This window comes from Microbispora sp. ATCC PTA-5024 (assembly GCF_000511135.2).
In the GTDB taxonomy this organism is placed as follows: domain Bacteria; phylum Actinomycetota; class Actinomycetes; order Streptosporangiales; family Streptosporangiaceae; genus Microbispora; species Microbispora corallina.
Window position 1 is genome coordinate 1 of sequence record NZ_KI866523.1, and the last position, 55,988, is coordinate 55,988.

Annotated in this window: 54 protein-coding genes; 25 read left to right on the forward strand and 29 right to left on the reverse strand. The window is 72.4% G+C overall.

Annotated elements, in window-relative coordinates:
- The first annotated feature begins 397 nt into the window (after positions 1-397).
- Both MPTA5024_RS12435 and mgrA read left to right on the forward strand, forming a co-directional pair.
- A complete protein-coding gene (locus MPTA5024_RS12435) occupies positions 398-2,446 on the forward strand; it encodes a S9 family peptidase (protein WP_036324050.1) in 2,049 nt (682 codons plus the stop codon).
- A complete protein-coding gene (gene mgrA / locus MPTA5024_RS12440; protein WP_036324053.1) occupies positions 2,443-3,468 on the forward strand; it encodes an L-glyceraldehyde 3-phosphate reductase in 1,026 nt (341 codons plus the stop codon). The genes MPTA5024_RS12435 and mgrA overlap by 4 nt, the downstream gene beginning before the upstream one ends.
- A 36-nt stretch (positions 3,469-3,504) precedes the next feature.
- Here mgrA and MPTA5024_RS12445 read toward each other — a convergent pair whose 3' ends face one another.
- From MPTA5024_RS12445 to MPTA5024_RS12470, 6 genes are all read right to left on the reverse strand, one after another.
- The gene (locus MPTA5024_RS12445; protein ID WP_157099442.1) at positions 3,505-4,935 is read right to left on the reverse strand and encodes a sensor histidine kinase; all 1,431 of its coding nucleotides are present in this window, start codon (positions 4,933-4,935) and stop codon (positions 3,505-3,507) included.
- A 266-nt stretch (positions 4,936-5,201) separates the two neighbouring features.
- Positions 5,202-5,912, reverse strand: a complete 711-nt coding sequence (locus tag MPTA5024_RS12450; protein WP_036324055.1) for a response regulator transcription factor — start codon at positions 5,910-5,912, stop codon at positions 5,202-5,204.
- A gap of 10 nt (positions 5,913-5,922) precedes the next feature.
- Entirely contained in the window at positions 5,923-7,335 is a 1,413-nt protein-coding gene (locus tag MPTA5024_RS40815) for a streptophobe family protein (RefSeq protein WP_036324056.1), read from the reverse strand.
- Positions 7,335-8,108, reverse strand: coding sequence for an ABC transporter permease (locus MPTA5024_RS12460; RefSeq protein ID WP_051458103.1), 774 nt, complete (start codon positions 8,106-8,108; stop codon positions 7,335-7,337). Before MPTA5024_RS12460 ends, MPTA5024_RS40815 begins: the two co-directional genes overlap by 1 nt.
- Complete coding sequence (locus MPTA5024_RS12465; protein WP_036324057.1) at positions 8,105-9,013, reverse strand: ABC transporter ATP-binding protein; 909 nt, start codon at positions 9,011-9,013, stop codon at positions 8,105-8,107. Before MPTA5024_RS12465 ends, MPTA5024_RS12460 begins: the two co-directional genes overlap by 4 nt.
- Positions 9,014-9,151: 138 nt before the next feature.
- Positions 9,152-11,557, reverse strand: a complete 2,406-nt coding sequence (locus MPTA5024_RS12470) for a lysylphosphatidylglycerol synthase transmembrane domain-containing protein (RefSeq protein WP_232326444.1) — start codon at positions 11,555-11,557, stop codon at positions 9,152-9,154.
- A gap of 48 nt (positions 11,558-11,605) precedes the next feature.
- Here MPTA5024_RS12470 and MPTA5024_RS12475 point away from each other — a divergent pair, with 48 nt between their 5' ends.
- Both MPTA5024_RS12475 and MPTA5024_RS12480 read left to right on the forward strand, forming a co-directional pair.
- Positions 11,606-12,043, forward strand: coding sequence for an RpiB/LacA/LacB family sugar-phosphate isomerase (locus tag MPTA5024_RS12475; protein WP_036324060.1), 438 nt, complete (start codon positions 11,606-11,608; stop codon positions 12,041-12,043).
- A gap of 35 nt (positions 12,044-12,078) precedes the next feature.
- Positions 12,079-14,103 carry a molybdopterin-containing oxidoreductase family protein gene (locus MPTA5024_RS12480; RefSeq protein WP_036324062.1) on the forward strand — a complete coding sequence of 675 codons (2,025 nt, stop codon included), beginning with the start codon at positions 12,079-12,081 and terminating at the stop codon, positions 14,101-14,103.
- Positions 14,104-14,121: 18 nt separating this feature from the next.
- Here the strand turns inward: MPTA5024_RS12480 and MPTA5024_RS12485 are convergent, their stop codons facing one another.
- Complete coding sequence (locus MPTA5024_RS12485) at positions 14,122-14,571, reverse strand: GNAT family N-acetyltransferase (protein WP_036324063.1); 450 nt, start codon at positions 14,569-14,571, stop codon at positions 14,122-14,124.
- Between the two features lie 85 nt (positions 14,572-14,656).
- Between MPTA5024_RS12485 and MPTA5024_RS12490 the strand changes: the two genes are divergently transcribed.
- Positions 14,657-15,106, forward strand: a complete 450-nt coding sequence (locus MPTA5024_RS12490) for a hypothetical protein (RefSeq protein ID WP_036324064.1) — start codon at positions 14,657-14,659, stop codon at positions 15,104-15,106.
- Between the two features lie 30 nt (positions 15,107-15,136).
- Here the strand turns inward: MPTA5024_RS12490 and MPTA5024_RS44510 are convergent, their stop codons facing one another.
- A complete protein-coding gene (locus MPTA5024_RS44510; RefSeq protein ID WP_442922046.1) occupies positions 15,137-15,298 on the reverse strand; it encodes a VOC family protein in 162 nt (53 codons plus the stop codon).
- A 119-nt stretch (positions 15,299-15,417) separates the two neighbouring features.
- Here MPTA5024_RS44510 and MPTA5024_RS12495 point away from each other — a divergent pair, with 119 nt between their 5' ends.
- Both MPTA5024_RS12495 and MPTA5024_RS12500 read left to right on the forward strand, forming a co-directional pair.
- Positions 15,418-17,241: an acyl-CoA dehydrogenase gene (locus MPTA5024_RS12495; RefSeq protein WP_036324065.1), complete on the forward strand. Its 1,824-nt coding sequence runs from the start codon at positions 15,418-15,420 to the stop codon at positions 17,239-17,241.
- 106 nt (positions 17,242-17,347) lie between these two features.
- Entirely contained in the window at positions 17,348-17,749 is a 402-nt protein-coding gene (locus tag MPTA5024_RS12500) for a VOC family protein (RefSeq protein ID WP_036324067.1), read from the forward strand.
- Between the two features lie 80 nt (positions 17,750-17,829).
- Here MPTA5024_RS12500 and MPTA5024_RS12505 read toward each other — a convergent pair whose 3' ends face one another.
- From MPTA5024_RS12505 to pdhA, 7 genes are all read right to left on the reverse strand, one after another.
- A complete protein-coding gene (locus MPTA5024_RS12505; RefSeq protein ID WP_051458104.1) occupies positions 17,830-19,119 on the reverse strand; it encodes an alginate lyase family protein in 1,290 nt (429 codons plus the stop codon).
- A 13-nt stretch (positions 19,120-19,132) separates the two neighbouring features.
- Complete coding sequence (locus tag MPTA5024_RS12510; protein WP_036324073.1) at positions 19,133-20,647, reverse strand: sodium:solute symporter family protein; 1,515 nt, start codon at positions 20,645-20,647, stop codon at positions 19,133-19,135.
- A gap of 366 nt (positions 20,648-21,013) precedes the next feature.
- Positions 21,014-21,307, reverse strand: a complete 294-nt coding sequence (locus tag MPTA5024_RS12515) for a Dabb family protein (RefSeq protein ID WP_036324074.1) — start codon at positions 21,305-21,307, stop codon at positions 21,014-21,016.
- 59 nt (positions 21,308-21,366) lie between these two features.
- Complete coding sequence (locus MPTA5024_RS12520) at positions 21,367-22,128, reverse strand: hypothetical protein (protein ID WP_036324079.1); 762 nt, start codon at positions 22,126-22,128, stop codon at positions 21,367-21,369.
- An 83-nt stretch (positions 22,129-22,211) separates the two neighbouring features.
- Positions 22,212-23,624 carry a dihydrolipoamide acetyltransferase family protein gene (locus MPTA5024_RS12525; RefSeq protein ID WP_036324084.1) on the reverse strand — a complete coding sequence of 471 codons (1,413 nt, stop codon included), beginning with the start codon at positions 23,622-23,624 and terminating at the stop codon, positions 22,212-22,214.
- Positions 23,625-23,639: 15 nt separating this feature from the next.
- Complete coding sequence (locus tag MPTA5024_RS12530) at positions 23,640-24,614, reverse strand: alpha-ketoacid dehydrogenase subunit beta (RefSeq protein WP_036324085.1); 975 nt, start codon at positions 24,612-24,614, stop codon at positions 23,640-23,642.
- Positions 24,611-25,702, reverse strand: a complete 1,092-nt coding sequence (pdhA, locus tag MPTA5024_RS12535) for a pyruvate dehydrogenase (acetyl-transferring) E1 component subunit alpha (RefSeq protein WP_036324086.1) — start codon at positions 25,700-25,702, stop codon at positions 24,611-24,613. The genes MPTA5024_RS12530 and pdhA overlap by 4 nt, the downstream gene beginning before the upstream one ends.
- Before the next feature lie 338 nt (positions 25,703-26,040).
- Between pdhA and purS the strand changes: the two genes are divergently transcribed.
- From purS to purL, 4 genes are all read left to right on the forward strand, one after another.
- On the forward strand, positions 26,041-26,286 hold the full coding sequence (gene purS / locus MPTA5024_RS12540; protein ID WP_036324087.1) for a phosphoribosylformylglycinamidine synthase subunit PurS: 246 nt from the start codon (positions 26,041-26,043) through the stop codon (positions 26,284-26,286).
- Positions 26,287-26,458: 172 nt separating this feature from the next.
- Positions 26,459-26,908: an ATP-binding protein gene (locus MPTA5024_RS12545; RefSeq protein ID WP_036324088.1), complete on the forward strand. Its 450-nt coding sequence runs from the start codon at positions 26,459-26,461 to the stop codon at positions 26,906-26,908.
- Positions 26,909-27,102: 194 nt separating this feature from the next.
- Complete coding sequence (purQ, locus tag MPTA5024_RS12550) at positions 27,103-27,783, forward strand: phosphoribosylformylglycinamidine synthase subunit PurQ (protein WP_036324091.1); 681 nt, start codon at positions 27,103-27,105, stop codon at positions 27,781-27,783.
- Positions 27,780-30,035, forward strand: coding sequence for a phosphoribosylformylglycinamidine synthase subunit PurL (gene purL / locus MPTA5024_RS12555; RefSeq protein ID WP_036324093.1), 2,256 nt, complete (start codon positions 27,780-27,782; stop codon positions 30,033-30,035). The genes purQ and purL overlap by 4 nt, the downstream gene beginning before the upstream one ends.
- Before the next feature lie 158 nt (positions 30,036-30,193).
- On the opposite strand, the gene MPTA5024_RS12560 is transcribed toward purL, so the two are convergent.
- Positions 30,194-31,051: a hypothetical protein gene (locus MPTA5024_RS12560; RefSeq protein ID WP_198167132.1), complete on the reverse strand. Its 858-nt coding sequence runs from the start codon at positions 31,049-31,051 to the stop codon at positions 30,194-30,196.
- 207 nt (positions 31,052-31,258) lie between these two features.
- On the opposite strand from MPTA5024_RS12560, the gene MPTA5024_RS12565 reads away from it, so the two are divergent.
- The 3 genes from MPTA5024_RS12565 (at position 31,259) to MPTA5024_RS12575 (ending at position 35,829) form a co-directional block, all read left to right on the forward strand.
- Positions 31,259-33,403: an adenylate/guanylate cyclase domain-containing protein gene (locus MPTA5024_RS12565; RefSeq protein ID WP_232326445.1), complete on the forward strand. Its 2,145-nt coding sequence runs from the start codon at positions 31,259-31,261 to the stop codon at positions 33,401-33,403.
- A gap of 97 nt (positions 33,404-33,500) precedes the next feature.
- Positions 33,501-34,169, forward strand: a complete 669-nt coding sequence (locus MPTA5024_RS12570; RefSeq protein WP_036324095.1) for a Crp/Fnr family transcriptional regulator — start codon at positions 33,501-33,503, stop codon at positions 34,167-34,169.
- Between the two features lie 208 nt (positions 34,170-34,377).
- On the forward strand, positions 34,378-35,829 hold the full coding sequence (locus MPTA5024_RS12575) for an MFS transporter (protein ID WP_036324097.1): 1,452 nt from the start codon (positions 34,378-34,380) through the stop codon (positions 35,827-35,829).
- On the opposite strand, the gene MPTA5024_RS44240 is transcribed toward MPTA5024_RS12575, so the two are convergent.
- Complete coding sequence (locus MPTA5024_RS44240) at positions 35,736-36,431, reverse strand: TetR family transcriptional regulator (RefSeq protein WP_051458106.1); 696 nt, start codon at positions 36,429-36,431, stop codon at positions 35,736-35,738. The genes MPTA5024_RS12575 and MPTA5024_RS44240 overlap by 94 nt on opposite strands.
- A 109-nt stretch (positions 36,432-36,540) precedes the next feature.
- Between MPTA5024_RS44240 and MPTA5024_RS12585 the strand changes: the two genes are divergently transcribed.
- Positions 36,541-37,971 (forward strand): MFS transporter, encoded by a 1,431-nt coding sequence (locus tag MPTA5024_RS12585; RefSeq protein ID WP_036324099.1) that lies wholly within the window; start codon positions 36,541-36,543, stop codon positions 37,969-37,971.
- A 17-nt stretch (positions 37,972-37,988) separates the two neighbouring features.
- The gene (locus tag MPTA5024_RS12590; protein ID WP_036324100.1) at positions 37,989-38,429 is read left to right on the forward strand and encodes a sterol carrier family protein; all 441 of its coding nucleotides are present in this window, start codon (positions 37,989-37,991) and stop codon (positions 38,427-38,429) included.
- A gap of 7 nt (positions 38,430-38,436) precedes the next feature.
- Here the strand turns inward: MPTA5024_RS12590 and MPTA5024_RS40825 are convergent, their stop codons facing one another.
- Positions 38,437-39,045: a hypothetical protein gene (locus tag MPTA5024_RS40825; protein ID WP_157099443.1), complete on the reverse strand. Its 609-nt coding sequence runs from the start codon at positions 39,043-39,045 to the stop codon at positions 38,437-38,439.
- Positions 39,046-39,210: 165 nt separating this feature from the next.
- On the opposite strand from MPTA5024_RS40825, the gene purF reads away from it, so the two are divergent.
- Entirely contained in the window at positions 39,211-40,647 is a 1,437-nt protein-coding gene (purF, locus tag MPTA5024_RS12600; protein ID WP_036324101.1) for an amidophosphoribosyltransferase, read from the forward strand.
- Entirely contained in the window at positions 40,644-41,669 is a 1,026-nt protein-coding gene (gene purM / locus MPTA5024_RS12605) for a phosphoribosylformylglycinamidine cyclo-ligase (protein ID WP_036324103.1), read from the forward strand. The genes purF and purM overlap by 4 nt, the downstream gene beginning before the upstream one ends.
- Positions 41,670-41,844: 175 nt before the next feature.
- On the opposite strand, the gene MPTA5024_RS39535 is transcribed toward purM, so the two are convergent.
- Both MPTA5024_RS39535 and MPTA5024_RS12615 read right to left on the reverse strand, forming a co-directional pair.
- On the reverse strand, positions 41,845-42,075 hold the full coding sequence (locus MPTA5024_RS39535; RefSeq protein WP_084369665.1) for a DUF3073 domain-containing protein: 231 nt from the start codon (positions 42,073-42,075) through the stop codon (positions 41,845-41,847).
- Positions 42,076-42,226: 151 nt separating this feature from the next.
- Positions 42,227-43,345, reverse strand: a complete 1,119-nt coding sequence (locus tag MPTA5024_RS12615) for a Leu/Phe/Val dehydrogenase (RefSeq protein WP_036324107.1) — start codon at positions 43,343-43,345, stop codon at positions 42,227-42,229.
- Positions 43,346-43,482: 137 nt separating this feature from the next.
- Between MPTA5024_RS12615 and MPTA5024_RS12620 the strand changes: the two genes are divergently transcribed.
- Positions 43,483-44,349: a hypothetical protein gene (locus MPTA5024_RS12620; protein ID WP_036324110.1), complete on the forward strand. Its 867-nt coding sequence runs from the start codon at positions 43,483-43,485 to the stop codon at positions 44,347-44,349.
- A gap of 320 nt (positions 44,350-44,669) precedes the next feature.
- Positions 44,670-44,873 carry a developmental transcriptional regulator BldC gene (bldC, locus tag MPTA5024_RS12625; RefSeq protein WP_013133571.1) on the forward strand — a complete coding sequence of 68 codons (204 nt, stop codon included), beginning with the start codon at positions 44,670-44,672 and terminating at the stop codon, positions 44,871-44,873.
- A 516-nt stretch (positions 44,874-45,389) separates the two neighbouring features.
- Here bldC and MPTA5024_RS12630 read toward each other — a convergent pair.
- Complete coding sequence (locus tag MPTA5024_RS12630; RefSeq protein WP_232326446.1) at positions 45,390-46,049, reverse strand: TetR/AcrR family transcriptional regulator; 660 nt, start codon at positions 46,047-46,049, stop codon at positions 45,390-45,392.
- A 222-nt stretch (positions 46,050-46,271) separates the two neighbouring features.
- On the opposite strand from MPTA5024_RS12630, the gene MPTA5024_RS12635 reads away from it, so the two are divergent.
- From MPTA5024_RS12635 to MPTA5024_RS12650, 4 genes are all read left to right on the forward strand, one after another.
- Positions 46,272-47,372, forward strand: a complete 1,101-nt coding sequence (locus MPTA5024_RS12635) for a LacI family DNA-binding transcriptional regulator (RefSeq protein WP_036324114.1) — start codon at positions 46,272-46,274, stop codon at positions 47,370-47,372.
- Between the two features lie 122 nt (positions 47,373-47,494).
- The gene (locus MPTA5024_RS12640) at positions 47,495-47,761 is read left to right on the forward strand and encodes a hypothetical protein (RefSeq protein WP_036324117.1); all 267 of its coding nucleotides are present in this window, start codon (positions 47,495-47,497) and stop codon (positions 47,759-47,761) included.
- Positions 47,762-47,825: 64 nt separating this feature from the next.
- The gene (locus tag MPTA5024_RS12645; protein ID WP_051458108.1) at positions 47,826-48,683 is read left to right on the forward strand and encodes an N-acetylmuramoyl-L-alanine amidase; all 858 of its coding nucleotides are present in this window, start codon (positions 47,826-47,828) and stop codon (positions 48,681-48,683) included.
- 34 nt (positions 48,684-48,717) lie between these two features.
- Positions 48,718-50,349 (forward strand): beta-N-acetylhexosaminidase, encoded by a 1,632-nt coding sequence (locus MPTA5024_RS12650; protein ID WP_036324120.1) that lies wholly within the window; start codon positions 48,718-48,720, stop codon positions 50,347-50,349.
- Between the two features lie 3 nt (positions 50,350-50,352).
- Here MPTA5024_RS12650 and MPTA5024_RS12655 read toward each other — a convergent pair whose 3' ends face one another.
- The 6 genes from MPTA5024_RS12655 to MPTA5024_RS38990 all read right to left on the reverse strand — a co-directional run bounded on the left by MPTA5024_RS12655 (position 50,353) and on the right by MPTA5024_RS38990 (position 54,145).
- Positions 50,353-50,556, reverse strand: coding sequence for a heavy-metal-associated domain-containing protein (locus MPTA5024_RS12655; protein WP_036324122.1), 204 nt, complete (start codon positions 50,554-50,556; stop codon positions 50,353-50,355).
- Between the two features lie 40 nt (positions 50,557-50,596).
- Positions 50,597-51,649: a quinone-dependent dihydroorotate dehydrogenase gene (locus MPTA5024_RS12660; protein WP_036324126.1), complete on the reverse strand. Its 1,053-nt coding sequence runs from the start codon at positions 51,647-51,649 to the stop codon at positions 50,597-50,599.
- A gap of 22 nt (positions 51,650-51,671) precedes the next feature.
- Positions 51,672-52,073 (reverse strand): STAS domain-containing protein, encoded by a 402-nt coding sequence (locus tag MPTA5024_RS12665; protein WP_084369666.1) that lies wholly within the window; start codon positions 52,071-52,073, stop codon positions 51,672-51,674.
- Complete coding sequence (locus tag MPTA5024_RS12670) at positions 52,045-52,773, reverse strand: GAF and ANTAR domain-containing protein (RefSeq protein WP_051458109.1); 729 nt, start codon at positions 52,771-52,773, stop codon at positions 52,045-52,047. Before MPTA5024_RS12670 ends, MPTA5024_RS12665 begins: the two co-directional genes overlap by 29 nt.
- A 68-nt stretch (positions 52,774-52,841) precedes the next feature.
- Positions 52,842-53,306 (reverse strand): GAF domain-containing protein, encoded by a 465-nt coding sequence (locus tag MPTA5024_RS12675; protein ID WP_084369667.1) that lies wholly within the window; start codon positions 53,304-53,306, stop codon positions 52,842-52,844.
- Between the two features lie 275 nt (positions 53,307-53,581).
- A complete protein-coding gene (locus MPTA5024_RS38990; RefSeq protein WP_036324131.1) occupies positions 53,582-54,145 on the reverse strand; it encodes a COG4315 family predicted lipoprotein in 564 nt (187 codons plus the stop codon).
- Between the two features lie 474 nt (positions 54,146-54,619).
- On the opposite strand from MPTA5024_RS38990, the gene MPTA5024_RS12685 reads away from it, so the two are divergent.
- Positions 54,620-54,832 (forward strand): hypothetical protein, encoded by a 213-nt coding sequence (locus MPTA5024_RS12685; RefSeq protein WP_157099444.1) that lies wholly within the window; start codon positions 54,620-54,622, stop codon positions 54,830-54,832.
- Positions 54,833-54,850: 18 nt separating this feature from the next.
- Here MPTA5024_RS12685 and MPTA5024_RS12690 read toward each other — a convergent pair whose 3' ends face one another.
- Both MPTA5024_RS12690 and MPTA5024_RS12695 read right to left on the reverse strand, forming a co-directional pair.
- A complete protein-coding gene (locus MPTA5024_RS12690; protein WP_036324135.1) occupies positions 54,851-55,423 on the reverse strand; it encodes a DsbA family protein in 573 nt (190 codons plus the stop codon).
- Between the two features lie 115 nt (positions 55,424-55,538).
- The gene (locus MPTA5024_RS12695) at positions 55,539-55,937 is read right to left on the reverse strand and encodes a hypothetical protein (protein WP_036324137.1); all 399 of its coding nucleotides are present in this window, start codon (positions 55,935-55,937) and stop codon (positions 55,539-55,541) included.
- Positions 55,938-55,988: the final 51 nt, after the last annotated feature.

The following is a 55,988-nucleotide window of genomic DNA, read 5'->3' on the forward strand; positions in this document are numbered from 1 at the left end:
CCCACCGTCCCGTTTCCAGGACAACCCCTCTAACTTACCCGACCGCAGCCACCAACACAACTCGGCAGCAAGAGTCGGCCAAACCAGAGGGGAGCGCCGGCACACCAACCCGGCGACACCCATCACACAACCACCGAGATGATCGAGGAGAGGGGCGCCGAACCGCGCCGACACGAGAAGATTACCAGGCCCCGAACACCACCAGACCCAGTAAGCGAACAACGTTCCCATCACCCGGCCTGTTCCAGCCGCGCGTGTGACGCGTACGGCGCGCGCGAGGAGCGTCACCTGTGTTGGAACGAGGGCGCCGTCGTTCCTCCTGGGGAAGTTATCCACAGGCTAGAGCGGTGCGCGGTGGCGGGACCACGGCGAACATAGACTTTCCCGGGTGAGCGACATGCCGCCTGTGGCGAAGAAGGTACCGGTCGAGCGCACGCATCACGGCGACACCGTGATCGACGAGTACGCCTGGCTGCTCAACAAGGACGATCCCGACACGATCGCGCACCTGGAGGCGGAGAACGCCTACACGCAGGAGATGACGGGCCACCTCAAGGACCTCCAGGAGACCATCTTCCAGGAGATCAAGGGCCGCACCCTGGAGACCGATCTGTCGGTGCCCACGCGCAAGGGCGGCTGGTGGTACTACTCCCGCACTGAAGAGGGCAAGCAGTACGGGATCCAGTGCCGGGTGGCGGCCGACGGCGACAGCCCGCCCGAGCTGAAGCCCGGCGAGCCTCTCCCCGGGGAGCAGGTCCTCCTCGACGGCAACGAGCTCGCCGGCGACAGTCCGTTCTTCTCCATCGGCACCAGCGCGGTCAGCCCGGACGGCACCAGGCTCGCGTACTCGACGGACTTCCGCGGCGACGAGCGGTTCACACTGCGTTTCAAGGACCTGCGGACGGGCGAGCTGCTCCCCGACGAGGTCACCGACGTCTTCTACGGAGGCGCCTGGTCCGCCGACGGCTCGACGTTCTTCTACACGACCATCGACGACGCCTGGCGGCCGTACCGCGTGTTCCGCCACACGCTCGGCTCGACCGGTGAGGACGTGCTCGTCTACCAGGAGGACGACGAGCGGTTCTGGGTCGGCATCGGGCTGACCCGGAGCCAGCGCTACCTGGTGCTCAGCGCCGGCAGCAAGATCACCAGCGAGGTGCGGGTGCTGGACGCGGACCGGCCCGACGGGGAGTTCACCGTGGTCAGGCCGCGGCGCACCGGCGTGGAGTACGCGGTCGACCATGCGGGGGACCGCTTCCTCGTCCTGCACAACGACGGAGCGGTCAACTTCGAGCTCGCCACCGCGTCCATCGACGACCCGTCGGCCTGGACGCCACTCATCGAGCACCGCGAGGACACCCGGCTGCTCGACGTCGACGCGTTCGAAGGACACATCGTCGTGCACTTCCGGCGCGACGGGCTGACCGGTATCCGCATCCTGCCGGGCGAGGGGCGGGAGCCGTACGAGATCCCGTTCCCGGAGCCGATCTACGACGCGGCGCCGAGCGGGAACCCGGAGTTCGAGACGAGCCGGCTCAGGCTGAGCTACACCTCAATGATCACGCCGCCGTCGGTCTACGACTACGACCTGCCGTCGGGTGAGCTGATCCTGCTGAAGCGGCGGCCCGTGCTCGGGGGTTACGACCCGGGCGACTACGAGCAGTTCCGCGAGTGGGCGACGGCGGAGGACGGCACCCACGTCCCGATCTCGATCGTGGTCAAGAAGGGAACGGGCCGGCCCGCCCCCACTCTTCTCTACGGCTACGGCAGCTACGAGACGTCCATCGACCCCTACTTCTCGGTGGCACGGCTGTCGCTGCTCGACCGCGGGCTCGTGTTCGCGGTGGCGCACGTCCGGGGCGGCGGCGAGATGGGCCGGCGGTGGTACGAGGACGGCAAGCTGACCCGCAAGAAAAACACGTTCAGCGACTTCGTCGCGTGCGCGCGGCACCTCACGTCCGAGGGCTGGTCGAGCAGGATCATCGCGCGTGGCGGCTCGGCCGGGGGGCTGCTGATGGGCGCGGTGGCCAACCTCGCCCCGGAGGACTTCGCGGGAGTCGTGGCAGAGGTCCCGTTCGTGGACGCGCTGAACACGATCCTCGACCCGTCGCTGCCGCTGACGGTGATCGAGTGGGACGAGTGGGGCGACCCGCTGCACGACCCCGACGTCTACGCGTACATGAAGTCCTACTCGCCCTACGAGAACGTCGACGGCCGGCGCTACCCGCCGATCCTGGCCATCACCAGCCTGAACGACACCCGTGTCCTCTTCCATGAGCCGGCGAAGTGGATCGCGCGGCTCCGGGAGGCGGCCGACGGCGGGCCGTTCCTGTTGAAGACCGAGATGGGCGCGGGACACGGCGGCCGGAGCGGCCGTTACGACGCATGGCGTGAGGAGGCGTTCGCGCTCTCCTGGATCCTCGACCGAGTGGGAGTGACCGAGTGAGCTACGCGGCTGCCGAGGGCCGGTACGGGCCCATGCCGTACAACCGGACCGGGCGCAGCGGGCTGAGGCTGCCCGCGGTGTCGTTGGGGCTGTGGCACAACTTCGGGGACGACAAGCCGATCGAGACACAGCGGGCCATCCTCCGCCGGGCCTTCGACCGCGGCGTCACCCACTTCGACCTCGCCAACAACTACGGCCCGCCGTACGGCTCCGCCGAGATCAACTTCGGCCACCTCTTCCAGCAGGACTTCGCCAGGTACCGGGACGAGCTCGTCATCTCGACCAAGGCGGGGTACGACATGTGGCCCGGGCCGTACGGTGACTGGGGATCCAGGAAATACCTGCTGGCCAGCCTCGACCAGTCGCTGAAGCGGATGGGCCTCGACTACGTCGACATCTTCTACAGCCACCGCTTCGACCCCGAGACGCCGCTGGAGGAGACGATGGGCGCGCTCGCCCACGCCGTCCGCTCCGGAAAGGCGCTCTACGCCGGGATCTCGTCCTACTCGCCGGAACGGACCAGGGAGGCCGCCCAGATCCTGCGTGAGATGGGCACGCCGCTGCTGATCCACCAGCCGTCCTACTCGATGCTGAACCGCTGGATCGAGGACGGCCTGCTCGACGTGCTGGAGGAGGCCGGGGTCGGCTGCATCGCCTTCTCTCCACTGGCGCAGGGCATGCTCACCGATCGCTACCTCGGCGGCATTCCGAAGGACTCGCGGGCGGCGCAGGGCAAGTCGCTCGACCCCTCGCTGCTGACGGACGAGGCCCTGCGTCACGTGCGGACGCTCAACGAGATCGCCAAGAAGCGGGGTCAGTCGCTCGCCCAGATGGCGCTCGCGTGGGCCCTGCGTGACAGCCGGGTGACCTCGGTGCTGATCGGCGCGAGCAGCGTGGAGCAGCTCGACGACAGTCTCGACGCCGTCAACCGGCTCGACTTCACCAAGGAGGAGCTCGAGGCCATCGACAAGGACGCCGTCGAGTCCGGCATCAATCTGTGGGCGACCTCCAGCTCCCACTGATCGTCCGCACCCGGCGCTGTTCCGGCCGTACGCGGGTCAGGTCGAGGGCGGGGCTGCGGGGAGGAGTACCCGGAAGGCGGCGCCGCCGCTTGGAGGCGTCGTCAGCTCGACCCGGCCTCCGTGGGCGGTGACGATCGAGTGGACGATCGCGAGGCCGAGACCGGCGCCGCCACCGGCCGAGCGGCTGCGGGAGTCGTCGACGCGGTAGAAGCGGTCGAACACCTTCGCGGCCTCCCCCGGCGGCAGACCGGGCCCTACGTCCTCGATCACCAGGACACCCTGGCCGCCGATTCTGCCGACGCCGATGCGGACGGCGGTGCCCGGCGGGGTGTGGGCGACGGCGTTGCCCACCAGGTTGGCCACCACCTGCCGCAACCGGTCCTCGTCGCCGTGGACCTGCGCCTCCTCGGGAGCGCCTCCATCCGGACCGGTCAGCGTGACCTCCCGGTCGGGGTCGAGGGCGCGCAGGTCGTGGTAGGCGTCGGCGGCCAGTGTCCGCAGGTCCATGGGGGCCAGCTCCATCGGCATGGCCCCCTCCCCCTCGTCGAGGCGGGCCAGCAGCAGCAGGTCCTCCACCAGGCCGGCCAGACGTCCGGCCTCGCTCTCGATCCGGCCGAGGGTCCGGTCGACGTCGGGCAGGCCGCCCATCCGGTGCAGTTCGGCGAAGCCCTTGATCCCGAAGAGGGGCGTGCGCAGCTCGTGGCTCACGTCGGCAACGAACCGCCGCATCCGCGCCTCCGACCGCTCGCGTTCGGCGAAGGCCGTCTCCAACTGGCCGAGCATGCCGTTCAACGACGCCGACAGACGGCCGACCTCCGTACGGGGCGAGGCCAGGGCGGGCACCCGCCGAGACAGGTCGCCCTTCGCGATGGCGGCGGCGGTCTCCTCGATCTCGCGCAGCGGCCGCAGCCCCCGGCGTACGGCGAACCACCCGATGAGGGCGAGCGACGTCAGGAGGAGGGCGCCGGTCGCGGCGCAGACGACGGTGAGCCGGCCCACGGTCGACCTGACCCCGGCCAGCGAGGCGGCCACGACCACGCTTCCGTCGCCTGCCACCTGCCCCAGGGCCGAAGACGGCTGCGCGACCGCACGCCAGGAGCCGTCGCCCGCGCCTCCGGGGACGTCGAACGGCTGGCCTCCCAGGCGGCTGACCGCCGCCGCGTCGAGGCGGGGCAGATCGGGCGGCTGCCGGAGGTTCTGCGGCCAGAGGCCGGCGGCCTGCCGTACGGTGCCGTCCGGTCCCAGGTAGGCGACGTACACCTGGTCGATCAGGTCCATCCCGGGCAGCAGGCGCACGGCCTGCCGGCGTTGCTCGGTGGCCGGGAGGTTCAGCAGGCCGGGAGGCAGGCGCGTCAGCAACGTCGCGATCGGGGTGAGCTGCTGGTCCACCCGATCGATCAGGTGCGCCCGGAGTGTGGCCACCGCGACCGCGCCGCTCACCGCGAGGCCCGCCGTCAGCAGGACCATCGTGGTCAGCAGAAGCCGCCCGCGCAGGGAAAGACCCCGCAGAGATCGCTTGCCGGAAGACCCGCCCCCGGCGGAACCGCGGCCGGGAGGCCCGCCCACCATGGAACCGCCGCCCGGGGACCCGCCGCCCGGGGACCTGCTGCCCGGCGACCCGGCGGCCGGGGACAGGGGCCGCGTACACCGGTCGCCCGGCGAACCGGCGGCCGGGGATGGGTCCGGCGGGGACAGGCGCCTCAGAAAACGGCCCGGATGGCGTTGGGGAGGCGTCATGGGCGTGGCTTGCGCAGGACGTACCCCACACCGTGCATCGTGTGGATCAGCTTGGGCTCGGCGGTGTCGGCCTTCCGCCGGACGTAGCTGACGTAGGTGTCCACGATGCTGGAGTCGCCGGCGAAGTCGTACTGCCAGACGTGGTCGAGGATCTGGGCCTTGGAGACGACCCTCCCGGCATTGAGCATCAGGTAGTGCAGCAGGCGGAACTCGGTGGGCGACAGCCGTACCGGCTGTCCTGCCTTGACCACCTGGTGGCCGTCGGGGTCGAGCTCCAGATCGGCCACCCGCAGCGTGCGGTCGTCCGGGGCGAGGCCCGCGCGCCGGAGGACGGCCTCGATCCGGGCGAGCAGCTCCTCCAGGTCGAACGGCTTGGTCACGTAGTCGTCGCCGCCCAGCCGCAGCCCGTTGATCTTGTCCGCCGTGGCGTCCCTGGCCGTGAGGAACAACACGGGCACCGTCCCCGGCCGCCCGCCCTCCAGCGGCCGGGGAAGCTCACGTAACCGGCGGATGACCTCAAACCCATCCATGTCGGGAAGCATCACGTCGAGGAGGACCAGGGCGGGCGACTCGGCGCGGGCGGCGTCGATGGCCTGCGCTCCCGTGGCCGCGCTCGCCACCGTGTACCCCGCGAAGCGGAGCGTCGCCGACAGCAGCTCGCGGACCACCGGCTCGTCGTCGACCACCAGCAGACGCTGCCTCTCCATGCGGCCTCCTTCACCGGCGCGCTGCGTCGTGTCGAGGATAGGGATCCGCCGTGTAAGGCCGTCGTACGCGCGAAGCCCGGAACCGGCGCACCGCGTCGAGGACGAGGGCCCCCGCGAACCCCGCCGCTCCGCCCTCCAGCGCGCCCAGCCAGGCCGCACGTACGGCGTCGCCGGCGAACCCCAGCTGGACGGTCCGCACGGTGTGACCGGCCACCTCGACGGCCGCCTCGACCGAGACGCCCGAGACCAAAGTGATCACGGGAGCCGCCACCGCCATGACCGCGCCCAGCGCCAGGGCCGTGCGCAACGCCGGCGGCCGGCGCAGCGCCAGGGCCGTGCGCAGCGCGAGCGGCCGGCGCAGCGCCAGGGCCGTGCGCAGCGCGAGCGGCCGGCGCAGCGCTCGCGAACCGGCTACGGACGGCTCCCGGGCGGCCGGTAGGGCCGACAGCACGCCCATCGCCAGGAGGACGACGAGACCGACCGGCCACAGGGCCGGCCCGGGCCGCCCGACCACGGGGGACCAGGGCACGCCCAGGGCCTCCGAAAGCGCCGCGAGCGCCACGTTGGGCCCGCCCAGCACGGCCAGCCCGGCGGCCCGTGGCATGCCCCACCCCGACGAGGCGCCGGCGACCAGCACGACCGCTGTTCCGGCCCCCACCGCCGGCAGGGCCACGCCCGCGCACACCCCGGCGACCGCCCGTACAGCGGGCCGCAGTGGGGAGGGCCGCGCGACAAGCAGGCAGGCGAGCACGAGGCCGGTGACCCGCACGAGGCCCCCCACGAGCGCGGTCCCCGGATCTCCCACCAGGGACAACCGCGCCGGGACCGTCCCCCGACCGGCCGCCGGAAAAGGCCCCGGATCGGCCCCGAACGGCGCCCCACCCGCGAAGCCACCGCCTAACGGCACCCCGCCCGCGAACCCACCGCCGAACGGCATCCCACCAGCCGACCCACCGCCGAACGGCACCCCACCCGTCGACCCACCGCCGAACGGCAGCCCGCCGCGGCCGTCCAGGGTCACGACGCCCCGGGCGAGGGCGGCGGTGAGGGCGAGCAGGCCGAGGCAGGCGACCACCGCCGCGGCGCACCGCACGACGAGCGCGGCCGGCGCGGTCCCGGGCAGCGCCCGAGACCGGCGGAGCAGCCCGTACGCCAGGCAGGCGGCGCCGGCCGACGCCACTCCCAGAGGCGCCGCGACCACGTGACCCTCCAGGTGCACGAGGAGCCCGAGGTCGGCGGACAGGCCGAGGCCGTCGCCGGAGACGGCCGCGGTCACCAGGGCCGCCACCAGGCCGGCCGAGCACGTCCCGAGCGCGAGGAGGCAGGCCGCCGACAGCGCGGCCATCGCGAGCCAGGCGAGCACGGCCGCACCGGCCCCCCGTACGGACTCGGCGAGCAGACGACGCGGCGCGAGAGCGGCCATCAGGCGTCCCGCCTGCGGAAGACCGCGACGGCGGCGAGCAGGAGGGCGAGGACGGTGGCGGCCAGGACGCCGGTCCCCGCGAGCGGGCCGAGCGCCCCGGCGCCGGGATGGACCGCGAACACCTGGGCGCCGGCGGCGCTCGGCCACCACGTCACCACCCAGAGGGCCGCCCCGGGCGGAAGGAGGGACGCCATCCCCGGCAGCAGCAGGAGGAACGTCCCCAGGCAGATCGCGCCCGCCGACCGGCGCAGCAGGAAGCCCAGGGCCACGCCGTACAGGCCGAGCAGGGCGGCGAACAACGCGCTGCCCGCGACCGCGCCCGCCACGCCGGGATCGCCCAGGGCCAGACTCGGGGTGCCCCGGGCGGCCAGCGCGGTCTGGCTCGCGACGAACGACGTGAGGGCGAGGAGTGGCCCGGCGGGCAGCAGGACCAGCGCGACGACGGCGGCCTTGGCGGCGACCAGGAACGCGCGCCGGGGCACGGCCGTCACCCCGGCCCTGATCGTGCCCGTGGCGTACTCGGCGGTCACGGCGAGCACGCCCACGGCGCTCACCAGGACCCCGGCCAGGAGCATGGCCCGGAAGGCGGCGCCGGCCGGGTCGAAGGCCGCCTTCGCCGCCGCGGAGGCGGCCGCGTAATCCCGGGCCGCGGCCGTCCCGAAGAGGAAGCCGTACGTCCCGGCGACGAGGAGGGCCCCGGCCAGCAGGCGGACGGTTGCGCGGAGGGTGCGGAACTTCGTCCACTCCGATCGGAGGAGTCCCAGGGCGGTCATGACGACGCTCCGGCGAACTCGACGGCGTCCCTGGTGAGGTCGAGGTACGCCTCCTCGAGCGAGGACCACTGGGGTGTGAGCTCCTGCAGCGCGATCCCGTGGGCCAGGGCGATCCGGCCGATCTCCACGCTCGGGAGACCCGTCACCGTGAGCGCGTCTGCGCCGCCGGTGCTCACGGACGCCCCGGCTGCCCGGAGCAGGCCCGCGAGCCGGTCGGCCGCCGCGGCCCGGACGAGGACGGACTCGGGCGACCGGGACCGCATGAACTCCCGCAGCCCGGTGTCGGCGATCAGGCGGCCCCGTCCGACGACGATCACATGGTCGGCCGTGAGCGCCATCTCGCTCATCAGGTGGCTGGAGACGAGAACGGTCCGGCCCTCGGCGGCCAGGCCGCGCACGAGCGTCCGGATCCACCGGATGCCCTCGGGGTCGAGGCCGTTGACGGGCTCGTCGAGCAGCAGGACCGGCGGGTCGCCGAGCAGCGCGGCGGCGATGCCGAGACGCTGCTTCATGCCGAGCGAGAACCCGCCCGGACGGCGGCGGGCGACCTCCGTGAGACCGACGAGCGCGAGGACCTCGTCGATCCGCCGGCGTCCGATGTCGTTGCTCTGCGCGAGCCACAGCAGGTGGTCGTACGCCCTGCGGCGCGGGTGCACGGCGTGGGCGTCGAGCAGGGCGCCCACCTCGCGCAGCGGGGCGGAGATGCCAGCGTACGGGCGGCCGGAGATCGTCGCGGTCCCGCTCGTCGGCCGGTCGAGCCCGAGGATCATGCGCATAGTGGTGGTCTTGCCCGAGCCGTTCGGGCCGAGGAAGCCCGTGACGACGCCCGGCCGGACGTCGACGGTGAGGTCGTCCACCGCGGTGACCTCGCCGTACCGCTTGGTGAGCTGTCGCAACCGAATCATGCGGAGAAGGCTGGCCGACGGCTCTGGGCGGCCCTTGAGAGGATCTGTGAGCCCTCTGGGAGAAATCCCGGGCGGCCCGGCCCTCCACCCGCGACGGGCCGCGACTCCCAGGCGAGGGGGCCGCGACTCCCAGAGGATTCAGAGGGCGTTCTGGCGCTGGAGGTAGGTGAAGGAGGCCCAGCCGGGCAGGACGGGCAGCCAGAACGTCATCAACCGGAACAGCAGCACGGCCGAGGTGGCGACCGTCCCGGGCAGGCCGGCGACGGTCAGGCCGACCGACAGGGAGAGCTCGACCGCCCCGAGGCCGCCGGGCGTGGGGGCCGCGGAGCCGATGGCGTTGCCCGCGAGGAACGCCACGGCGACGGCCGAGATGCTGACCTGGCCGCCGAAGGCGTGCACGCACGCGGTGAGGCAGGCGACGAAGGTGATCGTCAGCAGCAGCGTGCCGCCGACGGCCTCCGCGATCTTCCTGGGTGACTGGACCACGTCGAGCAGCCGGGGGATCACGCCCGAGAACATCGCCCGCACCCGGGTGGTCAGCAGCCGCCGCAGCGGCCGTACGGCGAGCACGATCAGGAACACCACGGCGACGCAGAGCAGGACCACGAGCAGACCGCGGGACGGCGTGAGGGACGGCGCCGCCTGGGTCCCGGTCAGGTAGCCGAACAGCAGCAGCAGCACGATGTGCGAGGCGAGGCCGACGACCTGGGAGGCTCCGACGCTGGCGACGGCCGCGCCCGGCGGCACGCCGCGCTTCTGCAGGTAGCGCGTGTTGATCGCGACGCCGCCCACGGCGGCGGGCGCGACCAGCTTCACGAACGACCCGGCGAACTGGGCCAGCACGGTCCGGCCGAGCGGCAGCGGCTCGGGGACGAACCCGCGCAGCATGACCGCGGCGGCGACGTAGCTGAGGGCGGCGGCGACCAGCGCGACGCCGCCCCAGGCCCAGTTGGCGCTGGTCACGACCGAGACCAGGTTGATCCTGGTGAGCTGCGACAGCAGGAGGTAGGCGGCGAGGGCGCTGGCGATGATCGTGACGAGAGTCCGGGGCCGGAACCGTTCGAGCCGCACCTCCTCCACCGCGACCTGCGGCCGGAGCGCGACGATCTGCTCGCGGATGGACGGCAGCAGGTCCTTGTCGCGGCGGACGGCGGCCCGGGTCTCGCGGCTGAGCGCGATCAACTGGAGCAGCGGCAGCGCCCCCGCGAGCGTGTCGGCGCCGAGGACGGCCTCCGCCGAGCTCACCGCGCGGGCGGGCCCGACCCGGGTGCCGAGGTAGGTCAGCAACTGGGCGATGTCGAGCCGCAGCAGCAGGTCGCCGGACGCGATCTCGCCGCTGCGGGCGTCGCCCAGGAACACGCGGTGGTCGGCGTCCACGTGGATGGTCTCACCGGTCAGGTGCCGGTGGGCGAGCCGGTGCGCGTGCAGCAGCCGCACCTGCTCCCACATCTGGCCGAGCAGGCGGTCGTCGATCTCGTCGTCGCGCAGCTCGCCGACCGGGCGGGTCTCGACGTGCTCGTACGCCAGCAGGGCGGCCTCGGTGCCGACCTCGCTCGTGCCCAGCAGCCGCGGGAGCCGCGCCCCGGCCGCCTGGGCGGCGTAGGCCATCAGGGCCTCGCGTTCGAGCTCCGCCCGCAGCGACCGGATGGCCCGGCGGCGGGTCTCGGTGTTGAGCCGGAACCGGCGCCACAGCCGGTAGACGATCCCGGCGACCTGGCGGTCGCGGTCGAGCACGGTCACCGCGAGCCGCCGGTCGTCGGCCAGGCCGACGAGGTAGCGGCGGCTGCCCGAGCTGTCGTCCTCGACCCGCCGCGCGCTGACCGGGACGAACCCGAGCCGCCGCAGCGCGGCCAGCACGGCGCTGCCGGGCGGGCGGGTGTTGGCGCTGCCGATGCCGTACAGGGTGCCGAAGCCCACGGCCAGGCCGACGAGGTACGTCAGGATCACGCCGAGCGCCGTGACCTTGGTGGCCGTGAACAGCGCGAACACGTCGAGCCCGAGCGCCATCCACATCAGGGCCCGCCACTGCGGCCGCCGCGACATCCGTACGGCGGTGGCGTAGGCGATGGCGGGGGTGAGCACGGTGTTGAGGGGCTCGACGTCCCGGCCGCCGGTGAGGAGCTGCTTCAGCTCGGCCGGTCCGGACAGGATCAGCCACTCGTCGATCGCGTACGAGATCAGCAGGGCGAGGATGGCCGCGATCAGGCCCTGCGTCACGCGCATGCCGTCGCGGTGGAAGACCCTCTCGACGGCGAACGCCACGGGGACGACGAGCACGGCGACGCCGCCCAGCAGCCCGGAGGCGGCCGACAGGACCTCGGGGGCCCGGCCGGTGCCGGCCTGGACGTCGGTCTCGAGGCCGTTCAGCGTCCGCTGGAGGGCCAGGGCCAGCAGCACGACGGCGGCCAGGGACAGCAGCGTGAGCAGGAACCGCAGGGCGTCGGAGGGACGGCGGATCCGCTGCGGCAGCAGAGGCTCGACGACGAGGACAGCTCCCTGGCCAGGAGTGTCCAACGTTAGGTCCTGCTCCTTGATGCCTCTCACCACCAGCGATTCTGTGCGATCTTCGCACTCGGTGTCCACAATTACCGCATGCGTATTTCCCTTGCCTCGGACAGTCTGGACGGGATCGCGTCAGCGCTGGTGACCGAGGTGGAACGGCGCGGCCATTCAGTCACACTCTATGGAGCGCTGGCTCCCGGCGGCCGTGCCGACTGGGCATGGTGTTGCTCCGCGGCGGCGAAAGACGTCGCCGCCGGCCGTTCGGACCAGGCGATCGTATGCTGCTGGACCGGGACGGGCGCGTCCATCGCGGCAAACAAGGTGCCGGGGGTGCGGGCGGCGCTGTGCGCCGACGGGCCCACCGCGGCCGGGGCCCGCACCTGGAACGACGCCAACGTGCTGGCCCTCAGCCTGCGCCTCACCTCCGAGCAGGTGCTCGCGGAGATCCTCGACGCCTGGTTCGCCGGTGAGCCGAGCGACGACCCGCGGGACGCTGCCAACATCGCCCACATCGGGGAGATCGGCTGACCGGCCGGTCGGACCCAGGGGTTACCGTCTGAGGCATGGACACGTCCCTGACCGTTCTCGGCGCCTGCCCGCTCGACTGCCCCGACACCTGCTCCTGGGTCGTGACCGTACGGGACGGCGAGGCCGTCTCCCTGCGCGGCAACCGGGAGCACCCCTACACGAGGGGCGCGCTGTGCGTGAAGGTCAACCGCTACCTGGAGCACACCCGGGCGGCCGACCGTCTCCTGTACCCCCTCCGCCGTACGGGGCCGAAGGGGTCGGGCCGGTTCGAGCGCATCACCTGGGACGAGGCGCTGTCGGAGATCGCCGGACGGCTGACCGCGATCGTCGCGGAGCACGGCGGCGAGGCGATCTGGCCCTACCAGGGCACGGGGACGCTCGGCTACGTCCAGGGCGAGACGGGCGAGGCCGGGCGGCGGTTCTGGAACGTCCTCGGAGCGTCCAGGCACGACCTCAACATCTGCTCCCGAGCCGGCAACGACGGCCTCCGGTACGTGTACGGGACGCCCGGCGGCATGGACCCGGAGACGTTCGCGCTGTCGAAGCTGATCCTCCTGTGGGGCACGAACACCCTGACCAGCGGCCACCACCTGTGGAAGTTCGTCCAGGACGCGCGGGCCGCGGGGGCGTACGTCGTGGCCATCGACCCGATCAGGACCCGCACGGCCGACCAGGCCGACGAGCACCTGCCGATCCGCCCGGGCACGGACGCCGCGCTCGCCCTCGGCCTGCTGCACGTCGTGCTGGAGGAGGGCGCGGAGGACCGCGACTACATCGAGCGGCACACGCTCGGGTGGGAGGAGTTCGCGGCCGAGATCGCGAAGTACCCGGTCGAGCGGGTCGCGGAGATCACCGGGCTGCCCGCCGACCGGATCAGGGCCCTCGGCGTACGGCTCGCGCACACCCGGCCGACGGGGATCCGGGCCACGATGGGGATCCAGCGCCACGAGGGCGGCGGCGCGGCCATGCGGGCCATCGCCTGCATCCCCGGCGTCACCGGCGACTGGCGCTACCCGGGCGGCGGGGTCGCCTACTCCACCTCGGCCCACGTGCCGCTGCGCGCCGACACCCGCGAGGACCTGCTCCCCCACCCGGTCAGGACGCTCACCATGACCCGCCTGGCCGACGGCCTCGACGAGTCGGTGAAGTGCCTGTGGGTCTACGCCGCCAACCCTCTCGGCTCGACCTCCGACCAGAACCGGATCAGGGCCGCCCTGTCGAGGGACGACCTGTTCACGGTCGTGATGGAGCAGTTCCCCACCGACACCGTCGACTACGCCGACATCGTGCTGCCGTCGACCATGCAGACCGAGCACCTGGACGTGCACGCGGGCTACGGGCACATGTACCTGATGTGGAACGAGCCCGCGGTCGAGCCGCCGGGCGAGTGCCTGTCCACGACCGAGACGTTCCGCCGCCTCGCCCGGCAGATGGGCCTGACCGAGCCGTCGCTCTACGACACCGACCTGGAGATCGCCGAGCAGCTGCTCGGCCCGGCCGGGATCTCGCTGGAGGAGATCCGCAAGCAGGGCTGGGTCCGGCTCGGCGTCGCCGACCCCTTCGTGCCGTTCACCGAGGGCTTCCCCACGCCGAGCGGGCGGCTGGAGTTCGTCTCCGAGCGGGCAGGAGCGGCCGGCCTGCCCCGCGTCGCCGGGTACACCCCCTCGCTCACCGCGCGTACGGCCCCCGGCGACCGGCCGCATCCGCTCACGCTGGTCACGCCGGCCTCACACACGTTCCTGAACACGACCTTCGCCAACAACCCCGAGCTGCTCAGGCGCTCGAAGGGGCCGCGCGTGCTGGTGAACCCGGCCGACGCCGCCGCGCGCGGCCTGACGGACGGGCAGCCGGTCCGGGTGTTCAACGCGAACGGCGAGTTCACGGCCGACGTCGAGATCAGCGACCGGGTGGCGCCCGGAGTGGTGGCGGCGCCCAAGGGGCACTGGCCCAAGCTCAGCGCCGGCGGCGCCAACCCCAACGCGGTGGTCGACGAGCGCGACGCCGACATGGGCCGGGGCGCGGTCTACCACGACAACTTCGTGGACGTCGCGCCGCTCTAGTGTCGTGGGCTCGCGACGCTAGCCGAGGCGCAGTTTGAAGCCCTCGTGCGAGGCCGTGAAGCCCAGGGAGGAGTAGAAGCGGTGGGCGTCGGCCCGCTCCTTGTCCGAGGTGAGCTGGACCAGGGCGCAGCCGCGCTCGCGCGCCCGCTCGACCGCCCACGTCATCATGGCCCGCCCGATCCCCTGATTGCGGCGCCGCTCGGCGACCCGGACCGCCTCGACCTGGGCGCGCTCCGCGCCGCCGCGCGACAGCCCGGGGATGAACGTGAGCTGCATGGTCCCCACCACCTCGCCGTCCTCCTCGACCACGATCAGCTCGTTGCGGGGGTCGGCGTCGACGGCGGCGAAGGCGGCGTCGTAGTCGGGAGCGGCGGCGTGTCCCCGGGCCGCGGAGATCGGGTCGCCGGTCAGCAGGGCCACGATCGCCGGCACGTCGTCGCGCCGGGCCGGACGGAAGGTGAGGGGCATCCCGAGAGCCTAACCGGGAGGGGTCAGGGGGCGGTCAGGGACTTCCCCGATGCCGGGAGGAGGCGGCGGGAGGCAGCCTGTAACCATGAACGAACTGACCCGAATGGACGAGATGTCCCTGGCCGGGGCGGCCCTGCGCGGCGCGCCCTGGCGGGCCGCGACGATCGCCGGCGGGGCGGTCGCGGCCACCAGCCTCGTCTTGGGCGTCATCCTCCCCGGACCGCCCGACCTGACCTGGGCCCTGTGCTCGGGCATCAGCCTCTTCGCGTGGGTGGCCGCCATCGGCGCGATCGCCCGTCCGCACGACGGCGACCGGGTGACCAGGCAGGCCCGGCTGTGGGCCCTGCGCCACCCCTGGCGCTTCTCCCTCTACCCGGGGCTCGGGGCGGCGGCCCTGATGATCCCCGTCCAGATCGTCGTCGACCGCGAGGGCGTGTTCGGCGCCGTCTGGGACGCCGCGTGGGGCGGCCTGCTGGTCCTGCTGGTGACGGCCGTCATCACGTTCGGGATGAAGGGCCGCGCCCAGGCCTCCTGAGGCCGGGGGACTCGGGGCCGCCGGTCCCGGTCAGCCGCCCGCGGCCTCGCGCTCGGCCCGGCTCCGGCACACGCAGAACTCGTTGCCCTCGGGGTCGAGGAGGGCGAACCAGCCGGGCCCCCCGGGGGTCCGGTGGTCCTCGTGCCCCTTCGCCCCGAGGCCGAGCAGCCGCTCCACCTCCTGATCACCCACCCGTACGCGTCCCGATCTGTGGCATAAAACATGCGTGTGGGTGGTTACTCGTGGGTAGCATTGGTTATAGTTACCGACCAGTACGTTACCCCGGGTCTGGTTCTAGGAGCGCAAACACGATGGGTCACTACAAGAGCAACCTCCGCGACCTGGAGTTCAACCTCTTCGAAGTGTTCGGGCGGCAGAGCGTCCTGGGCACCGGACCGTTCGCCGACGTGGACGTGGACACCGCCCGCAGCGTGCTCGACGAGGTGAACCGGCTGGCGACGGATCCGATCGCGGACTCCTTCGAGGACGCCGACCGGCACCCCCCGGTGTTCGACCCCGCGACCCACAGCGTGACGATGCCGGAGAGCTTCAAGCGGTCGTACCAGGCCTGGGTGGACGCGGAGTGGTGGCGCCTGGAGCTGCAGCCGGAGCTCGGCGGCACGCCCGCCCCCCGCAGCCTCGTGTGGGCCATGGCCGAGATGGTGCTGGGCGCCAACCCCGCCGTGTGGATGTTCGCCTGCGGCCCGGCCTTCGCGCACCTGCTGCACGACGTCGGCACCGAGGACCAGAAGCGGTTCGCCGAGCTCGCCGTCGAGCGGCGCTGGGGCGCGACCATGGTCCTAACCGAGCCCGACGCCGGGTCCGACGTGGGCGCCGGCCGCGCCAAGGCCGTGCAGCAGCCCGACGGCACCTGGCACCTGGAGGGCGTCAAGCGCTTCATCACCAGCGCCGAGCACGACATGGCCGAGAACATCTTCCACCTGGTGCTGGCCCGGCCCAAGGGCCACGGCCCGGGCACCAAGGGCCTGTCGATGTTCCTCGTGCCCAAGTACCTGGTGGACCTCGAGACCGGCGAGCTGGGCGAGCGCAACGGCGTCTACGTCACCAACGTCGAGAAGAAGATGGGCCTCAAGGTCTCCACGACCTGCGAGGTCACCTTCGGCGAGAAGCACCCGGCCGTCGGCTACCTGGTGGGCGGCGTGCACGACGGCATCCGCCAGATGTTCATGGTCATCGAGCACGCCCGGATGATGGTGGGCGCCAAGGCGATCGCCACGCTGTCGACCGGCTACCTCAACGCCCTCGACTTCGCCAAGAGCCGGGTGCAGGGCGCCGACCTCGCCCGGTCGTCCGACAAGACCGCGCCGCGCGTGACCATCACCCACCACCCCGACGTACGGCGCGAGCTGATGCTGCAGAAGTCGTACGCCGAGGCGATGCGGGCGCTGGTCATCTACACCGCGACGATCCAGGACGCGATCCAGATCGCGGACTTCGAGGGCCGCCGCGACCACGACGCCGAGGCGCTCAACGACCTGCTGCTCCCCATCGTCAAGGGCGTCGGCTCCGAGCGGTCGTACGAGCTGCTCGCCCGGTCGCTGCAGACGCTCGGCGGCTCGGGCTTCCTGCAGGACTACCCGATCGAGCAGTACATCCGCGACTCCAAGATCGACTCCCTGTACGAGGGCACGACCGCGATCCAGGGCCTCGACCTGTTCTTCCGGAAGATCCTCAAGAACCAGGGCTGGGCGCTCGGCTCGCTGCTCAACGACATCAACGCGTTCGCCGCCTCCGAGGCCGGCAACGGGCGGCTGAAGGTCGAGCGCGGCCTGCTCGCCGAGGCCGCCGCCGAGGTCAAGGCCATGGCGGACACGATGGCCGGCTGGGCGATCGCCTCGATGGAGACGGCGCAGGAGGTCTACAAGGTGGGCCTCAACACCACCCGGTTCCTGCTGTCGCTCGGCGACCTGGTCCTCGCCTGGCTCCTGCTGCGCCAGGCCGAGGTGGCGCTCAACGCTCTCGCCGGCTCCGAGGCCGACAAGGACTTCTACACCGGCAAGGTGGCCGCCGCCTCGTTCTTCGCGCAGACGGTCCTGCCCCGGCTCGCCGCCGAGCGCCGCGTGCTCGCCGCTACCGGCCAGGACCTCATGGAGGTTCCCGAGGAGGCCTTCTAGCACTTCAGTGCCGGTACCAGAGCGAACAGCGCCTCGAAGACCGCCTTCCCCCGCACAGGCTCGGCCAGGTCGTCAGCGGCCCGGTCACCTGTGAAAGGATCGCAGGGTGCTGCGACTCACCGATTTCATCATCGACTGCCCAGACACGATGAAGCTGGCGGCCTTCTACTCCGAGGTGACGGGCCTTCCGATCAAGGAAGGCAGCCACGAGAACTGGGCCGGTATCAAGTTCGGCGAGATCGAACTGGCGTTCATCCGGGTGGACGACTACCGCGCTCCGCAGTGGCCCGACAGCGAGCACCCCAAGCAGTTCCACCTCGACTTCGAAGTGGACGAGATCGAGGCCGAGCAGCGCCGCGTCCTCGACCTGGGCGCGACGCTGCGACAGGACTTCCTCGGCCCCGACGGCTACGGCTGGCGGGTCTACACCGACCCGATCGGCCACCCCTTCTGCCTGTGCCGCAACAAGGGCGTCACGTGGACCGACCAGGGCCCGATCTGGCCCTAGGCCGGAGTCGCCGCTCTGACCGGCATTCCGGACGTACGGCCGCCGCCCCGCACGGGCGGCGGCCGTTCGCGTTCAGCCGGTCAGCCGATCGGGTCGAGCTGCTCCACCGCGGGGCGGAGCGGCCACAGGTCGCCGCCCGGCGGCGCCTCCAGGAGGGGCACCGCCTTGCGGGCCGCACGGTCGCCGTGGTCGGCCGCCGCGTGGACGATGTCGCTCGCGGCGTACCGGTAGAACTCCAGCTCCGGGTGGAGCCAGGCGGCGGCGCCGGTGGCGGCGGGCAGCAGGTAGTCGATCGACGTCGGCAGGCCGCCGCCCTGAGGCGTCCGGTACGTCCACAGGTTCACGCCTGCGTGCTCGCCGACGGCCGCCAGGCGGGTCAGCGCGACCAGGTTGAACGTGGAGTAGTGCCAGCTGCGCGTCCTGCTGATCTCGTTCGGCTGACCGCCGTCGGCCGCGAGCTGGACGTCCAGCCGTTTGGCCTCGGCGTCCTCCACGATCTGCCGGGCGAGGTCGCGCTGCCCGGTGGCGAGGGCGAGCGCGGCGTTCTGCATGTCGTAGAACGACCCGTGGTTGTTGGCGGCCGCGGCCTCCTCGATCCCGTTCGGGCTGGTCCGGAGCCAGGTGAGGAAGTCGGCGTACCAGCTTTGCATCGCGTCGTGGTCGGCCCTGGTCCAGGTGGGCGCCCCCAGGTCGAGGATGGCCGTCGCGTCCAGGATGTCGGTGAACTGCTGGGAGAAGTCGATGATCCCGATGCCCCGGCCGTCCACCTTGCAGGGGATGAACTGGGTGTAGGTCAGGCGCGGGTTCATCCGGGTGGCCGGGTCGACGAACCAGGTCCGCAGGTCGAGCGCGGCCCGCTCGGCGTACGCCGCCCTGCCGGTGTAGTACCAGGCGAGGGTGAGCGTGTAGACGGCCGTGAACATCTCGCCGCGCTCGGCGTGGTCGGTGATCTCGTCGATCGCGGGGTTGCGGACGCCGTCCTTCTGCACGTACGGGCAGCCCCACGGGTTGTCTGCAGTTTTCGGCCGGCTGGGCCACCAGTACGGCGCCTCGCTGAGGTAGTCGTGCCTGTCCCCGCTGGGCGCGACCTGGGGCTTGTCCGTGACGGACCAGGGGCCCTCGGTCAGCCAGGCGTCGGCCTGGCCGGTCAGCGCGTCCAGGGCCCGGCGCAGTGCCGGCACGTGGTGAACCTGGTCGCGTGTGCGGGCCAGCCGGGAGCCGTCGAGGACGACGGTCTTCGGCGTGGCCGGCTTCTTCCCGGCGATAGCGCTCCCGTGAGCGCTATCGGCATGGGCGGCGCCCGGGAGGAGGGCCAGGGTGGCCGCCGTCACGACGGCGGCCACCGGGACGATGAGACGGTGGAGGGGCACGGGGACTCCGTTCTCAGGCGGCGCCGGCGGGCAGCGGCCGGGCCGCGCTGTCCTCGTCCGTGTTGATGGTGGAGATGAGCTCCTCGCGGTCCGGCGTGTTCTCCGGCCGCAGGAACCCGATGAGCGTGAACAGCACCAGCGAGGTCGCGACGGGGGCCGCGGTCGCCACGGCCGTCGAGACCCCGCTGATCCCGTAGTTGGTCAGCCAGAAGACGAACAGACCGGCGGCCCAGGAGGTCAGGGCGGCCGTCGGGCCGGACCGGCGGAACGCCGGGAGCATGCCGAGCAGCAGCGGGATCGAGATCGGGCCGATGAGGCCCGCCACCCACTTGATCACGACGGTGATGATGTCCTTCAGGGCCGGGCTGTTGACCTGGGTGGCGACGCTCATCGACAGGGCGATGAACGCGACCGTGGTGACGCGGGCCGCGACCAGGCTCGCCCGGGTGTCCCAGGCCCGTGCCCTGCTCGACAGCACCGGGATCACGTCCCGGGTGAAGACCGAGGCGATCGCGTTGGCGTCGGAGGAGGCCATCGCCATGGTGTGCGAGAAGAACCCCGCCACCACCAGCCCGAGCAGGCCGTGCGGGATGAGCTGCGTGGTCAGCAGGGCGTAGGAGTCGCTCGCGTCGGGCTTGACCGCGTGGACGAGCAGCGGCGCCGCCCACATGGGGAAGAACAGCAGCAGCGGCCAGACGGCCCACAGCGCCGCCGACAGCCGGGCGCCGCGGGCGGCCTGCGCGGGCGTCGGGGCCGCCATGTAGCGCTGGGCCTGGTTCCACATGCCGCCGTTGTACTCGAACGTCTTGATGAACAGGAACGCGAGCAGGAACGTCAGCGTGTACGGGCCGTTGAGCGGGTGGGCGTGCTCGGGCGGGAGCCGGTCCCACAGCCCGCCGATGGCGCCGATCCCGCCCAGCTTGCCGAGGACGGCCACGAGCATGACGACGCCGGCCAGCAACTGGATGACGAACTGGCCGAAGTCGGTCAGCGCGTCGGCCCACAGGCCGCCCACGGTGCAGTAGACGGCGGTGACGACGCCCGTCAGCAGGATGCCCTGGTTGAGGGACAGGCCCGTGAAGGTCGACAGCAGCGTGGCGATGGCCGCCCACTTGGCGCCGACGTCCACGATCTTGAGCAGGCCGCCCGACCAGGCGAGGGCCTGCTGGGTCGGCACGTTGTACCGCCGGGCCAGGAACTCCAGTGGCGAGCTCACCCTGAGCTTCGCGCGGATCCGGTTCAGCCGGGGGGCGAACAGCACCGAGCCGATGGCGATGCCCACCGCGATCGGGAACGCCCAGGTGAAGTAGGAGGTCGCGCCGTACAGGTAGGCGAGGCCCGCGTACCCCGTGAACATGACCGCGCTGTAGCCGGACATGTGATGCGAGATCCCGGCCAGCCACCACGGCATCCGCCCGCCGGCGGTGAAGAAGTCGCTGATGTTGCCGATGCGGCTGTGGGAGTAGACGCCTATCGCCACCATGACGACGAAGTAGGCGCCCAGGACGAGCCAGTCCAGTGCGGTCATGCCTGTCAGACCTCCGGGTGAACGCTCGGCACCCGGACCGCGAACCGCCTGGCCCCGTTACCTTGCGCCCGCCTCCCGGCCGCCGTCAATGGCGGGCTCGCAGGTCACGGACCCGTACGGCGCAGGCCGCGGGAGTGTGGCGCAGGTCACGGCCTGTTCAGGTATATGAACCGTCTTCGCGTATCTGAATCGTTATCTGACACGCCCTTGATCTCGCACATGACGAGAGGTGAAAGTGTGCGGCGAGTGAGATATCGACATCGGTACACCACGGACCCGCCACCGCCTGGCATCGGTGACCGTCCCTCGGGAGGCCCATGGAGAATCGTCCGCCGGCCGGCGGACCGGCGTCAGGACGCGACGAGGTCAGATCTCGTACTGCACGGCCGCGCGGGACGCGAGGATCGGCACGATCGACTCCTCGATGATCGCCCGGTGGACCGGGTGGTCGCGGTAGACGACGTAGTCCTCCCGGGAGTCGAAGTCGGCGACCACGGCGAAGGAGAAGTTGCCCTGGTTGATGCCGGCGTCGGCGCCCAGCTCGTAGCGGCGCAGCTCGGGGATGGCCGCGGGCAGCCCGCTCAACCGCTCGGCCACCTCGGCCTTCTGCTCCTCCGTGGCGTCCTCGACCCAGTTGAGCAGCACGACGTGCCGGAACATGGCCCTCCCCCTCGCGACGTACGAACGCCCCATCATCCCACGTGGCGAGAACGGCGCGGTCAGGACAGGTGCCACTCGACGCAGGCGTGGCGGCGGCGGTCCGCGAGCCACTCGGCGAAGGCGGCCGTCCCCGCCGCCCGCAGCGTCGGAGTGTCGTCCCGGCACGCCGTCCGCTCCAGGACGAGACCGGTGAGGTAGCCGCCCGCGTGCGCGAGCGGCCCGACGAGGGACCCGCGCGGGGCGTCGCGCAGCGGCGCCGGCACGTCGGCCGCCCAGCGCTCGCCGAGCGTGACCGTGGCCTCCCCGCAGCCGAGCAGGCCGCCGAGGCCGCGCAGCAGCTCGCCGTTCACCGGCTGGGGCCCGCTCGCCCACAGCGCACGGACGCGGTCGAAGTCGGCCCGGTGCGCCTCCAGGTACGCGGCGGCGAGCTCCGCCTCCTTCCGCCGCCGGAAGCGCCGCCGCCGGGCGGCCCCGGCGACGAACGCCTCGTACTGCTCGCCGGTCATCGACGTCTCCGCCAGCCAGGCCAGGGTGGAGGAGCGGTCGCGCAGGCCGCGGGCGCGCCGGAACTCCTCGGTCGCGGCCCGCAGGTCGGCCTCGGCCAGGGGCTCGTCGTCGTCCAGGACCTCGTTCAGCAGCAGGCACTGCTCGACGATCTCGTCGTGGACCGTGCGGCCCTCGCGCGACCACTGCCGCAGCAGCGTCACCGCCTCGGGCAGCCGCAGCCGCACCCGGTCCACCGTGACCACGGTGAGCGCGCGGAGCGCGGCCTCGGGCGCCTCGGGGACGCGGCCCGCCCGGTCGTCCTGGATGTCGTACACGGGACAACGGTAGGAACCCGTGGTTGTCGGCCACTGGTTCCGATCTTGCAGGCCACTTGCGCGGGCCGGTCCCCTGGGGGGCGTCAGCTCCAGGCGAGCATCCGCAGCGGGTCCTCCAGCATGGACCCGACGTCCCGCAGGACGCGGGAGCCGAGCTCGCCGTCGATCACCCGGTGGTCGAACGACAGCGCCAGCGTGGTGACCTTGCGGACCGCGATCTGCCCGTCGACCACCCAGGGCATGTCCCTGATCTGGCCGAACGCGAGGATGGCCACCTCGCCGGGGTTGAGGATCGGAGTGCCCGCGTCGACGCCGAAGACGCCCACGTTGGTGATCGTGATCGTGCCGCCGGTCAGCTCCGCCGGCTGGCACCGCCCCGCCCGCGCGCGCTCGGTCAGCTCGGCCAGCGCCCGGGCCAGCTCGGGCAGCGACATGGCGTCGGCGTCCTTGACGTTCGGCACGATCAGCCCGCGCTCGGTGGCCGCCGCGACGCCGAGGTTCACGTAGTGCTTGACCACGATCTCCTCGTCGGTCCAGGTCGCGTTGGCCATGGGGTGCCGCCGTACGGCGGTCAGCAGCGCCTTGGCCACCAGCAGCAGCGGCGAGACCCTGACCTCGGCGAACTCGGGAAGCTGGCGCAGCCGGCGGACCGCCTCCATCGTCTCCGTCACGTCGATCTGGAGGAACTCCGTGACGTGCGGGGCGGTGAACGCGCTGGCCACCATCGCCTGGGCGGTGGCCTTCCTGACCCCCCGCACGGGGATGCGCTCCTCGCGCACGGCTCCCGCCGCCCGGGAGGGCGCCGCCGCGGGGACGGCGGCGGCTCCGACGGCCGCCTCGACGTCCGCGCGCGTGATCGAACCCTGCGGGCCGGTGCCGGTGAGGGCGGCCAGGTCCACGCCGAGGTCCTTGGCGAGCTTCCGCACGGGCGGCTTGGCCAGCACCCCGATCGTCCGCGTCGCCGGGGCCCGCGTCACGGAGGCCGCGGCCGTGCCGGGGGCGCCGGCCGGAACGGCGCTCGGCCCGCCGTTCGCCACGGCGGCCGGCGCAGCGGTGGGTGCGACGGCCGGGGCGGCGGGCGAGACCGGGGCCGGAGCGTCCGCGGAGTCCTTCCGGGGACGACGTTTCGTGCTGGACGCCTTGACGCCGTACCCCACCAGGACGGGCTGCCGCTTCTCCTGCTCCGGCGCCTGACCGGAGGGCGGCGGGGGCACCAGGTCCTCCGCCAGGCCGCCGGTGACCGGGACGTCCTCGTCCTCGCCGGTCTTGACCGCGATGATGGGCGACCCGACGTCCACCGTCTGGCCCTCGGCGGCCATCAGGGACGAGACGGTCCCCTCGAACGGGCACGGCAGCTCGACGACCGCCTTGGCCGTCTCGATCTCCACGATCGTCTGGTTGACCTTGACCGAGTCGCCGATGGCGACGTGCCACTTGACGATCTCGGCCTCGGTCAGGCCCTCGCCCACGTCGGGGAGCCTGAACTCACGCAGCATGAGGAAACCCCCCTCTCAGAAGGCGAACGAGCGGTCGACGGCGTCGAGCACCCGGTCCAGGTCGGGCAGGTAGTACTCCTCCAGACGGGACGGCGGGTACGGCGTGGAGAACCCGCCCACGCGCAGGACCGGAGCCTCCAGGTGGTAGAAGCAGGTCTCGCTGATCCGGGCGGCCAACTCGGCCCCGAAGCCGGTGAAGACGGGGGCCTCGTGGACCACCACGCACCGGCCGGTCCGCTGCACGGAGCCGACGAGCACGCGCATGTCGAGCGGGTTGAGCGAGCGCAGGTCGACGACCTCCAGGTCGCGCCCCTCCTCCTCGGCGGCGGCCGCGGCCTCCAGGCACGTCTTCACCATCGGCCCGTACGCGAAGAGGGTCAGGTCGCGGCCGGGCCGGACGATCCTGGCCCGGTCGAGCGGGAGGCCGGGCGCGGCGAGGTCGACCTCGGCCTTGTCCCAGTAGCGGCGCTTGGGCTCGAAGAAGATGACCGGGTCGTCGCAGCGGACGGCCTCCTGGATCATCGTGTACGCGTCGGCCGGGTTGGAGCAGGCCACCACCCGCAGGCCGCCCGTGTGGGTGAAGTGCGCCTCGGGCGACTCCGAGTGGTGCTCGACGGCGCCGATGCCGCCGCCGCACGGGATGCGGACGACGACCGGCAGCTTGAGCGCGCCGAGCGAGCGCAGCGGCATCTTGGCGAGCTGCGTGATGATCTGGTCGGCCGCCGGGAACACGAACCCGTCGAACTGGATCTCGCACACCGGCCGGTAGCCGCGCAGGGCCAGCCCGATGGCGGTGCCCACGATGCCCGACTCGGCGAGCGGCGTGTCGATCACGCGATCCTCGCCGAAGTCCTTCTGCAGGCCGTCCGTGACGCGGAAGACGCCGCCGAGCTTGCCGACGTCCTCTCCCATGACGAGGACCTTGGAGTCGTCCTCCATCGAGCGGCGCAGCCCCTCGTTGAGCGCCTTGGCGAGCGTCAGTGTCGTCATCGCTCGAACCCCGCGAGGTAGGTGAGGTACTGCTCGCGCTCCTCGTCGAGCAGCGCGTGCGCCCCCGAGTAGACGTGCTGGAAGATCGCCTCCGGCCGGGGGTCGGGCAGCGCGAGGCACCGGCTGCGCACGTCCTTGCCGAGGGCGTCGGCCTCGGCGTCGATCTTCTCGAAGAACTCCTGGTCGGCCAGCTGGTTCTTGAACAGGTAGGCCTTGACGCGCTCGATCGGGTCCTTGAGCTTCCACGCCTCCAGCTCGTCGGCGAGGCGGTAGCGGGTGGGGTCGTCGGACGTGGTGTGCGCGCCCATGCGGTAGGTGAACGCCTCGATCAGCGTCGGGCCCTGCCCCTCGCGCGCGTTCTGCAGCGCCCGCCGGGTGACCGCGAGACAGGCGAACACGTCGTTGCCGTCGACCCGGACGCCCGGGAAGCCGAAGCCGGACGCCCGCTTGTACAGCGGGATCTTCGACTGCTTCTCCAGGGGCTCGGAGATGGCCCACTGGTTGTTCTGGCAGAAGAACACGATCGGCGCGTTGAACACCGACGCCCAGATGAACGACTCGTTGACGTCGCCCTGGCTGGTGGCGCCGTCGCCGAAGTAGACGATCGTGGCGGCCTCGGCGCCGTCGCGCTGGATGCCCATGGCGTACCCGACCGCGTGCAGCGTCTGCGAGCCGATGACGATCGTGTACAGGTGGAAGTTGTGCTCCGCCGGATCCCAGCCGCCGTGGTTGACCCCCCGGAACAGGCCGAGGAGCTTGACGGGGTCGACGTCCCTGCACCAGGCCACGCCGTGCTCACGGTAGGTGGGGAAGGCCATGTCGGCGTCGGTGAGCGCCCGGCCCGAGCCGATCTGCGCCGCCTCCTGCCCGAGGAGCGAGGCCCAGATGCCCAGCTCGCCCTGCCGCTGGAGGGCGACCGCCTCCAGGTCGACGCGGCGGACCAGGACGAGGTCCCGGTAGAGGGAGCGGACCTCTTCCGCGGTCAGCTCGATGTCGTAGTCGGGGTGCTCGACCCGCTCACCCTCCGGGGTGAGCAGCTGTACGAGCTCCGGGGGTGCGTCAACACCGCGAGGGGCGTCGGCTGTCACGTGCCACTCCTGTGCGTCTTGGGCCGTCCACGTGTGGGGTCGCCACCGCCGGGAGGCCGGGTCGTCGCGCGCACGGCCACTGGGGTGGGCGGCCGTCCGCTTCTGCGGACATCGTGGCAGAGGTCACACCCCATCGCGCAAGTCTCCGCCATGAGCTCCACACCTTCCCGATTCCCGTACGGCCGTCGCCCACACTCTCTCAGGACCCGCGGCCACCCGACCCCTCGGGCACCAGACGTACCAGGTCGGCCTCCGGGGGCGGGGCGCGGGTCGTCGCGGCGCCCTCGCGGGCGGGCACTAGTCTTGAACGGAGTCAACCACCCACCTGGAGGAACATCGTGGCGCGCGTCATCGTCGACGTCATGCTCAAGCCGGAGATCCTCGACCCGCAGGGCCAGGCGATCGCCCGGGCGCTGCCGCGACTCGGCTTCTCCGGCGTGTCCGGCGTACGGCAGGGCAAGCGGTTCGAGCTGGAGCTGGACGGCCCGGCCGACGAGGCCGCCCTTTCGGACGTCCGAAAGATGGCCGAAACGCTGCTGGCCAACACGGTGATCGAGGACTTCTCGATCCGCGTCGAGGGCTGAGTGACCGATTTCACATCGGCCAAGAACTGACATAGCCGCATATAAGGGACATGGGGTTGCCCAAAACCCAGGTCAGTGACGTGTTCTAAATAACAGGCACGTGATTTTGCGGTTAGCCCTGATTCATAGGGGAAGCCTTCCTTGGTGACCTTCGACACCGGGGAGGGGTCCGGTGGATATTGAGTTCTCGCTGGCCATGCCAAGGGACGCGATCGGCATCCCGATGGTCCGCCGAGTCGTGGGCGACGCCCTGCGATCGCTCGGCGTGACCGAGGAATGCGTGTCGGACATCCTGCTGGCGACGTCCGAGGCCTGCGCCAACGCGGTGCGGCACGGCGGTCCCGCGAATCGGTACGAGGTCATGGCCACCATCGGCAACGGCCGCTGCGAGCTGCGCGTCGCCGACCGGGGGGAGGGGCTGCACACGATCCCCAGGCAGTACCCCCCGGGCGACGCCGAGAACGGCCGGGGAATTCTGATCATGCGGGCCGTCGTCGACGACGTCTCCTTCGACATCACCCCCGGCAGGGGCACCACGGTGCGGATGAGCAAGGAGCTCGACTGGGACGAGGACGCGATCGCCCACCATCTCACGCTCGACCGGCAGCTGGCCGCCGTCTGACCTCGGATGGCCCTCTGACCTCGGGCCGCTCCGCTTCCGGCGGGGCGGCCCATCTCATGGTTTCGATACCCTGAGGTGTACCGCCACAGACCGCCGTCCGGCCATGGACGGTGGCGTGCGCCTTGGAGGGAACACGTGAGCGAGCGGAGCTGGCTGCGCGACCGCGGCTTCGGGCCGGCAGGCGAGGAGGAGGCATGAGCGCCGCCCGGGTGGGCGTCGTCACCTTCCCCGGAACACTTGACGACCAGGACGCCGCGCGGGCCGTACGGCTGGCCGGCGCGCGGGCCGTGCCGCTGTGGCACGCCGACCACGACCTCAAGGGAGTCGACGCGGTCTTCCTACCCGGCGGCTTCTCCTACGGCGACTACCTGCGGTGCGGGGCGATCTCGCGGTTCGCGCCGCTGATGGGCGAGCTGATCCCCGCCGCACGTGCCGGGCTGCCGGTGCTCGGCACCTGCAACGGCTTCCAGATCCTCTGCGAGGCGCACCTGCTGCCCGGGGCGCTCACCCGCAACGAGGGCCTGCACTACATCTGCCGCGACCAGCGGCTGCGGGTCGAGACCGCGGCCACGGCGTGGACCACGGAGTTCACCGCCGGCCAGGAGATCGTGCTGCCGATCAAGCACGGCGAGGGCCGGTACGTCGCCGACGCCGCGACGCTGGAGGAGCTCGAGCGCGAGGGCCGGGTGGTCTTCCGCTACCTCGGCAACCCGAACGGCTCGCTCAACGACATCGCCGGGATCACCAACGAGTCCAGGACCGTCGTCGGCCTCATGCCCCATCCCGAGCACGCCGTCGAGGACCTCACCGGCGCGCCGAGCGTGGACGGGCGCGGCCTGTTCACCTCGATCCTCAAGAGGCTGGTGAACGCATGACCCTCGACACCGTCGGGCGCGCCGGTCAGACGCCGGACGAGCGGCAGCCGTACGCCGAGCTGGGCATGAAGGAGGACGAGTACCAGCGGGTGCGCGAGATCCTCGGCCGCCGGCCCACCAGCTCCGAGCTGGCCATCTACTCGGTCATGTGGAGCGAGCACTGCTCCTACAAGTCGTCCAAGGTGCACCTGCGGCAGTTCGGCACCAAGGCCCCCCACTCCGACGCGCTGCTCGTCGGCATGGGCGAGAACGCCGGCGTGGTCGACATCGGGGACGGCTGGGCGGCCACCTTCAAGATCGAGTCGCACAACCACCCGTCGTACGTCGAGCCGCACCAGGGCGCCGCGACCGGCGTCGGCGGCATCGTCCGCGACATCATGTCGATGGGCGCCCGCCCGGTGGCCGTGATGGACGCGCTGCGCTTCGGCGGGGCCGACCAGCCGGACACCCGCCGGGTGCTGCCCGGGGTCGTCGAGGGCATCAGCCACTACGGCAACTGCCTCGGCCTGCCCAACATCGGCGGCGAGGTCGCCTTCGACCCCTGCTACATCGGCAACCCGCTGGTCAACGCCCTGTGCGTGGGCCTGCTCCGCAAGGACCAGATCAAGCTCGCCACCGCCCCCGGCCCGGGCAACAAGGTCGTGCTGTTCGGCGCCCGCACCGGCGCCGACGGCATCGGCGGGGCCTCGGTGCTCGCGTCGGCCACGTTCGAGGACGAGTCGCAGGCCAAGCGGCCCGCCGTCCAGGTCGGCGACCCGTTCATGGAGAAGCTGCTGATCGAGTGCTGCCTGGAGCTCTACCAGGCGGACGTGGTCGTCGGCATCCAGGACCTCGGCGCGGCCGGCGTCTCCTGCGCGACGACCGAGCTGGCCGCCAAGGGCACCGGCGGCATGCGCGTCGACCTCAACCTCGTCCCGCTGCGCGACCCGACGCTGCGGCCCGAGGAGATCCTGATGAGCGAGTCGCAGGAGCGCATGATGGCGGTCGTCACGCCCGACGACATCCCCGCCTTCATGGCGATCTGCGAGAAGTGGGACGTCCCCGCCACCGTCATCGGCGAGGTGACCGACACCGGCCGCCTCGTCATGACGTGGGACGGCGAGGTGATCGTCGACATCCCGCCGGGAACGGCCGCCGACGACGGCCCGGTGTACGAGCGTCCGCTGCGGGAGCCCGCCGGGCAGGCCGCGCTGAACGCCGACGGGCCGGAGCGGCTGCCCCGCCCCGCGGACCTGCGGGAGACGCTGCTGACCCTGCTCGGCTCGCCGAACCTCGGCTCCAAGGAGTGGGTGACCTCCCAGTACGACCGGTACGTCCGGGGCAACACGGTCCTCGCCCAGCCGGCCGACGCGGGCATGCTGCGCATCTCGGAGGCCATGCCGGGGGCCCAGGAGACCACCCGCGGGATCGCGCTGGCCACCGACGGCAACGGCCGCTACGCCAAGCTCGACCCGTACACGGGGGCCCAGCTCGCGCTGGCCGAGGCGTACCGGAACGTCGCCGTCACCGGGGCGCGGCCGCTCGCCGTGACCAACTGCCTCAACTTCGGCTCGCCGGAGGACCCGGAGGTCATGTGGCAGTTCGGCGAGGCCGTCCGCGGCCTGGCGGACGCCTGCAGGACCCTGGGCGTGCCGGTGACCGGCGGCAACGTGTCCTTCTACAACCAGACCGGCTCGACCGCCATCCACCCGACGCCCGTCGTCGGCGTGCTCGGCGTGATCGACGACGTCGCCCGGCGGGTGCGGTCCGGCTTCACGGCGCCCGGGCTGCGCGTCGTCCTCCTGGGCGAGACCCGGGAGGAACTCGGCGGCTCGGAGTGGGCGCACGTCCTGCACGGCCACCTCGGCGGGCTGCCGCCGGAGGCCGACCTGCCTGCCGAGCGGGCGCTGGCGTCGGTCCTGGTCGCCGCCGCGGCCGACGGGCTGCTGGAGGGGTCCCACGACCTGTCCGACGGCGGGCTCGCCGTCGGCCTCGCCGAGGCCTGCCTCGCCCTGGGCGTGGGCTGCTCGGTGGCGCTGCCCGGCGAGGACGCCTTCGTCGGCCTGTTCAGCGAGTCGGCGGCCCGGGCGCTGGTGTGCGTGCGGCCCGAGGCGTTCGACGCGCTCGCCGAGCTGTGCCTGCGGCACGAGGTCCCCTGTTACGGCCTCGGCGCCACGGGCGGGGACTCACTCGCGGTCGAGGGCGTCCTGGAGATCCCCGTCGAGGAGCTGCGCGCCGCCCACACGGGCGCCCTGCCCGCGATCTTCGGCTGAGGCCGCGCACCTATCGGAGAACGACGAAGGCCCTTCCGGTAACCCCTCCGGAAGGGCCTTCGCTGTTCGCCGTACGCCAACGCCTCGTCGCGTACGGCGAGTTCGCGGGGCGCTGCCGGCGGAGCCCTCCGGCTCCACCGGCCACCCGAGCATGTGTGTCAGGCCGTCATGCAGATTACGTAGATGGTGCCGGTCGTGTTCTTGCCGCTGACCCTCCAGCCGGTCGCCTTGCCGTTGACCAGGTACGGGGCGCTCGCGGTGATCTGGGGGGCGTTGCCGTTGGCGACGTAGCCGCCACCCGTGGCGATCTTCCCGGTGCCGCACGACAGGGTCTCGGTGCCGCCGTTGCCCGGCAGGTTGAAGCTGTCGGACAGGGTGGTGACCGTCGCCGAACCCGCCGGGCCGGCCGGGCCCTGCGGTCCGGCGGGACCCTGCTTGCCGTCGTCACCCTTCAGGCCCTGCGGGCCGGCCGGGCCGCGCTCGCCCTGCTCGCCCTTCGGGCCCTGCGGTCCGGTGGCGCCGGTCTTGCCGTCGTCGCCCTTCGGACCCTGAAGACCCTGCGGGCCGGCCGGACCGCGCTCGCCCTGCTCGCCCTTGGCGCCCGCGGGACCGGTCTCACCCTTGGGTCCCTGCTCGCCCTTCGGGCCCTGCGCGCCGGTGTCGCCCTTCGGGCCCTGCGGACCGGCCGGGCCGGTCGCGCCCGTGGCGCCCTTGGGACCCTGCGGACCGGTCCTCCCCTGCAGGCCCTGCGGGCCCTGCTGGCCGGTCGCGCCCTGCAGGCCCGTGTGCCCCTGCGGACCGGTCTGGTTCCACGACACCTTGTACTCCGTCGGCTTGCACGTGGTGGTCACGCCGACCAGACGCACGTACCGCGTCGACTTGTTCACGCAGGCGTAGAAGACCGTGCCGCTCGCCGACGAGGCGGTCGCCGCACCGCCCAGCACGAGCAACGATCCGACCACGGCACCCGCCGTCACAAGACCGACGGTGCGCCCGCCCGGCAACCTGATAGCCACGGGATATCCCTTTCTTAAGCACAGAGGTGCGTGATGCGAATGAAAGACATGTGATTCACGCGCCACGGAACCGGACGGTTGGCGGACGAAACATCACGTATACGCATCGGGTCTGCGAGTAATCCTGCGTAGTCAAGGAATGGCCCGCGTACGGCAGCATCGGCATAATCAGCGCGCAGGCAGGCCGAGCGACCTGTGGAGGAGACCGTGTCCCCCGTACCCCCCGGGCCGTCAGTGCCTCCGGTTCCCCCGGAGACGAGCCGTCCCCCGGCGGCCCCCGCCGCCGCTCCCGCGCGTCCCGGTGCGGCCCCGCCACCCGGGCCGTACCTCCCGCCCGCGACCCAGCCCGTACGGGGCGTCGTGTGGGCCGTGCACCTGGCCCTGCCGCTGCTCGGCCTGTGGCTGCTGCTCGCCCACCCCGGCATCGACGTGCAGTGGCACGACAACCTCGGCCACTTCTGGCTGATCCTCGTCGTCGCCGGGGTCAACGTCGTGCTCGGGGCGCTCATCGGGCGGGCGTCGGCGCGGCGGCGCGACGCCCGCCTGCTGCTCGTCTCGCTGGTCTTCCTCACCAGCGCCGGGTTCTTCCTCCTCCACGGCCTGTCCACGCCGCAGGTGTTCCATCCCACGGGCACGGTGGGGTTCGACCTCGCCCAGCCGGTGGGCCTGGCGATCGCCTCGGTGTTCGCCTTCGTGTCCGCGCTCCCGCTCAACGAGCGCGCCGCCGCCGCGGTGCTGCGTGCCCAGGCGCCGCTCAGGGCCGGGCTCGGCCTCGTCCTGGTCGCCTGGGGCGTCGCCTCGCTGGTGCCCCCGCTCAGCGAGCCGCTCCCGCCCCACGGCACCGGGCTCGGCCTGTTCGCCCTGGTGGGCGTCGCCCTGTACGTCGTGGCGGCCGTCATGATGTTCCGGCTGCACCGCAGGCGCCCGGCGGCCGTGCTGATCAGCCTCATCACGGCGTACGCGCTGCTCGCGGAGGCCATGCTCGCGGGGATGTCCCACCGCAACTGGCACCTGTCGTGGTGGGAGTGGCACCTGCTGCTGACCGTCGCCTTCCTGTTCGTGGCCTACAGCGCGTACCTCCAGTTCCGGCGCGAGGGCGCGGCCGGCGGGCTGTTCGACGCCGTGGCTCTGTCGGCCACCGCGCGACGCATCCAGGCCGACTACGAGCGCGCGCTGGAGGAACTCGTCGCCCACCTGCGCGGCGGCACCCGATCGGGAGCGCCGATCAGCACCCGCCTGGCCGGGCGTTTCCGGCTCACCGAGGGGCAGGCGGCCGTCCTCGACCGGGCCGGCGCGGCGCTCGCCGCCGAGCGGGACCTGTCGGAGCGGCTGGGCGCGCTGGTCGACGTCGGCCGCCAGGCCCGGGTGGGCCTGCCCGAGGCCGACCTGCTGTCCGCCGCCCTCGGCCGGGTGCGCCGCGCGTACGGCGACGTACGGCTGGCCCTGGTGCGGGGCGGCCGCCTCGTCCCGTACGACGGACCGGCGGGCGGCTTCCCGGACGCGCGGGAGCTGGACGAGGGGCGGGTCGTCGCCGCGGACGGCCGCGTGGTCCACCCGCTGACGGTCAAGGGACGGCTCGCCGGGGCCCTGTCGGTCCCTGTGGGCGTGACGGCCCAGGACGAGGCGCTGGCGGCCACGCTGGCCGGCCAGATGTCGATCGCGCTGGAGAACGCCCGCCTCTACCAGGAGATCGAGACGCTGTTCCGCCAGTACATGTCCCCCGACGTGGCGAACGGCCTGCTCGCCGACCCCGACCAGGCGGCGCTCGGCGGCAGCCTCACCGAGGTGACGGCCCTGTTCGCCGACCTGAGGGGGTTCACCACGTTCTCCGAGCGGGTCTCCCCCGGCGAGATCGTCGAGATGCTCAACCGCTACCACACGGCGGCCGTGCCGTGCGTCCTCGGCAACGGCGGCACGATCGTGCAGTTCGTCGGCGACGCGATGCTCGCGCTCTTCAACGCCCCCGCCCAGCAGCCCGACCACGCGGCCCGGGCCGCGCAGGCGGCGCTGGAGCTTCAGGAGGCCGCGGCGCGCGTGTCGCGGGAGGTGGTCGCCGAGCAGGCGGCGGGCCGCCTGTCCCGGGTGGAGTGGCCCGCCTTCCGGGTGGGCGTGAACACCGGGCCGGCCCTCGTGGGCAACATCGGCAGCCCGGAGTTCCGCGGGTTCAACGCGATGGGCGACGCCGTCAACGTCGCCGCCCGCCTGCAGGCCCTGGCCGAGCCGGGCACGGTGGTCATCGGCCAGAGCACCCGCGACCTGATCGGGCCGGCCCGGGTCGTGTCGCTCGGCGACCTCAGCCTGAAGGGCAAGGAGAACACGGTCCACGCGTACCGCCTGGTGGCGCTGGGCTGATCCGCGAGCCGGGCCGCCGGGGTGCGAAACGCGCTTTACGGGCGGCGGCCCGGAGGCCAACACTGGGCACGCACCAGTCGCGATCGGGAGGTACGGGGTGACCACCAGGCCGGAACCCGGCGAGTTCCTCGCCCTGCTGACGCCGGAGGAGGCGGCCGACCTGCGGACGGCCGGCCGTACCCGCCGGTGGGAGCGCGGGGCGACCGTGATGAACGAGGGCGAGACCGGAGACTGGGTCCTCGTGCTGACCTCCGGACGCGTCAAGGTGTCGTCGCACACCGCGGGCGGCACCGAGGTCGTACTGGCCGTACGCGGGCCCGGCGCGCTCCTCGGCGACATGTCGGCCCTCGACGGCGATCCGCGGTCGGGGACGGTCACCGCCCTCGAGCCCATCGAGGGCCTCGTCGTGCACGACTTCTCCGGCTTCCTGAACGAGCACGGCCGGGTCGCGGTCATGCTCATGCGGCTGATCGTCGGCAGGCTCCGGGACGCCGACCGCAAGCGGGTGGAGTACGGCGCGTTCGACACCACGGGCCGCGTCGCGACCCGGCTGGTGGAGCTCGCCGAGCGGTACGGCGAGCAGACGAGCGCGGGCGTGCGGGTGGCGCTCCCGCTGTCCCAGGACGAGCTCGCGGGGTGGACCGGAGCCTCCCGGGAGGCCGTGAGCAAGGCGCTGCGGACGCTGCGCGACCGCGGGCTCATCGAGACCGGCCGCCGCCGGGTGATCGTCTACGACCTGGACGGCCTGCGCAAGCGGGCCCGCTGACCCCCCCGGCCGGCCCTCCCCGCCCCTGACCCCGGGCCCGCTGACCCCTGACCCCTGATCCCAGGGCCCGCGATCCCCGGCCACGGCACGGCCGGACCCCTGTTCCGCGGGCCCGGCCGTTCCGGCGCGGCCCGCCGGCCTGGGGCGTCGCGAAGCAGGCCGACCCTCGGGATCATCCGGACGTACGGCGTACGTCACAATCGACGGCATGGCCGACGCCCTCCTGGAATCCGGCTCCCCCGATCGCACCGCCGTCCTCCGGTACGCCTGGCGGGTCTGCTCGGTCACCGGGCTCGGTCTCGTGCTCATCGGCGTCAGCTCCAGCACGCTCAACGTGGCCCTGCCCGCTGTCGTCCGGCACTTCGACGCGGGGCCGCTGGCGTCCGGCTGGGTGCTGCTGGCCCACCTGCTGGTGAGCACGGCCACGCTGGTCTTCTTCGGCCGGGTGGCCGACCTGCTCGGCAGGCGGGAGATCTACCTGCTCGGCTTCGCCCTCTTCACGACCGCGTCGCTGCTCGCCGGGCTGGCGCCGGGCATCGGCGTGGTCATCGCCATGCGGGCGCTGCAGGGCCTCGGCGCGGCCATGATCCTGGCGAACGGCACGGTCATCATCACGGACGCCTTCCCGCCCGACCGGCTCAGCCAGGGGATGGGCGTCTACATGGCGACGCTGTCGGTGGCCCAGCTCGCCGGGCCGACGCTCGGCGGCCTGATCGCCGAGACGCTGGGCTGGCGCTGGATCTTCTGGATCAACGTGCCCGCCGGCCTGGCCGCCCTCGTCTGGGGCGCCGCCGTGCTCAGGAGGACCCCGGCCGGCCCGCGGCAGCCCGTGGACGCGCTGGGGAACCTCGTCGTGTTCGCCGCGCTGTCGGCGGCGCTCATCGCGATCAGCCAGGGCGAGCCGTTCGCCGGCGTCCTGGCTCTCGCGCTCGGCCCCCTCCTCCTGGTGATCGAGCGCCGGGCCCGCAACCCGGTGCTCAACCTGGCCCTGTTCGGGGGTCGCATGCTGGTCTTCGCCAACCTGGCCTCGTTCGGCAACGCGCTCGCGCGGTCGTCGCTGATCCTGCTGGCCGGGCTCTACTTCCAGGCGGCCCGCGGGGTCGACGCGCTGGCGGCCGGCGTGGGCGTCCTGCCGGTGCCGATCGGCATGACGATCGCCTCCCCCATCGCGGGCGCCCTCGGCCGCCGCGTCTCGCCGTACGCGCTGTCGGTGGGCGGGTGCCTGCTCACGGCGGGCGGGCTGCTGGTCCTCACGCTGTCGGCCGGCCCGGCAACGCCGTACTGGGTCGTGGGGACCGGGCTGTTCGTCGCGGGCTGCGGCAGCGGGACCTTCCTGACCGGCAACACCACGCAGGTCATGACCGCGCTGCCACCGGGCACGCTGGGCGTGGTCAACGGCTTCCGCGTCATGATCATGAACATCGGGGTCGTCCTCAGCGTGGCCACCACGCTGACCGTGCTGACCGGCGCGGTCCCGCCGGGGCTGCGCGGCCAGGTCTACGCGGGGACGCTCTCGCGGGTGTCCCCGGTCGCGCTGGAACAGCTCATGGCCGGCTTCCGGCGGACCTACCTCGTGCTGTTCGCGGTCGCCGTGCTGGGAGTCCTGTTCGCCGCCATGGCCTCCACACCGCCCATGAGCAGGTCGACGCCGAAGGCGTAGTACCGGTCCACGTCGGGCTCCTCGGTGATGGTGGCCGCGAAGGCGACCATGCAGGGGAACCGGTCGGGCGGCAGCGCCTCCAGCATGAGCCGCTTCTGCCTGCGCCACTCGGCCGCCTCGGCGGGCGTGAACTGCACGGGACATCCCGGCTCTGCCTTGACCAGCGAGAGCGTGCCGTGCAGGAGGTACGACGAGACGAAGTACGCCTCGCTCAGCCCGAAGCCGGCCCGGGTCAGCAGGTCGAGGGCGGCCTCGGTGGCCCGGACGAAACTGGGCACCGCCTCCTTCTCGATCAGCGGGAAGATGTCCGCCAGCGGCGGATGCCGGCGCAGCACCCGCACGAGCGCCTCGATCATCCCGCGCAGCCGCACCGCCCACGGGTCCTCGGGGTCGATCGCCGGCGTCACCTCGGCAAGCACGTGGTCGGCCACGCCCTGGAGCAGCTGGTCCTTGTTCTTGAAGTGCCAGTAGAGGGCCATCGGCGTGACCCCCAGCTCCTGGGCCAGCCGTCTGATCGTCACGGCCTCGAGCCCCTGGGCGTCCGCGAGCGCGATCGCCTTCTCCACCACGGCCTGGCGGGTCAGCCTGTCCGCATTACCCATGGCTTCCGCTCCTCGTTCCCTCCGGGGACTTGACAACTATACGCCGTACAAGGTCTCCTATGCACCGTACATGTACGCCGTACATGTACCTCGTACAAGAGGAGAGCTGATGATGGGCAGATGGTGGGCGCTCGTCGCGGTGTCGCTCGCGACCTTCATGACCTACTTGGACAACAACGTCGTCAACGTGGCGCTGCCGACGATCCAGAGGGACCTCGGGCTGTCGATCTCCGGCCTTGAGTGGATCGTGAGCGCGTACATCCTGGTGTTCGCCGGCCTGCTGCTCGTGGGCGGCCGGATCGCGGACGTGTTCGGGGCGCGGACCGCGTTCTTCGCCGGGCTTGCGGTCTTCACGCTGTCGTCGGTGGCGGCCGGGCTGTCGGGCGGGCAGGAGGCGCTCATCGCCGCCCGGGCCCTCCAGGGCGTCGGCGCGGCGCTGCTGACGCCGTCGTCGCTGGCCCTGCTGCCGAAGATCTTCCCCGACCCGCGCGAGCGGGGGACGGCCGTCGGCGTCTGGAGCGCGGTGGGCGCGCTCGCGCTCGCCATCGGCCCGCTCACCGGCGGCGTCCTCAGCGAGAACGCCGACTGGGGCTGGATCTTCCTGATCAACGCCCCGATCGGCGTGATCACCGCGATCGTCGGGCTGCGGTCGATCCGGGTGCGGCGCGACGCGGGGGCTCGCGCCGGGCTCGACCTCCCCGGACTCGCGTCCTCCGCGGTGGCCCTGTTCGCGCTGACGTACGCGCTGATCGAGGGCGCGTCCCGCGGCTGGACCTCTCCGGTGATCCTCGGCTCGTTCGCGCTCGCCGCGGTGGCCGCGGCCGCGTTCGGCGTCGTCGAGTCCCGGGTGGCGCAGCCGATGATCGACCTCACGCTCTTCCGCGAGCGCGTCTTCAGCGGCGGCCTGCTGTCGATGGGCCTGTGGGCCTTCGGGGTGTTCGGGATCTACTTCTTCACGGCCATCTACCTGCAGAGCGCGCTCGGGTTCAGCCCCACGGCCGCGGGCGCGGGCTTCGTGCCGATGGCGCTGCTCACGGCCGTGCTCGCCACGCTGTCGCCGCGGATCGCCGAGCGGTTCGGCAGCGGCCGCACGGTCGCCGTGGGCCTCGGCCTGATGGCGGTCGCCGTCGGCGGCCTGTCGGGCGCCGGTGAGGGCAGCGGCTACCTCGACCTGCTCCCCTGGTTCCTCCTGTACGGCGCGGGCGCCGGCCTGCTCGTCCCGCTGACCAACGTCGTGCTGGGCGCGATGCCGGCGGCCAGGGCCGGGGTCGCCTCCGGCGTGCTGAACGTCTCGCGCGAGGTCTTCGGGCTCCTCGGCATCACGATCCTCGGCGCGATCATGAGCGCCCGCGAGAGCGCGGTGGCCGGCCCTCCCATGCACCGGTTCCTCGAGGCGTACCAGTTCACGCTGCTGGTGGCGGCGGCCATCATGCTCGTGGGCGTCCCGGTCAGCCTCTTCTCGCTGCGCCGCGCCGGGACGGCGGCCGCGCCCGCCGCGTCCCCCGCCGCCGAGCCCGCCCTCGCCGAGCCGATCGCCTGAGGGGACACAATGGGCGGGTGCCGCCACGCAGACTGGACCCCGGGAAGGTGAGGGACGCGCTGGACGCCCAGCTCGTCGAGTTGGACAGCCCGCCGTTCGACGGCCCCGACAGCGCCGCGGCGGACGCCTGCGTCCGCGCGGTGCTCGCGGCCTACGACGCCGGCCTGACGCCGGTCCGCGAGGCCGCCAGGGCCGCCGTACGGCACCTGCTGGAGGAGCTGGCGGCTCTGGCGCCCGGCCGCTCGGTGGAGGTGCGCGTCCCTCCCTACGCGGCGGTGCAGTGCGTGGAGGGGCCCCGGCACACCAGGGGAACCCCGCCCAACGTCGTCGAGACCGACCCCCGCACCTGGCTGGAGCTGGCCACCGGCCGTCTCACCTGGGCCGGCGCCACCGCCGCGGGGAAGATCTCCGCCAGCGGCTCCCGCGCCGACGTCTCGGAGTGGCTGCCGCTCCGGTGACGCGGTCTCAGGGGCCGCCGAGTTTGCCCTCCAGGCACCGCTGCGCCGCCTCCTTCGTGGGGTAGCGGACGGGGTCGAGGCATTCGCCGAGGTTCCTGGACTGGTACCAGTTGTAGATCAGGACCCCCAGCACCACCGCGAGGACCAGGGTCAGCACGCTCAGCACGAGCCCGGCGACGGCCCGGCCGCGATTGGAGTTCCGGGCGATGGCGATCGCCCCGAGGACGGCCCCCACCACCGCGACCAGCGTCCCCACGCCGCACACGAACAGCAGCACGAAGGCGCAGACGCCCAGCACGAGCGACGCCGTGCCGAGCCCGCCGCCCGTGGGGGGCGGAGGCGGCCAGCCCACCCCCCGGGCCGTCCCGGGCGGCGGCGGGGGCATCTCCCCGTACGGCGGCTGTCCGTACGGGCCCGGAGGCCCCTGAGGGCCTTGGGGGCCCTGGCCGTACGGCGGCGGCGTCTGTCCCTCCGGCCCCGGGCCGTACGGCGGCGGCGTGGGTCCTCCCGGCCTCGGGCCGTACGGGCCGGAGGGCTCCTCATGAGGGCCGCCCTCACCGGGCGCGGGCCCCTCGTGCGGCTCGCGGGGCCGGTCGGGGTCGTCGGGTGTCGCCACGGTGGTCACTCCCGTACCTGAATATCGGGCATGCCGGAAGGCCCAGACTCTCCCGTGAACCCCCGCCTGAGCAGGGGCGACACGGTAAAGAGCGGTCGATCGTTTCGGTGCCGTCCGGGCATGGGGGGGTTCGAGCAGCGGCGATGCCCAAATAGACTCAGGTACGTGTTGAAGGGCGACGGCCGGCTGGGCCATGACCTCGACCCTCAGGACCGCGGACCTCAGGACGCCTGTGGCGTCTTCGGCGTCTGGGCTCCTGGGGAGGACGTCTCCAAACTCACCTACTACGGCCTCTACGCGCTGCAGCACCGCGGGCAGGAGTCCGCGGGCATCGCGGTCAGCGAGGGCAGCCGCATCCTCGTCTACAAGGACATGGGCCTGGTGGCCCAGGTCTTCGACGAGTCGATCCTCGGCACCCTGCGCGGGCACCTGTCGATCGGGCACTGCCGCTACTCCACGACGGGATCGAGCGTCTGGGAGAACGCGCAGCCCACGCTGAGCTCGACCGACGGCGGCGGGCTGGCGCTCGCCCACAACGGCAACCTCATCAACACGGCGCAGCTCGCCGAGCGGCTGGCCCCCGGCGCGATCCGGGCGACCACCGACACCGAGGTGCTCACCGCCCTGCTCGCGCAGGACGCCACGCGCCCGGTGGACGACGTCGCGGCCGAGCTGCTGCCCGAGGTCAAGGGCGCCTACTCGCTCGTCTGGATGAACGAGACGACCCTGTTCGCGGCCCGCGACCCCCAGGGCATCCGCCCGCTCGTGCTGGGCCGGCTGGAGCGCGGCTGGGTGGTCGCGTCCGAGACCGCCGCCCTCGACATCGTCGGCGCGTCGGTGATCCGCGAGATCGAGCCGGGCGAGCTGCTCACGATCGACGAGCGGGGCGTCCGCTCGCGCCGGTTCGCCGAGGCCAACCCCAAGGGCTGCCTGTTCGAGTACGTCTACCTGGCCCGTCCCGACACGACCATCGCCGGCCGCGGCGTGCAGTCCACGCGGGTCGAGGTCGGCCGCGAGCTCGCGCGCGAGCACCCCGTGGACGCCGACCTCGTCATCCCCACGCCCGAGTCCGGCACGCCCGCCGCCATCGGCTACGCCGAGCAGAGCGGCATCCCGTACGGCCAGGGCCTGGTGAAGAACTCCTACGTCGGCCGGACCTTCATCCAGCCGTCCCAGACCATCCGGCAGCTCGGCATCCGCCTCAAGCTCAACCCGCTGCGCGAGGTCATCGAGGGCAAGCGGCTGGTCGTCGTCGACGACTCCATCGTCCGCGGCAACACCCAGCGGGCCATCGTGAAGATGCTGCGCGAGGCGGGCGCCATTGAGGTCCACGTGCGGATCTCCTCGCCGCCGGTCGCCTGGCCCTGCTTCTACGGCATCGACTTCGCCACCCGCGCCGAGCTGATCGCCGGGTCCCTGTCGGTCGAGGAGATCCGCTCCTCGCTCGGCGCCGACTCCCTCGGGTACATCTCCATCGAGGGGCTGACCCGGGCCACCACGCTGCCGGCCGACCGGCTCTGCCGGGCGTGCTTCGACGGGCGGTACCCGATCCCGATCGAGGACGACCGCGTGGGCAAGTTCGTCCTGGAGGCCCGGCGATGACGAGCTACGCCGCCGCCGGCGTGGACATCGAGGCCGGTGACCGCGCGGTCGAGCTGATGAAGACGCGCGTCGCCCGCTCGCGCCGCCCCGAGGTGCTCGACGACGCCAGCGGCTTCGCCGGGCTCTTCGACGCCTCGGCGTTCCTGCGCTACAAGCGGCCGCTGCTGGCGACCAGCACCGACGGCGTCGGCACGAAGGTCATGCTGGCCCAGCGTCTCGGAAAGCACGACACCATCGGCATCGACCTGGTCGGGATGGTCGTCGACGACCTCGTGGTGTGCGGGGCCGAGCCGCTGTTCATGACCGACTACATCGCCTGCGGCAAGGTCGTCCCCGAGCGGATCGCCGACATCGTCGGCGGCGTGGCCGAGGGCTGCCGCCTCGCCGGGTGCGCGCTCGTGGGCGGCGAGACCGCCGAGCACCCCGGAGCCATGGGCCCGGACGAGTACGACCTAGCGGGCGCCGGCACCGGCGTCGTCGAGGCGTCCGAGATGCTCGGGCCGCACCGGGTCACGCCGGGGGACATCGTGCTGGGGCTGGCCTCCAGCGGGATCCACTCGAACGGATACTCCCTGGTCAGGCACATCGTGGCGACGGCCGGACTCGACCTGGAGCAGGACGTGCCCGAGCTCGGCCGCACGCTGGGCGAGGAGCTGCTGGAGCCGACCCGCGTCTACTCGCTCGACTGCCTGGCGCTCGCCCGGGAGACCGAGGTCCACGCGATGGCCCACATCACCGGCGGCGGGCTCGCGGCCAACCTGGCCCGTTCGCTCCCTCCGACCGCCGACGCCCTGCTCGACCGGGACTCCTGGACGCCTCCGCCGATCTTCCAGGTCCTGGCGGGGCACGGCGGCGTGCCGCAGGAGGAGATGGACCGCACCTTCAACCTGGGCGTGGGCATGTGCGCCATCGTGTCCGAGGCCGACGCCGACCGGGCGCTCGCGCTGCTGGAGGAGCGGAACGTGCCCGCGTGGGTGCTCGGGCAGATCGTCCCCGGCACCGGCCGGGCCGTCTTCCGGTAGGGACCCCGCCCGGCGCCGGGCGGGCTGTCCGGCGACGAGCGGGGTCGCGCGGCTCGCCGGAGAAACACCACCAGGCGCTCCGGCCCTGCCGGAACGCCTGGACGGTTGGGACATGACGACCATCCGGCCGGGCTGTGGACCCGCCGGAGACGGTCATCAGGTGATCAGGAACGGATCAACGTCGCCCGTGACGGTCGCTCTCGCCATCGTCGTCGTCATCGACGGCGTAGTCGGCGTAGCGATCAGCCAACTCTTCGTAAGGGTCATGCTCGTCGTTGTGGCCGGAATCGTCCTCGTCCACGACTCCGAGCTCCGCGCGCAGGCGCTCAAGATCTGTGCCGCCGCTGTTGTACTTCAGCTGGCGGGCGACCTTGACCTGCTTGGCCTTGGCTCGGCCGCGCCCCATTGGCTCGACCCCCTCATGCGGGGTCGTGCCCGACCCCTCGTCACTAACGCACCGCGCACCGACGCCACCTGACTTCAGGCGTCAGTCTCTCGTTCGCCTATTACCGTACCTGGTTTGTGCGCCGCTCGGTACGTCGTACGAGCGGCGCCGGTCAGCGCCGAAGCCAAATACCCCTTAGCCGACCGACTTCCGACATTCTGCGCTCTGCCAGCCTATCCGCTGCCGCCCCCGGAGGGACGCCTTCCTCCTCGGCCATCTCGAAGATCTTCGCGGTGGTGTCGAAGATCTTGGCGGCCCGCGCCCGGGCCCTGGCCATGTCGAACCCCTCGATCTCGTCCGCCACCTGGATGACCCCGCCGGAGTTGACCACGTAGTCGGGAGCGTAGAGGATGCCGCGCTCCGCGAGCTGCTTCTCGACGCCGGAATGGGCGAGCTGGTTGTTCGCGCCACCACAGATGATCTTGGCCTTGAGCCGGGGGACGGTGACGTCGTCGAGCGCGCCCCCCAGCGCGCAGGGGGCGTAGACGTCCAGGTCGGACGCCGACAGCGTCGCCGCGTCGGCCACCACGTGGACCCCGGGGTGCCGCCGCGCCACCCGCTCGACCGCGCCCTCGTTCACGTCGCAGATCACGACCTCGGCGCCGTCCTCGATCAGGTGGTCGACCAGGCGGTGGCCGACCTTGCCGACCCCCTCGACCCCGACCCGGCGGCCGCCGAGGGAGGGCGTGCCGTACACGTGCCGGGCCGCGGCCCGCATGCCCTGGTACACGCCGAAGGCCGTGAGGATGGAGGAGTCGCCGGCGCCGCCGTGCTCCGGGGTCCGCCCCGTGACGTAGGAGCACTCCCGGGCGACGACGTCCATGTCCTCGCTGTAGGTGCCCACGTCGCAGGCGGTGTAGTAGCGGCCGCCCAGCGACTGGACGAACCGGCCGTACGCCCGCAGCAGGGCCTCGCTCTTGACGGTCGCGGGGTCGCCGACGATCACGGCCTTCGCGCCGCCGAGGTCGAGCCCGGCCAGCGCGTTCTTGTACGCCATCGCCCTGGAGAGGTTGAGGACGTCGGCGAGCGCGGCCTGCTCGCTCGCATAGGGGTAGAACCGGGTACCGCCGAGGCCGGGCCCGAGGGCGGTGCTGTAGATCGCGATGATCGCGTACAGGCCGCTGGGCTCGTCGGCGCAGAACACGACCTGCTCGTGCCTGCCCGGATGGACGGGGTTCGCGTCGCTTCCTGGGCTGGGGTCCTTGTGGGAGAGCCCGAAGACGTCGGTCACGGTGGTGACTCCTGGTCGTCTCTGGTCGCCGCCTCGTTGCGACGACTCCCTCCCAGCTTAGCCAGCCCATGGCAAAACGATCTTGGAAAGCGCGCCCGGTGCTGCACAGGCCCGCGGCGGCGTGGCACGATTCTGGTGTGCTCCCCTACGCCGCCTATCTCCGTGTGTACGAGCCGCTGACCGCTTTCACCCCTCAGGACCGGGCGCGGTGGGCCCGGTACGCCGAGTCCCGCGACCGCCCCCGGCGGGCCGGCGCGCTGGAGGTCGAACACGGCGAGTCGGTCCGCCGGCTGCTGTCCGTGCCACCACTGCCCGCGCCCGAGCGGGAGAGCCCGAACGCCTACCTGCGCCGCGTCGAGGACACGCTCTACGTCTGCCCCTGGCAGAGCAGGCTGCGGTCGTGGCTCGCGTTCACGACGTTCCGGGGGAGCGTGCCGGTCAAGCTCGCCCACCGGTTCGTGCCGCAGGCCATCGCCGAGCAGACCGCCGACGACTTCGACCGGTTCAAGCGCGGGGAGCCCTCGCTGCGCACCCACATCAGGACGAGCACCTGGCAGGTCCCCACCTCGTGGTTCGTCCCCTTCGACTCGGCGGAGCGGTGGCTCGTGCTGGGCGCGGAGGAGTCGGCTGAACACGCCGCCCCGACCACGACCGCGCCGCCGCGCAACATGCTCTACGTCACCTCGATGGCCCAGGCGCGCCGCCGGGTGGCCCGGGCCCTCGTCGTGATCCGCCGCCACGTGGGCCAGGTGTCCACCCTCGGCGAGGTCGAGGAGGTGGGCCGCTGGCTGGAGGAGTTCCACCCCCACTCGCTGGTGGAGCTCGACTACGGCGGCCTCGTCCACCTCATGGACGACCAGACCCTGCAGGGCGACCAGTCCGTGGCGGAGGTGTCGACCGCCCTCGCGAGTTTGGACAAAGGTCAGGAAGAACTTGCCTACGCGATGTACCAGCGCGTCATCCTCCGCTGGAGATCAGTGAAGGCCCTCGAAACGGCAAACTGAGCGTAATCGCCAGTCTCTGACCTGCAGTTTCTGGTCAAGGGATGTTCGATCTCACATCTACGAACTGAGTAGTTTGCCGTTTTCACTGCGATACCACGAAACGTGTCGCTAGAATCACCCAGCGTGACATCAACATGTGGTCGAGACGTTGCGCCCCAAGGGCTCGCCAATCGCACTACGTGGCTGTATGGTCACATCGGGTGATGCCGCAAATGATCCTAGAAACCGCACGTTTTTGATCATTGAGGACATCCGTGACAAGCGCCAGACAAGTCGCAAGGATCGCTCTCGGCGGTCCACACGGAGGAGAGGCCGCACAAATGTCAGCTCGTACACCCGAGGCCGAGCCACTGCTCACCCCGGCGGAGGTCGCCACGATGTTCCGGGTCGACCCCAAGACCGTCACTCGGTGGGCGAAGGCCGGCAAGTTGACGTCCATCCGCACGCTCGGGGGGCACCGGCGCTACCGGGAGACCGAGGTCCGGGCGCTGCTGGCGGGCATACCGCAGCAGCGGTCGGAGTAGGACGGGGAGCGTCGCCGCACCAGGGGGGAAGTACCGGCGCGCTCGCGTCGCCATGGATGTGAGCGCGTCCGCCACAGTCCCGTGACCGCCATGGGTCACGGGACGATATGGGGCCGGCGCCGCCCGCCCGGCGCCTCCCCGCCGCCCCGGTGCGCGCTCCCCAGCGGCGAGTCCGTCCGGCGCAGCAAGCAGGTCCTGCCCGGCGACACCGCCCGGCGCCACCCCGGAGCAGCACCCCCTGCCCGGCACGTCCGCCGTCCCGGCACGTACCGTGACCGTGATCCGCCGCCGGACTCCGCGTGACCGTCGCCGCCACGGCGCCCGTTCCCTCACCTGCCATCCGTTCCCTCACGTGGGCGCCGCCGCTCGGGCAGGGATCGTGGCCCGCCACGCGACTCCGCTCAGCCGTCCGGCCCGGTCCCCCGCTGCGTTCCGCCACGTGCCCCCCGTTCAGGTTCGCCGATGACCGTCACCCGCATCGGGCCGCGGCCCGTACGCCGTGCAGCCGGACGGGCGTCATCCGTCCAGGAGCGTGTGCGCCAGGCGCTCCACCTCGTCGTCGTGCCCGGCCGCCACCCGCAGCAGGGCGGCCATCTGCTCCACCAGCAGGCGTTCGAGCTCCGCCCGCTCCATGTCGCGGTGCTCCAGCCAGTCGAGGCCCGCCGTCTCCACCGAGGCGATCCACGACCGCAGCGTGGTGCGGAGCACCGGCCCTGGGTCGGTCACCCGCATCTCGTTCATGATCAGGTGCAGCATCCGCCGCCGCACGCCGTCCACGATCTCGCCGATCTCACCGGCGCGGTTGGCGGGCCCGCCCCTGAGCAGGGCGGCGAACCCGGCCGCGTGCTCCTCCACGAAATCGAAGTAGCGGCGCAGCCCGCGGGCGAGCTCCTCCATGGGCCGTCCGCCGCCCTGGGGCTGCAGCCGGGCCTCCAGCTCCTCGGCCGCGCTGCGCAACGCGGCCACGTACAGCTCCTGCTTGCCGCCGAAGTAGTGATAGACGAGGGCTCGTGACGCGCCGGCCGACAGGGCGACGTCGTCGATCGACACGTCCTCGGCGTCGTGCCTGCTGAACAGCTCCAACGCTGCCGCGATGAGCTCCTCCCGCCGCCGGTCGACGCTGAGCCTGCGCCGTGCCGGCCGTGCGCCGTCCTCCGCTTGGCGTGTGGCACCCACACCTCGAACCCTAACGGGTGGAGTCCACAGCGGGCGCGCTGCCCTGATCAAGAGATCCTCTCAAAGGGGCTCCCGGAAGGGGCCGCGTTCCCACCTCCGGGCTAGCCTTCCCAACGCCTGATTAAGAGGAAGGAAGACGCGTTACTGCGATCTACCCGTACCCTCTGGGCAACTCGATCGTTTGGTGTGTCAGGTGCACGTCCACGCATCGTGGGGAGAACCATGTCAGGACCGTCCATGCAGACCACTGCCCGGAACGTCGCGGTCTCGTTACCCGACGGGGGGCTGTCCGATGGGTTCAGCCCACGGCCACGGCCGACGATCCGCAACGTGGCGGAACGGGCCGGGGTCTCGAAGTCGCTGGTCTCGCTCGTGCTGCGGGGTTCGCCGCACGTGAGCGAGCACCGCCGTGAGGCGGTCCTGCAGGCCGCGAGGGAGCTCGGCTACCGTCCCAACGCGGTGGCCCGCAGCCTGGTCGAGGGACGCACCCACCTGGTGGGCGCCCTCGTGGCGGACCTGCACAACCCCTTCTACGCGGAGTTCCTGGACGGCCTGCAGGAGAGCCTGCACGGCGACGGCCTGCGCCTGCTGATCGGCAGCGGGCGCTGGGACCCGGCGTTCGAGGACGAGGCCGTGGAGGCCTTCCTGGAGCTGCGCGTGGACGGGCTCGTGCTGCTCGGCGTTGCGCCGTCCAGCGACACGCTCGCGGAGGCCTCCGCCTACACCCCGACCGTGGTCGTCGGCGAGCGGGACGTGGAGCTCGAAGGCGTCGACATCGTGGTGGACGACGACCAGCTCGGCGCCCGCCTGGCGGTCGACCACCTCGTGGAGATGGGCCACCGGCGCATCGCCCACATCGAGGGCACGCCGTCCTCGGCCGCCCGCTGCCGGTGCGAGGGCTACCTGGTGGCCATGCGCCGCCACGCCCTCGCGCCGTACATCATGGTCGAGCACGGGGACTTCACCGAGGAGGGCGGCCGGCGCGCGGCCCTGGCCCTGCTGCAGCGTGACCCGCGGCCGACCGCGATCTTCGCGGCCAACGACATCGTGGCGATGGGCGTGCTCACGGCGGCGAGCGAGCTGGGCCTTCGGGTGCCGGAGGACCTGTCGGTGGTGGGCTACGACAACACCCACCTCGCGGCGGTCACCCACATATCGCTGACCAGCGTGGACCAGCCCAGGCGGGCGATGGGCCGATCGGCCGCCGCCCTGCTCAGCGACCGCATCTCCGAGCCCGGCAAGGTGGCGCGGCTGCGCCAGGTCACCCCGCAGCTCGTGGTGCGGCGCAGCACCGGGCCGGCTCCAAGGGATGACCAAGGGTAGGTCAATCCCCGACGTGTCCCCTCGCGGCGGTGTTCACTCGTACCGTGACGCCGACCCCCGGCGGGTCGCCGACGGCAACCCGCCGGGACGGCGACCGCATGTCGCGAGAATCGGGGGGATTCATGCGTGATCCTGAGTTGGTCTCCTGCGCTCAGCGGGCGGCCGGCGAGCTCGAGCGGGCCTGGGCGCACTGGCGCGAGACCCGGGGACTGAGCGGCGACGAGCTCGCCGACTCCGTGGCGAGCTACGTCGCTCACTCGATCGACCATCCGTGGGGACGTCCCCGGGTGGTGCTGGGCCTCGACGCCGAGGACGCCCGCGAGCTGGCCGCGCTCCTGCACAGCCAGGAGGCCGCGGAACCGGCCTGGGTGGGGCGCTTTCCGGCATAACGGTCTGGTCACGAGCCGAATCCGCGTACGTTAGGAGGACGTGCCTCCGCGAAGGGATTCGAGCGTGATCAGACGACCACATGCCGCCGCAGTCCTGGGCCTGTGCGGGCTTGGAGCAGTCGCCTGCGGCGGCACGGCGGTCTCGGGTGCGGCGGCCTCCGGCCCCTCCACGCCGCCGTCGGCGCCCACGTCACGCGAGGTCCCCGCGAGCGGCGGGGCCGCGGACTCCGCCCGGACCGCCAGCACGTCGTCCGCGCCCGCCAAACCGCTGGCCGGCAAGGTCGTCGTGATCGACCCGGGCCACAACGGCGGCAACTACCGGCACCCGGAGATCATCAACAGGCAGGTCGACATCCTCACGGAGAAGAAGGCCTGCGACACCACCGGGACGTCCACCAACGACGGCTACGCCGAGGCCGCCTTCACCTGGGACGTCTCCAGCCGCCTGGCGAAGCTGCTGCGGGCCCAGGGCGCCACCGTCAAGCTCACCCGCACGGGCAACACGGGCGTCGGGCCGTGCATCACCCAGCGGGCGGCCATCGGCAACCGGGCGAAGGCCGACGCCGCGATCTCCATCCACGCGGACGGCGCGCCCTCGGCCGACCACGGCTTCCACGTCATCATGCCGAAGAAGATCCACGGCCCGGTCGACCCGGTCGTCGCCGCCTCCAGGCGTCTGGGTATCACGGTCCGCGACGCCTTCCACGCGGGCACCGGCATCGCGTACTCGACGTACATCGGCACGACCGCGCTCAACTACCGCAGCGACCTCGGCGGGCTCAACCTGTCGACGGTTCCCAAGATCTTCATCGAGTGCGGGAACATGCGCAACGCCGGCGACGCCGCGAGGTTCAAGGACCCCCGGTTCCGCCAGCGCATCGCCGCCTCCCTCGCCAAGGGCCTGCAGAGCTACCTGCGGTGAGCGCCGCCGCGGGCGATTTGGCATGATCTGCGGCATGAATCGCCTCCTCCCCCGTCCTCGCACGGTCGAGAGCAGGCCGGGGTCGTTCGCGCTCCCGCCCGGCTCCGCCGTGGCCGGTCCCGCCGCGCTCGCCGACGCCGTACGGCTCGCCGTGCCTGTGCCGGACCTGCGGCCCGGCGGCCCGGACGCCGCCGTACGGGTGGAGGAGGACGTTCTGCTGGGCCCCGAGGCGTACGAGCTGGAGATCGAGGACGACGGCGTGCGGATCCGCGCCGGGGACCGGGCCGGCGCCTTCTACGCGGCGCAGACGCTGCGACAGCTGCTGCCCGTGGACGCCTACCGGGCGGCCGCCCTGCCGGGGGTGTCCTGGGCGGTCCCGCATGGGCGCGTGGCGGACGCCCCGGCCTTCTCGTGGCGGGGGGCGCACCTCGACGTGGCCCGGAACTTCCTGCCCAAGCGGGAGGTGCTCCGCCTGGTCGACCTGCTCGCGGTCCACAAGCTCAACCGGCTCCACCTGCATCTCGCGGACGACCAGGGGTGGCGCGTCGAGAGCCCGGCGTACCCGCTGCTGCACGAGGTCGGCTCACATCGCCCCCGGACGATCGTCAGCCACTACGGCGAGGAGCCCGCCTTCGACGAGGTCCCGCACGGGGGCTACTACACGCTGGCCGACGTCGCGGAGATCGCGGCGTACGCCCGGGCGCGGGCCGTCACCGTCGTCCCGGAGATCGACGTGCCCGGACACGCGTCGGCGATCCTGGCGGCGTACCCGGAGCTGGGGGTCCGGCCCGGCGAGCGGCACCGCGTGCTGGACCGGTGGGGCATCTCGCCGGCCATCCTGTCTCCGCTGCCCGCCGCGGTGGACTTCCTCACGACCGTGTTCGGCGAGATCGCCGGGGCCGTCGGCGACGTGCCGTACTTCCACATCGGCGGCGACGAGTGCGTGCTGGACGACTGGGCCGCCTCTCCCGAGATCTCCGCGTACCGGGCGGAGCTGGGCCTGGAGACCGTGGGCGACCTGCACGCGTGGTTCCTGCGGCGGCTGGCGGACGCCCTGGCCGAGCGGGGCAGCCGGGCGGTCGTGTGGGACGAGGCGTTCGTCAGCGGCCGGCTGAGGCAGGACACGATCGTGATGCCGTGGCGCGGCCCGCAGGTCGGCCGCCGGGCCGCGGCGGCCGGGCACGACGTGGTGGCGACGCCCGTCTTTCCGCTGTACTTCGACTACGCGGAGGCCGCCTCGCCCGAGGAGCCCGCCGGGCTCGGCGACGCCGTCACGGTCGCCGACGTCGCGGCCTTCGCCCCGGCGCCGCAGGACTGGACGGCCGGGGAGCGGGCGCGGGTGATCGGGGCGCAGTTCCAGCTGTGGAGCGAGCGCATCCCGGACGGCCGGACGCTCGACTACCGCGCCTGGCCGCGGGGCTGCGCCGCCGCCGAGGTCGTCTGGACGGGCGGCCCGGCGGGTGAGGACTTCGGCCCCCGCCTGAAGGACCACCTGGCCCGCCTGGACGCCTTCGGGGTGGAGTACCGCCCGCTCGACGGGCCCCGGCCCTGGCAGCGCGGCGGCGGGTGGCGGCGGCACCGGCCCGGCGCGGTCGTCGTCGGGGACGTCATGCGCCACCTCGACGAGCTGACCCACGCGGCCGACTCCACCCGGCCCAGCATGTGACCGTCAGGGCACGAGCTGGTAGCCGGCCTCCTCGACGGCCTGCCGCACGGCGTCGTCGGTCACGCCGTCGCCGCTGACGTCGAGCCGGCCGCTGTCCAGGTCGACCTCGACCCCGGTCACGCCGGGGATCTCGCCGACCTCCTCCTTGACCGAGCTCACGCAGTGGCCGCAGGTCATGCCCTGCACGGTGTAGGTCTTCAGGCTCATGTCACCCTCCGGAAAGGATCGCGCGTACGGGGAAAGGGGGTCAGGCGGTCCTGCCGACGACCTCGCGGATCGACGCGTGGCCGTGCCGCCGCAGCCGGCGGGCCAGGGCCCGGTTGATCCGCGACGGCCACAGGGGGCCCTCGTAGATGAGCCCGGTGTAGCCCTGCACGAGGGTGGCGCCGGCGAGCAGCCGCTCCCAGACGTCGTCGACGTCCTCCACGCCGCCGACGGAGACGAGCGTGAGGCGGTCGCCGGCCTTGCGGTGCAGCCGGCGCAGGACCTCAAGGGATCGGGCCTTCAGCGGACGGCCCGACAGGCCGCCGGCCTCCGTGCTGGCGACGCCCTCGCGGCTGATCGTGGTGTTCGTGGCGATGATCCCGGCAAGACCGAGGTCGGCCGCCAGCTCGGCCACCGCGTCGACGTCCTCGTCCGCCAGGTCGGGGGCGATCTTCACCAGCAGCGGCGTGCGGCCCGCGGCCTCCTTCACCGCGGCGAGAAGCGGGCGCAGCCGGTCCACGGCCTGCAGGTCGCGCAGCCCCGGCGTGTTGGGCGAGCTGACGTTGACCACGAGGTAGTCGGCGAGGGGCGCGAGCAGCCGGGCGCTCGTGACGTAGTCGTCCACCGCCCCGGACTCGGGGACGACCTTGGTCTTGCCGATGTTCACGCCGACCACGGCCGGGACTCCCCGGGGACGGCGCAGCCGCCGGGCGGCCTCCGCCGCCCCCGCGTTGTTGAAGCCCATCCGGTTGATGACCGCCCGGCTCTCGGGCAGCCGGAACAGCCGGGGGCGGGGGTTGCCGGGCTGGGCGTGGGCCGTGATCGTGCCCACCTCGACGTGCCCGAAGCCGAAGGCCGCCAGCGGGGCGACGCACCGGGCGTCCTTGTCGAACCCGGCCGCCAGCCCGAACGGCCCGGGGAAGTGCACGCCGAAGGCGGTGACCCGCAGCGACTCCTCACGCGGGGCGAGCAGCCGGTGCAGCCGCCGCGTCACGAACGGGAGCAGCCCGAGCAGGCGGAGCGCCCTGATCGTGAGATGGTGCACGGCCTCCGCGTCGAAGCGGCTCAGGACCTGCGTGAACACGATTCGATACATCGAGGGAAGACTATCGCCTGCCTCAGTCGCGGCCGGGCCTGACCTCCCGGCCCGCCGCGGCGGGGCCCGTGGTGGGTACTGCCGTGGGGACCGGCGTGGGGGTCGCGACGTCCCCGCCGCACAGGAGCAGCGTCCGGTCCAGCCCCAGCAGCCGGAGCAGCCGCAGCACGGGTGGGGAGGGGCGGGCGAACGTGGCCGTCCCTCCCCACTCCCGCACCCGGGCGTCGGCCCACAGCAGCGACCGCGACCCCGCGCAGTCCATGAAGCCGACCTCCGAGAGGTCCACCCGTACGGGGCCGGGCGGGTGCGCGGCCAGCGTCCGGCTCAGGAACGCGCGGAACTCCGGCACCCCGGCCCTGTCGAGGTCGCCGCCGAGGGCCACCGTCAGCGCCGGCTCAGCCGACGTGATCTGGATCCGCAACACTTTTCGGGCCCTGCTCTCCCAGCAGCTCGGCCGCGAGGTCGGAGACCTTCCGCCTGCTGTCCCTGGCCTGCTTGCGCAGCCCGGTGAACGCCTGGGAGGCGGTGAGGTCGTGCTTGCCCATCAGATAGCCGATGGCGCGTTCGATGACGATCCGGTAGTCCAGCGCGTACTGCAGCTGGTCGGCGAGCACGGCCTTCTCGTCCGCCTCGATGGCGGCCACGAGGACCTGCTCGATCACGTGCGCGTACGCGTGGAGGGCCTGGGTGTCGGACTCCTGCCACTCGTGCGGGCTGTCCTGGTAGACGTTCAGGGTGCCCACGGGCACCCCGCCGAGCCGGATGGGGACCCCTGCCACCCCGCGCACCTCCGGGTGCAGCAGATCCTTGAGGGCCGGCCAGCGGACGTCGTCCCGGACGTCCACGGTCGTCACGGCGGTGTCGCCGGCGTAGGCGGCGACGCACGGCCCCTGCCCGGTGGCCGCCTGGGCGTGCTCGAGGCTGCGCCCGCGCTCGTCCGTCGCGAAGAGGAAGCGGAGCGTGCGGTCCTCCTCGGCGAACATCAGGCCGGCCCCGGAGTATCCGAAGAGCCGGTCGACGACCTGGACGATCCGCTCGAGGTGGTGCACGATCCCGGTCGCCGACCTGTCCTTCTGCAGACGGCGCAGGCTGGCGACAAGCGCATCAGGATCGATATGGGTCATTCCGTATCCTCTCGTGAACCTCACCTCTGCACCGCTGTGGCAGCGGAGAGATGCCGATTCGACCAATGTCACTGCCCGGAGAAGGGCGTGTCAGTCCTGCTCTCCGCGAGGACCTGGAGCACGATGACGAGCAGTTCGCCCAGGTGGGAGCCGGCCTCCGCCTCGGCGGGCCCCCAGGCGTGGCCTGCCCTGGCGTAGAAGTCGAGTACGCCGATCAGCTCCGCGCCCTCGATGAGCGGCACCGACAGCACCGCGTGGACGGGCGCCGCGTGGGCGGCGAGATGCGGGTATCCGATCGGGCTCGCGGCATGCAGGTCGCGGATGGCGACGAGGTCGCAGCGCGAGGCGCTGTCGATCGCCGGGCCCTCGCCGACGGACTCCTGGGCCGACTCCAGCCGGAGGCCGTCGTCGTCCGTGGCCCCGACCGCACGCAGCCGGTCCTCCTCGTCGAGCAGCATGAGGGCGGCACCGTCGACCCCGAACAGGTCGGCCATGCCGATGAGCACGCTTTCAAGAACTGACGACGCATCCATGTCATCGCCTGCCGTCTCCAAATGACGAAGCGGCCGCGGACACAGGGCGGATTGCCGATAAGCCTAGTGGGCTTCACGCCGATCCTGCCAGGCGGTCCAGCCGATCCTTCAGGCTACCCGGCGGCCGATACGCAGCAGCCCTCCCCCACGGCCTGGGTGACCGTACGGGAGGGCCGGCGACGCCTTTCACGCGGCATTTGGGATGGCTACGCAGACGACGGCCGCCCCGGAGCGTGTGGCTCCGGGGCGGCCGCTGCGGTGCGGACGGCGCCGCGTCAGTGCTTGGCCTTCTTGCCCTCCGGCGTGACGGCGTGCCACTCGCCGCCGAAGTCCTTGACGTCCTGGCCGGTCACGTCGCCGGCCTTCTGGTCCTTGGCGTAGTAGTACAGCGGGTGCTTGTTGTAGGTCACCTGCGTCATGCCGTCGGCGCGCTTGACGGTGCCGAGCAGGTTCGCCCGGACCCCCGTCCCGCCCTGCGGCGCGCCGTTCGTGAGCACGGGCGGCCAGGCCGCGGCGCAGGCGCCGTTGCAGGTGGGCTGGCCGTTCTTGTCCGCGGTGAAGAGGTAAACGGTGCGGCCCTCGACGCCGACGAGCACCGTGCCGAGCGACGTGCTCGCCGTGTCGATCCTCGCGGGGCCGGTCGGCGTCTGCTGGACGGCCGAGGTCGGCGACGCCGAGTAGCCGGGGCTGGCCGAGCCCGAGGGGTACTCGGACGGCGAGGTCTCCGGCGACGTCTCGTTCGCGGCGGCGGGGTTGGCGGCGTCCTCGTTCGCGGCGCCGCCGCAGCCGGACGCCAGCAGGCCGATCGCGATCGCGCCGGCGTACAGCAGTTTCCTCATCTTCGGCTCCAGGGAAGTAGGCGAGTGGCTCCCAGGAGACACGCGGCGGGCGTGGCCCCGCCCGGCGGACACGAAGATCCGGGACAGGCCTTTGCCGTCTCGTGGGAGTGGGTTGGCGTGCCGCCGCGGCCCCGCCCGCGACGCCGTCCTCGGCCGTTTCAGCGAAGCGGATAGAAAGTCAAATTTCGGGAAAATGGGGTAAAAGTCATACGGTGACTGGCTGTGGCCGACACGGAAAGCGATCACGAGGTCCTGCCCCGCCGCCCGGCGGGGGCGGTGCGATGCTGAGCCTCTGACGCCTGCCGTGAGGGCCCCCGACCTGCCGGGGAGGCGTTCTCCGCGCGAAGCCCCCCTTCGCCTGGTCGTGTGACAGACAAGGAGCACCAGGATGGCCGAGCGTACGCCTCCACGATCGTCATGCGGCGGCGCGCGTCATTCGGCGGCACCGGCTCCCGTTCCGGAGAGGAGACGGTGGTGACCACGCCCGCGCAGGGACCCGGACCGCAGGGACCGGGAACGGAACCCACACCGCTGACCCCGCCCGACCCCACCGGGCTGGAGGCGTGGATCCGGCAGGTCCTGGGCCTCGCCGGCCCCCGTGCCTCCGCGTTCACGCCGCCGCTCCCGGGGGGCGACCCCGGCACGCCGCCGGGCGAGGACCTGCCGGGCGGGGGCGTCCGCGAATGACCGGCGCCCGGCCCGGGGTCAGCGGGCCGCGGCGACCGCCTGCGTGATCGAGCGGACGTTCGCGGGCACCGGGACGTCCTCCACGAGCACGGTCGGCGTGCCGCTGACCCCCCGTTCCATCGCCTTGTCCGTGACGTACGCCGCCCAGTCGAGGTACGTGCGGTCGCGCACGCACCCGGCGAACGGCGGATCGAGCCCGACGAGGCCGCCGATTTCGATCAGCTCGTCGTCCGTGAGGCCCGGCCCGCCCTCCGGCGGCTGGTTCGCGAACAGCGCCTCGGCGTACTCCACGAACAGGCCGCCGTCGGCGGCGCACCCGGACGCCGCGGACGCGCGGGAGGAGTAGTGGTCGGCCGAGAGCTGGTCGAGGAACGCCATCGGGTGGTAGACGATGCTGACGAGCCCGTCGTCCACCAGCCTGTGCAGCGTCGGACCGGCCGTCTCCTCGAACTGGCGGCAGAACGGGCACAGGAAGTCGACGTAGACGTCGATCACCACCGTGCCCGTCCCCACGACGATGCCGTCTCCGCTGGCCGGCGCACCGGCGGGGATGTGGCGCGGCGTGGAGACCCTGCCTGCGTGCGTGGTCATGTCGCCCCCCTTGGTCGGCGCTTTCCTACCCTGGACTCGGACATTCCGGGATTAAGGAAGCGTCATTTCTCGGGCAACGCCGCTTTGTCCGTTTTACCCCCGCCGCTTCGCCGCCTCAGCCCTGCGGGGCCACCTGGCTCTCCAGGCGTTCGAGGCTCTCGTCGAGCGCGCTCTCGACGGCCTCGGCCGGGGGCACGTGGGCCTCGTCGAAGAACGAGAGGTGGACGGTGACGTCGCTGGCGTCGTCGCCGATCCCGGCGACCTGGAGCCAGCCGGCGTAGCGGTCGACGTCCCGCGTCCCCCACTCCATCCTGAGCTGGTCGCGCTCCGACCGCAGCAGGGCCCGGGCGTCCTCGCCGGTGGCGTCCTCATGCACGGTGACCGCGGGCGGCTCCTCCGCCCGTACGTGCAGGTCGCGCGGCAGCCACAGGTCGAGCCTGTCCACGTCGCACGCGGCGTCGAAGACCTGGCCGGCCGCGACCGGCATCCTGCGCGAACGCTCGAACTCGCTCATGTCCGTCACTCCTCCCTCGCTGGGCGTACCGGGTCCCTACCCCTGCCGCGG

What these genes read in the sequence shown, in the direction of transcription:
- MPTA5024_RS12475 (WP_036324060.1), top strand. Translation starts at nt 11,606, where the DNA reads ATGCGTATTTCCCTTGCCTCGGACAGTCTGGACGGGATCGCGTCAGCG.
- MPTA5024_RS12525 (WP_036324084.1), bottom strand. Translation starts at nt 23,624, where the DNA reads ATGCTGCGTGAGTTCAGGCTCCCCGACGTGGGCGAGGGCCTGACCGAG.
- MPTA5024_RS12670 (WP_051458109.1), bottom strand. Translation starts at nt 52,773, where the DNA reads ATGACCCATATCGATCCTGATGCGCTTGTCGCCAGCCTGCGCCGTCTG.
- MPTA5024_RS12655 (WP_036324122.1), bottom strand. Translation starts at nt 50,556, where the DNA reads ATGAGCCTGAAGACCTACACCGTGCAGGGCATGACCTGCGGCCACTGC.
- purL (WP_036324093.1), top strand. Translation starts at nt 27,780, where the DNA reads ATGACCCTCGACACCGTCGGGCGCGCCGGTCAGACGCCGGACGAGCGG.
- MPTA5024_RS12650 (WP_036324120.1), top strand. Translation starts at nt 48,718, where the DNA reads ATGAATCGCCTCCTCCCCCGTCCTCGCACGGTCGAGAGCAGGCCGGGG.
- MPTA5024_RS12480 (WP_036324062.1), top strand. Translation starts at nt 12,079, where the DNA reads ATGGACACGTCCCTGACCGTTCTCGGCGCCTGCCCGCTCGACTGCCCC.
- MPTA5024_RS12515 (WP_036324074.1), bottom strand. Translation starts at nt 21,307, where the DNA reads ATGTTCCGGCACGTCGTGCTGCTCAACTGGGTCGAGGACGCCACGGAG.
- MPTA5024_RS12450 (WP_036324055.1), bottom strand. Translation starts at nt 5,912, where the DNA reads ATGGAGAGGCAGCGTCTGCTGGTGGTCGACGACGAGCCGGTGGTCCGC.
- MPTA5024_RS12490 (WP_036324064.1), top strand. Translation starts at nt 14,657, where the DNA reads ATGAACGAACTGACCCGAATGGACGAGATGTCCCTGGCCGGGGCGGCC.
- MPTA5024_RS12435 (WP_036324050.1), top strand. Translation starts at nt 398, where the DNA reads ATGCCGCCTGTGGCGAAGAAGGTACCGGTCGAGCGCACGCATCACGGC.
- MPTA5024_RS12635 (WP_036324114.1), top strand. Translation starts at nt 46,272, where the DNA reads ATGTCAGGACCGTCCATGCAGACCACTGCCCGGAACGTCGCGGTCTCG.
- MPTA5024_RS12465 (WP_036324057.1), bottom strand. Translation starts at nt 9,013, where the DNA reads ATGATTCGGTTGCGACAGCTCACCAAGCGGTACGGCGAGGTCACCGCG.
- MPTA5024_RS40815 (WP_036324056.1), bottom strand. Translation starts at nt 7,335, where the DNA reads ATGGCCGCTCTCGCGCCGCGTCGTCTGCTCGCCGAGTCCGTACGGGGG.
- MPTA5024_RS39535 (WP_084369665.1), bottom strand. Translation starts at nt 42,075, where the DNA reads ATGGGGCGCGGCCGAGCCAAGGCCAAGCAGGTCAAGGTCGCCCGCCAG.
- MPTA5024_RS12510 (WP_036324073.1), bottom strand. Translation starts at nt 20,647, where the DNA reads ATGACCGCACTGGACTGGCTCGTCCTGGGCGCCTACTTCGTCGTCATG.
- bldC (WP_013133571.1), top strand. Translation starts at nt 44,670, where the DNA reads ATGTCAGCTCGTACACCCGAGGCCGAGCCACTGCTCACCCCGGCGGAG.
- MPTA5024_RS12495 (WP_036324065.1), top strand. Translation starts at nt 15,418, where the DNA reads ATGGGTCACTACAAGAGCAACCTCCGCGACCTGGAGTTCAACCTCTTC.
- MPTA5024_RS12640 (WP_036324117.1), top strand. Translation starts at nt 47,495, where the DNA reads ATGCGTGATCCTGAGTTGGTCTCCTGCGCTCAGCGGGCGGCCGGCGAG.
- MPTA5024_RS44240 (WP_051458106.1), bottom strand. Translation starts at nt 36,431, where the DNA reads ATGGGTAATGCGGACAGGCTGACCCGCCAGGCCGTGGTGGAGAAGGCG.
- purM (WP_036324103.1), top strand. Translation starts at nt 40,644, where the DNA reads ATGACGAGCTACGCCGCCGCCGGCGTGGACATCGAGGCCGGTGACCGC.
- MPTA5024_RS12660 (WP_036324126.1), bottom strand. Translation starts at nt 51,649, where the DNA reads ATGTATCGAATCGTGTTCACGCAGGTCCTGAGCCGCTTCGACGCGGAG.
- MPTA5024_RS12585 (WP_036324099.1), top strand. Translation starts at nt 36,541, where the DNA reads ATGATGGGCAGATGGTGGGCGCTCGTCGCGGTGTCGCTCGCGACCTTC.
- MPTA5024_RS38990 (WP_036324131.1), bottom strand. Translation starts at nt 54,145, where the DNA reads ATGAGGAAACTGCTGTACGCCGGCGCGATCGCGATCGGCCTGCTGGCG.
- MPTA5024_RS12695 (WP_036324137.1), bottom strand. Translation starts at nt 55,937, where the DNA reads ATGAGCGAGTTCGAGCGTTCGCGCAGGATGCCGGTCGCGGCCGGCCAG.
- MPTA5024_RS12690 (WP_036324135.1), bottom strand. Translation starts at nt 55,423, where the DNA reads ATGACCACGCACGCAGGCAGGGTCTCCACGCCGCGCCACATCCCCGCC.
- MPTA5024_RS12675 (WP_084369667.1), bottom strand. Translation starts at nt 53,306, where the DNA reads ATGGATGCGTCGTCAGTTCTTGAAAGCGTGCTCATCGGCATGGCCGAC.
- MPTA5024_RS12575 (WP_036324097.1), top strand. Translation starts at nt 34,378, where the DNA reads ATGGCCGACGCCCTCCTGGAATCCGGCTCCCCCGATCGCACCGCCGTC.
- MPTA5024_RS12445 (WP_157099442.1), bottom strand. Translation starts at nt 4,935, where the DNA reads ATGGTCCTGCTGACGGCGGGCCTCGCGGTGAGCGGCGCGGTCGCGGTG.
- MPTA5024_RS12485 (WP_036324063.1), bottom strand. Translation starts at nt 14,571, where the DNA reads ATGCCCCTCACCTTCCGTCCGGCCCGGCGCGACGACGTGCCGGCGATC.
- MPTA5024_RS12460 (WP_051458103.1), bottom strand. Translation starts at nt 8,108, where the DNA reads ATGACCGCCCTGGGACTCCTCCGATCGGAGTGGACGAAGTTCCGCACC.
- purQ (WP_036324091.1), top strand. Translation starts at nt 27,103, where the DNA reads ATGAGCGCCGCCCGGGTGGGCGTCGTCACCTTCCCCGGAACACTTGAC.
- MPTA5024_RS12530 (WP_036324085.1), bottom strand. Translation starts at nt 24,614, where the DNA reads ATGACGACACTGACGCTCGCCAAGGCGCTCAACGAGGGGCTGCGCCGC.